Below are 57,671 nucleotides of genomic sequence, written 5' to 3'. Positions count from 1 at the left end.
ATCTTGAGATATCCATCCCATACTGTCAAAAGAAGGCATAGGTAATGGCAATGCTTCTAGTAAATTAAGACCCATTAAAATAGCAACTATACTAACAATAATTGGCAATCCTATACCTACTTGACCATATACTTTTCCCAGCAATGATGCTACAATCCCTAAACCAGCAAGAGTTGTGGCTAATCCTAAAGAAAACCAAGTAGATTGAGCAGCAGCTTGGAGACGACTCTTCGCTTCATATCCGCCAATGTAGCCAATAGTTATTGGTAACATCGAAAGCATACAGGGTGTCAAACTGGTAAGTAAACCAGCTACAAATATAATGATCAAACTGACCCAACTTAGATGTATGAGCTGAGTCTTCACTATGGTATTTGCATATTGAGTAGTTTGGTAAAGTAAAGTCAGAAAAGTTTCCATAGTTATGATTAAATTTAGTAGAAATAAAATATTTACTTCAGTGGCAGAAGTTATAGGATGGCAGAAACTGAAGGTTCTGTGATTAGACACATAGAATTTCTGGCCTTTTTGCCATGAAGGCTGGAATACTGGATATTTTTCACTTCATGCAAGTGAGGTTCTCTCCCGTTAAATCGGAGATTATAACGGGAAGCTCGCAAGCAAAGATAATTGAACCCAATTGATGTCTCCAGAGGTTAAAACACCCTGGATTATAAGCGGATGTGCTTATACGGGCGCTATTGCCACGCAACGCACTGTTTACGATATTTTTTAGTTAGATTCTCTAACTTGTATCGTTGTGGAAGCATCAAAACTTCCCTACTAACCTTGGCTAAGTCAATACTTAGCTGTGTTGCTACTTTTTTGATAATATTAGCTGCACCGTTAGCATCTGCATTAATCAATTTACCTGTTGCCGAACGGTACAAGCCACGGTGAACGCGCTTTCCTGATGCTTCCCACCTTTTCCTACGGAATGCTACGCAAACGGGTTTTTCACCAAATTTCGGCAGAAAATCATCATCTAAAAAACTAGCTTTACTCGTATAGCTTTCCTCAGTCTCAACGAACTTAATCCCATACTGCTCAGATAATTCAGTTATCCTGGCTTTTAACTTGGCTGTTGGTATTTGAACAAACTGTTGGTTATTTTTCTTACCTATGTTAATACTGTCTTTTTGGCATTGATTCCACCCAAAAACTATTGTACCTATTTGATGCTCAATGCACCAGTTGATAACAAATATGGCTGCTTTGTTCACATGATCCCGCATCTGACGATTGCGCTTTTCAGTGATAGTGGCTAATTTATGATCCCAATAGTCACCAGGCTTACCTGCTTTGATTTTTGCTACTTGTTTGTTGTACCATTGATTTTGAGATTTAACCTTTCTTCCATCAACTATAAAAGCCTTCCCCACATTACTCACACAAGTTAACCAGTTATTTAATCCTGGGTCAATACCCAAAACATTTTCTGCTATTGGCTGACCTTTTTCTGGCTGTGGTTGCTCATAAGCAAATTCTAGATAGAAACAGTTATTTCTAGGGACGAACCTAAATTCTTTGATCTGATTAAAGTCTAAGTTACCAGGCATTGGTAGCAAGAAATGGTCAATACCAAACCACGCTTTTACTTGCTTACCTAGAGGAAACTTAAGCATCCCATTAACTAACTTAACCCATCGTGCCGGGTAACTAACAACTGCTAAACCATCCTGTTTACGATATTTTGGTGGTTTTGGCTTCTGTACTAGCTCTCCCGATTTGAACATTTTAGCTAGTTTGGCATAGGAGTTAAAGGACTCAATTACAGAGTGCAGTGTTTGTTGGGCACAGGCTGAACGCATTGCCTTAAAATGCGGATTACTTTTTAATTCAAAATCTAGTTCGGTTTTAGATAGAAAGCGTCCTGCTTTAAACAGCATTTGACGACAATAGTAAAGCCCACAATTTGTCAACTTATTTGCTTCTGTGCATAGATACTCAAGCACAGCCATTACTTCTGAGTTACTCTTGACTAGGTGTTGTTGACATCCATACATTGATTACTACCTCCTGTAGATATAATAGCACTATTAAACATAATATGTCTACAGATTAATGAAGAAAAAACCAGATGAATATAGAAGAAATCCTCACTCAGTAACACTGATTAATTACCATTTTGTATTTTGTCCCAAGCGTAGAAAGTCTGTCTTAGTAGGAGATGTCAAGCAAAGGCTACAAGAGATTATTTTTGAGCTATGTACTGAGCATGATTGGAGACTAATAGCATTAGAAATAATGCCAGACCATGTACATTTATTTTTAGAAGTTGACCCCACTTTTGCTCCATCAGTCATAATTAAGCGCCTCAAAGGTAGAGCTTCACATCATTTGAGGAAAGAATTTCCTAGATTACTAAAATTACCTACGCTTTGGACTCCTAGCTTTTTTTGTGCAACAACAGGAAACGCTTCAACAGAGACTGTCAGGAAGTACATTGAAAGCCAAACCGGAAAGTAACTCCGCTTTATTACCCGCGTGTCGTTATTCATCCAGCCGTTAAAACAGGCGCTGCGTACTTCCTCCCGTCATTTTTTAGGTTTTAGAAGTTTTTTGCTTTGCTGGCGTAACGCTAGGCGAACACAGGTTGACAAACGTCTTACGCCTCCACAAGCAGGCAAGATGATACCCACCTCGCTTAAAGCTTTATCCAATATGTTAATTGCTGCATTCTCGTCTCTGTCTAGCACCGTTCCACATTTATGACAAGAATGAGTTCTAACTGATAAAGTTAATGGTACTTTTTGACCACAATTACTGCAATTAATCGATGTGTTATGAGGGCTAACTTTAACAATATGAACACCGCGTTTTACCGCTACTGCATTCAGTTTTTCAATAAAAGTTCTCCAGGCAACATCATAAATCGATTTTGATAGTTTAGTATTTTTAGCTAAACCTTTAATCTTAAGGTCTTCAACAGCAATTAAGTCATATTGTTTAACTAACTTATGAGCTGTTTTGTAGTGAAAATCTTCTCTTTGTCTAGCAATTTTTTGATATAATCTAGCTATTCTATTCTGTGCCTTTTTCCAGTTATTAGACCCGTTTTGTTTTCTGGGTACTTTACGCTGTTTTCTACCTAAATTAGATTGTACTTTTCTATATAAATTAGGCACAGAAATAGTCTCACCAGTATTAGTAGTTAAGATTTTTTTTAAGCCTACATCAATACCTATAGCAGTCTGAATATTATCTGTAGGAATTAAACCCACCCCTTCAGTTCCCCTCCCTGGAAGGGTTAGGGGAGGGTTATCTTCCAAGCTAAAACTCACATAATAGCCGTCAGCTTCTTGAGTGCGTCTTACATTCTGGGGTTTCCCCAGAATTACGCACTCGCTTTTTTGGTTATAGTTGCAGTTTTGATAACAAACCCATCTGGTATAGGTCTATGAACTATTACAGGAATAGTACCAAACTTACTAATAATGATTTGCTTGCTATCAAACTTAACTGCTGCTCTAGGATGATTGACTCTACTGAAACAAAATGACCTTAACTTACCTGATTTTTTGAATCTAGGTCGTCCTCCACTTTTCAGGTATTAACCAACGTTTCCAAGCTTTATCTAGTCTTTGCAAGTTAATTTGCTGGACTTCAGAATAGATTTCCTGATAATCTGGAAACAACTTTTTTGTCTGTTTAAGTGCTGATTGCTGAAAATAATAATCTGGTAGCTGAGGAATCTCACCAATAGGACATGACACTATCGAACAACGGTCAATTTGACATCTGGTTCTATTCAACCAGTCTAGCCTTTGACCTAGGGCGTAATTCCAATGCCTTGGCAGGTGTTCCAACCAATAATCAATTTTGGCTGACTGTTCAGCAGTGGGGTTGATTTTATAGCAATGAGTCATTTCAGTTATCAGTCATCAGTTATCAGTTATCAGTACCTCTGCAATAAGGAGGCTTGACCTTGGCGAATATGCTCTTTTTTATCCCCTTAAAAGGGGAGGCGCATACCCACAATTTTTCGGTAATTATCATAATTTTTATATTACACTTACCGCAACCCAAAAATTCAATTGAGTAAATTTATAGCTAATCTCAAAACTGTTTCTAGGAGTTTGGTCGGGAGAGACTTTGCTGATTACCTGGCAAGATTTTATCGGAAACCTGTACTGTAGAATGGTTCCTATTTTATTGCTAGTTGCGGTCGTGTAACTATTGAGCAATTAAAGTAATATGTCGAACATCAATCGACACCAGTTTAATTTACTGTCGGCAATTCCCCTCACCGTTAAGCTGTCACTATAATGGGAGACCCCTTGCCGAATCAAGCTGGATTAAAATTCAAACCCCAAGCAATTTTTCCTTCTGGCCTCTGCATTTTTCATTGTTAGATTTTAGATTTTTCCCGAATTTAAGATTTTCTCTGGAATTATTTGAAACAAATTGACTCCAAATTAAATCTAGAATACTAGGATGATTTTGAGTTTCAGTATCAGGAGGAGTTAAATGTCTCAATAAATTCAAGAGGTGAGACCTTTTTGAATAAGTATTGACAGCAATATAACCTATGATTATACTAACATAAAAGTTAAATTATAATTATATGGCCACTGTCAAAACTGCAATTTCATTACAAGAGTATCTGTTTGAACAAGCTGAAGCACTAGCAGCAGAAATGAAAATATCTAGAAGTCGTTTAATAGCGATCGCTCTAGAAGAGTTTATTCGTCGGCATCAAAATCGACTATTGCTAGAAAAAATAAATGCTGCTTATGAGGATGTTTCTGATACAGAAGTATCAACATCAATAAGTAGTATTAGTGGACATCATAGGAGTATAATAGAGGACGAGTGCTAATTAATCAAGGTGATATATTCTGGATTGAATTAGATGAACCATCCGGTTCTCAAGCTACTTACAGACATCCTCATGTTGTAATTCAGAACAATGTTTTTAATTTTAGTTTGATTAAGACTGTGGTTGTTTGTAGTTTAAGTTCTAATCTCAAGCTTGCTGCTGTTCCTGGTAATATTGTTTTGGCAGTGGGTGAGGCAAATTTACCAGATAAAATAGTTGTGAATATATCCCAGATTTTCACAGTAGAAAAAGCAAAATTGACAGATAAAATAGGTACTCTTTCACCGGAGAGAGTAGAAAAAATATTAGAGGGAGTGGAACTATTACTTAAACCAACAGAAATGGAATAACGATAAGATTTTTGCCTCTTTTGCTCCTCACCTTAACTTTCTAGTTCTAGAATCAATTATTTGCATCAAAAAATTTGAATTTTTACTATATCTTTCTAAAAAGAAAGCTTAGTCTCCACTACACAATATTATAGTAGGTGAAATCCTCTAGACAGCGAATCAAAGATGACGCTGCTCTTCCATGATCGCAATTTAGAATCTTGCTCCCCAGGAAAGTTAAATCTCGACTATTTTTCGGCGTTGCTGAAATGTAATGGTAAGTAGCTGAAGGTAAAATTGAAAAACTTATGTTTTGCGTTAATACTTAATCTAAAAATCATTACCACTCAGCAACGCCTATTTTTCTATATATTAGACTGGTCGCTTTATAACTTAAAAAAATCCCAAAAACCTTGTTCTGTAAGGATTGTAGCTATCTAATAGCAAAAATGCTTGTAATTATTGCTCTGTCTAGGTTAGAGTGATTTTTTCCCTTTATTTAGCGACAACTCTATTATATCCTCAAAAAAAAAGGTTTTAGTGGAATGCTCAAACCTACATTCCGCAGATTAACGGTGCTGTTGGGGGATTTTTTTTCCGGCTATATTAGAGTTGTTGGGAATTAAGCACAAAAAATGGCTAAAACCCTTATCAGTCAAAGTTTATAGCTATTTTCAAGCTTCAAATCCGGAAAGCCTTATACAGTAAGCTTTTGAGCATTTTAAATTTTTATTTCCCAACAACTCTATTATATATAATACCATCTGTGTGGCTAAATAGTGATCGCTAGTCTCAAAACCTTGCTGACTCTGTCATTGAATAGTCTAGAGATATTAGTGGTGGGTTGGGAAGCAATTAAATGCGTTGGCGGAGCCTAGCGGTAGCTATATCGCGCCCTTGAGTGCGAGCGCAATACATCTAGGAAACTGAATGGATGCGATCGGCTCAAAGGGAGAAATTTTCACCTAAATCCCTCATAGCCAAAATCTTTAATTCCTTACCCTGCCTTACTTGAAAAATATTCAAAATTTCTACTATAACCTGGCGAATGTGGGCTCAAAAATCACAAATTAGCAAGTGCTATTGCTGATTGTGGATTTTATGAATTTAAGCGTCAGCTTATATATAAATGTCAGTGGTACGGCGGCAGTGAATTAATTATAGCTGATAGATTTTATCCAAGTTCTCAAATATTTTCAAACTGTGGGCATCAACAGAAAATGCCGTTACACTTGAGAACTTATGAATGTAGTGAATGTGGTTTTTCCTACGGAATGCTTCGCAAACAAGTTGACAGAGATTTTAACGCTGCTGTCAACTTGAAAAACTAGATGTATCAGTAGCTTGAGTTTCAAGCGATTTTAAGCCTGTGGAGAAAATAAGTTAAAGACTGCGGTCAGTGGTTCTCACAGAAGCAGGAAGCTAACTCCAAAGCTCAAATCTCATTTGGGTAAGTTTGGGTAAGTTTAGTAGTGGGTTAACTCCACCACCGTTATTATTGTCAAAATCAACGACAGTATTAGTCTGGGCATTAATAACTTCCAAGTAAGGATCGAAACCAGAATCATTGGTACTGGCAGCAACATTTACGAGTTGCCCTGGCACTTGAACTTCTAATCTATATTCATCAACTAGAGTATTGCCACTATTACTAGGTGATGGGAAAGTAAAATCGTCTTCGTTTAATTCACCATTAATATTAATAACGCTTCCTGTTTGAACTTCTCCATTAAAATCACTACCTCTGGGAGTTACATCAATGTCACCTTGAGGGACAGAAACTTGTAGAAAATAGGGATAGCTTCCTGGTTGATTTAACGTGCCAAAACTGGTAACGCGAATTTTATAGTCACGACCACCCTGAAGAAATAATTCATTAGGAATTGCTGAATCGTCATAACCACCTCCATTTGTTGGTTGACCCTGCTGAATCAATGAGTTACGACCGCTACCATGATCATCTGAATCTGCTAAAACATTACCTGTATTAGCATCAATAATTTGCCAAAAAGTATCGTATTGATTTGAATTTTATGCTGTCAGAGAAATGGTTATTGGTTGACCTATTATTGCTCCGCTCAGGTCTAGATCGTATTCATCAGCTCTTGTCACCCCCCCCAGCAGGGGATCTAAAAATCAGATCGTTTGTGTCTAATTCAGCATTTATATTGACTGAATTTGGCATTTGTTCTTATCTCCTATTTTTGATTAGGAAAAAATATAGCAATTCTCAATTCAATTGGTTGTGAAAATTTCTATAAAAGTTAATTTTAAACTAGATTGAGTTTTTGAATTTGTATACATAATTATCATTTAATAATTTTGGCAGTTTGTGGATTCTTAAAAAAAATTATATTTTCTTTGCTTATGGGTTTATTCTGTTAAGAAATACCTTCTATTCTAGATTGATTTTCCTTTCTACAACATTCGCGATCGCTGTGAAACGATATTGTTTTTAGTTGAATAAAAACTCATGTGCATGAGCAAGAAAACTACCTCAGTTTTTACCATATCAAAATTTTTGTGGGAATGCAACCGAAATTCCTTTGAGATGCCGATTTTTAATAGAGCTTTATAAAATGAAATTGTTTGTATTTTTCTGTTGAGGAACAATGGATGGAAAGATTTGATAAGGGAAAGAACAAGCATATTATGTTTTGGAGCTTTACAGGATGAAAATTTTCTACTCTTCCTTTTCGCTCAAATTCCTAAATATTCGATGATCTTTGAGTCAGGAAATCTAGTTGAATAAGTTAAATGACACTAAACTACCCAATCTCTTCATAAAAAGATTTCAATAATTCTGTATTTTTCTGCCAATTTAGATGAGTTTTAGCAAAATTAATTGCACCTTCACTTAGTTGTTTATATAAAAAGTTATCCTCAAACAACTTACCCACCGACTCAACAATATTCACTGCATCAACCATAGGTAAAACCAAAGCATCTTTCTCATTTTCCATCACCAAACCAATATTAGTCCCAGGCAAAATTACAGGTTTACCCATTGCCAAAAATTCTGGTAATTTACAGGGGAAACGATAATCATTAAATTTATCTGGTCTACCTGGTTGAATTAACAGATCTGCCAAAGCCAAAATTTCTGGCATTAAACTCCGGTCTACATATCCTAATTCAATGGCATATTTCCGCGCCCAATTATCATCATCCCCCAAAAAATTACAGAAATCTCTACCTGTTCTAACTAACACTGCAGGTTTACTTTCTCGGTTCAACATTGCCACAGCTAAATACAAACTTCTCACTTCATGAGTATTAGCAGCATGAACATTTCCGGTGTAGGAAAAAACTAAAGTATTTTCAGGAATATTAAACCTTTTTACTATTTCTGGATTGGGATTTCTGGGATAAAAATAATCTGTTTCTACACCAGGCCATAAAACTAAACTCGGTACATTATTCGGCACAAATTCTTTTAACCTTTCAATAATTACTGTCACTCCATCGGCACTTGCTAAAAACTCCCGATATTTCTGGGGATGAGAAACATTATCTGGAATTGCGAGAGACCCATTAGCATTAGCTATTTCTTTAAAAGGTTTGTTTAAATATTTTTCCAGGACATATTCTTCATTATCTTCCAAGTGAATTACTAATTTAAAATCATAGGCTTTCCGGAGTTTATGACAATAATTTCGCGTAACTTCTCTCGGAGTCCACACATGAACTACATCCGGACCTTGCTGATTTTTAAATAATTTATTCAGCCGATAAAATTCACCATATTCTGTCACATTATATAAATGTGTTAAATGTTCTCCCACTTGAGAAACAGTCTGTTTATTTCGAGGAACAGCCACCACACAATCAAAGCCCAATTTAACTAAATTATTAGCAAAATGATGTACATGAAGGGCACTATTAGAATGAAAATCTTCGTACAGAACAAATAAAATATTTTTCATCAAAACTATATCTTTGAATATCTGATTTTTTAGTAAATGTAAGTCAATAAGCTAATTAGCTATGAGCCGTCAGCTTTTGTTGTTTGCCCTACTGAAGTAAACATAATATACTACTTATCCTTAAAAAAAGGGGGGTCATTTCAGTTATCAGTTATCAGTTATCAGTTATCAGTACCGACCACTAAAGCCGGAGGCTTGAAAATACTGGATTGAATATTTTTTCATCCCCATAAAAGGGGAGGCTTTGGACCTCATTTTTTGGTAAGGAGAGAGATCCTGATAAAAAGATTTTAGATGAATGAGAGGCGATCGCTAAACTTGCTTGACTCATCATACTGACAAATTCATCTAAACGCATCAAAAGGCTAGCACTATAATCTATGATGAGCGTGCCTAGATGAATGAAATGATGCGTGTATAATTATGATTCAATTTCATAATTATACACAAATATTAATAGTTTATCCAGTAGACATTTTGGGTAAATTTAGATATAACAATAAATGTAGTCGAGGAATTAATCATATCTTTGCTAGTAATTGAGGCCAAATTAAAGGGCCGTCAAAATCAGTACAAAGTTTTAGATGAAATGATTCTCACAGGTCAATTCATCAGAAATAGTTGTTTGCGCTATTGGATGGATAATAAAGATGTCAAACGCAACGACTTACAAAAGCTTTGTTCACAACTAGCAAAAGATACCAATTTTCCTTGGGCTAAAAAGTTAAATTCTCAAGCTAGACAAGCATCAGCCGATAGAGCATGGCAATCAATACAACGATTCTACAAAAATTGTAGACTGAAGTTACCAGGTAAAAAGGGTTATCCAAAGTTTCCTTCGGAATGCTGCGCAAACAAAAAATTCACTCGTTCAATAGAGTATAAAACAACTGGTTATAAGCTATCTCCAGACAGAAAGAAAATTAAGTTTAAAGATGGTTTTAAAGCTGGTGTATTTGAGTTATGGACAAGCCGTGATTTAGCCTGGTATTCAGAACAGCAAATAAGTCGTGTAAGAGTTGTTAGACGTGCTGATGGCTATTATTGTCAATTTTTAATAAATGTTGAGAGAAAAGAAACTCATAATTTTGAAGGCAATGTAGTAGGAATAGATTTAGGTTTAAATGCTTTTTATACTGATAGTAATGGTGATGCTGTAGAAAATCCTAAGTATTTGAGGAAGTTGGAAAAACGACTAAAAAAGCTACAACGGAGAGTATCACGTCGCCACGAGAAAGGTAAAAAACCTCAGTCAAATATACGTCGCCAATCCGACGGCTCCCCTAACCACAAAGCAAGAATTCAATTAGCGCGGGTAAATCTCAAAATTAGTAGACAACGTAAAGACCATGCAGTAAAGACTGCACGGGCGTTAATCCAATCTAACGACTTGGTAGTCTATGAAGATTTAAAGATTGCTAACCTAGTTAAGAATCATCATTTAGCTAAGTCCATATCTGATGCAAGCTGGTATCAGTTCACCGAATGGCTGGAATATTATGCTAAGTTGCATGGAATTGCTTGCATAGCAGTAACTCCACATTTCACTAGCCAAAATTGTTCAAATTGTGGTCAAGCTGTTAAGAAGTCATTATCAGTTAGAACCCACAAATGTCCGCATTGTGGCTATATTGCTGATAGAGACCACAATGCAGCAAGGAACATTTTGGCTAAAGGGTTAGAGATGTTAGGAGCAATAGTAAACAGTACCGAGGGGCACTCGGAATCTGGGGGAGACCCAAAAGCTACGGGAGAGTCCGACCTCTGGATTAGCGATAGCAATATGGCTAATTTAAGTTGTCTCTGTGAGCGTAGAATCATCAATGATGAGAATCCCGCATCATAATCTCTGATTTGATGCCGGGAGTATGTCAACAATTTGTACTGGGTTGCCAATAAATTGTATGAGATGGGTAATTATAGGATAAAAAGAGTCAATAAATAAGGTAATAAAATGTCAAAAGTAATTACAGAATTTATCAATTCAACAAAAAAGAGCTTGGTTCGTTCTCTAACTTTAACTGTTGCTGCTACATCTGCTGTAACTTTCTTATCAGCAATTTCTGCTTATGCTGGAGGTCCTTTGAAAGCAAGAGTAATTTCTATCGATATTTGTACAGAAAACTATGGTGTTTTGAAAGGTCATGACTTAGCAGTTGCTAGAGTATTTGATGATAAAACTGGTAAAGCACCAAGCACTTTTGTTGTTTATTCTACTTATCCTGGTCATGGTCTTAACCGACCAGAATTTACAAATGGCTAGAGATAGCAAAGATACTGGAAGATATCTAGACTTTTACTGGAGTGATAATAAAGGTAGTAATATTTGTGGAGTTACATCACCTTCTCGTTATCATTTCTTGCAAGATATGCGCTATATCCGCTGAAGCATTTGTAGTCCAGTAGTGGATTGTTTCATCTAAAAATGTGCATTAGAAAATGGGAGGGTAGGGGATTGAGATGACCGAGTGCTCAGGTGATTATCGAAAAGCCTAATGCACTATTTTAGGTGAAACAGTCCAGTAGGGTGCGTTAATGAAATGTAACGCACCATATTAAAACTCATCTGTCTTGGGCCACAGATTTTAAGCTGCGAGTATCTATATCTATATCTATCTCGAAAATATTTTTTTCATTTTTAAAACTTTCCTATACATCCAATAAGTTTTTTCATCCCACTAACTACAATTTCAGCTATCTAATGTACTATTGCGATAGTCGCAATAGAAGAAATCATGTTTGTAAGCACCACAGAAGCAGCAAGTCTTTTAAGTATATCCACTCAAAGAGTACGAGTATTGCTAAAGGAAGGTCGCATACAAGGGGCCAGAAAAATCAATAATCGAGCCTGGGTAATTCCGTTACACCAAGGAATGCCCAGAATACACCGCCGAGGAAAAGGTCCTAAACCGCGTTGGAGTTCCCATAAGCGTTCTGGCAAGAACACTGTTCATTTTAATCGCAACCACATAGACAGAAATAAAAGCAAGCAAAATAACGATTTAACCATTCTTTCTGTTAAAGAAGGCAGCAGCAATTTAGCAACAGGCCATGAAGCTGAAATTCACGGCCCCTGTAGGATTGTCTACCGACCAGAAAAACCTCATAGTTGTGGTGCCACTGTGTGGATTGAAACTCTGGCAGCAGTTACTATGGTTGATTATCAAGAGGGAGTTTTAAAAATAGAAAACAAATGGGTTTTAACTGAGTAAAAAAGTAGCTTTATTAGCTATCAAGCAACAGTATAATCGCTAAGTTGAATATCAAAATTTAGATTGTAATATGGGTCGCCCAAATCCATATCAATTTGCCATTGGTCTAATAGCAACATATAGTCAACCACATCATAATTTCCTTCTCGGTGTTTCTCTGATTGATGATTAATTAAAACACTACGGGGGGTAAATACTATTCGCTTGCCATTTTTCCTCAACTTCAAACACAAATCAACATCTTGATAATCGGAGAAAAAATGTTTATTAAAACCTCCAACCATTTCAAAATTTTGCCTACTCACCATCAAACAATCTCGACTTACAGCAGATACTTCTCTTGCACAAACTAAAGAACCTGCATAACCATCATGGTTAGAGGGAAAACCTCGCATTACATAATCAACTTTTCCAGACTTTCCTAATACAATACCTGCGTGTTCAACAATTCCATCTGGGAAAATTAATAATCCTCCCACGGCACCAATATCAGATTGTTCGGCGTAATATAAAAGATGTCGTTGCCAATCTTCAGTAACAACTTCTAAATTAGTATTGAGGAAAATAAAATATTCTCCTTTGGCTGTTTTGGCAGCCAGATTATAAGCACGAGAATAATTAAATTGCCCTGATAGATTTAAAACTTTCACCGCAGAATTTTCGATAATATTTTCTGTTTTTTCCCCACCAACTAAAATCACTTCATTTTTGGGATAAGTTGAAACAGACAAAAGATTTTCCGACCATTTATCAAGATTTTCTGAAATATTAGGAGCAGCAATAATTAGACTAATCAAAGGATGATTATTTTTAGGCAAAGGATTAATATTTATCCGATGTTTACCTAAACCAGGTTCTGCTTTTGCTGCTAAACCAATTCTTTGTAAATGAGAATTAACAGCAGCTTGTTGTACTACTTCAATACCTGCTTTAGCATCGGCATCTCCCGAAATACTTCCTTTAACTTGTCGCCAATGATAAAGGTGTTGAGAAATATGGGCAATTTTATTAGTTTGCTCGGAAACTCGTAACATAAACTCATAGTCTTGTACTCCATCAAATTCGCTATTAAAACCACCAGCAGCTAAAGCTAATTCTCGATGTACACATAATAAATGACCGACATACATGACACCACGAAAATATTCAGGAGACCAGTCAGGTTTAAAGAATGGAACGATATAATTTAATCCAGAAAAATCAATTTTATCTTCATCGGAATAAACCACATCAAATCCTTCTGCCAGTTTATTGAGACTATCTTCTAATGCTGTGGGAGCCAGAGTATCATCGTGGTCTAATAAACAAATATATTCTCCTGTAGCCATATTTAAAGCTTTATTTGTAGCAGAACTAATTCCCCCATTTTCTTCTGAAAATAGAACTTTAATTCTCTCTTCTTTTTCTGTTAAACCTGCAAGTATATTTTTAATTTCTGTTTGTTTCGAGCCATCATCAACAATGCACCATTCCCAGTTAGAGATAGATTGGTTAAGAACACTTAAAACAGTTTCCACAAACCAATCTAAAGATGAATTCCAGGTTGGAGTAAGAATACTAATAGAAGGTTTAGAGTAATCTACTCTTCCTTCTATAGAAGATTCAGAAAAATCTCCTCTTCCTTCTTTCTGCTGACTTATTCCTTCTATCAAAGATTCAGAAAAATCTCCTCTTCCTTCTTTCTGCTGACTTATTCCTTCTATCAAAGATTCAGAAAAATCCCTTCTTCCTTCTTCCTTCTTCCTTCTTCCTTCTACTAAAAGAATTTCCCAGAAATTTTCAACTGTTACTCCGGATAAACCCAATAATTCCTGTTGTTTTTCGGGTGGGGGAGTAGGAATTTTTGACTTTTGAGCAACTTCTTCTAAGGGTTTAGTTAGAAGTTTTTTTTTAGCCGTAGTTGAGGTATCTGGTTCTACAGGAAATAGACTCTTGACAGGAATATCTTCCCTTTGAGATTTGAACTTTTCTAGATCAGCTTGAATTTCTTGGATTTCTATTTGCGATTTCTCCAAATCTGCCATTATTTCTGCCAGTAAAGGAGATACAGAAGACTTAGATTCAGGAGTAATTTTTAAAGTAGGTTCTGATGGTAAATTTTTCTGCAAAACCTCAGAGCGATCGCTATCTATTTTTTCCAAGTTTTGTAAATTTTCTGACTGCTTACTTCCTACTTCTTGTCTAACCAAACTCTCAATTTTTTCCTGATTTACTCTGACTTCTTCGGAGGAGCGATCGCTATCTATTTTTTCCAAGTCTTGTAAATTTTCTGACTGCTTATTTCCTGCTTCTTCTTTAACCAAAACATCAATTTTTTTCTTCCTTACTCTGACTTCTTCGGAGGAGCGCTCCCTATCTATTTTTGCCAAGTCCTGTAAATTTTCTGACTGCTTATTTCCTACTTCTTCTGTTACCAAACTCTCAATTTTTGCCTTCTTTACTCTGACTTCTTCCTTCTCAATAATTACCATATCTGGATAACTTCTCTTACCCACTCGTCCACACCAAGAACCATAATATTTTCCTAATACATTGAAACCAGCATTAATCACCCACTCCAACAATAAAGACTCCAGAAAACCCATCCCTTTTTCTGGTGAATTTAGGTCTTTAGTAAAACCTTCCTCAACTCTATGAATAAGAGGTTGAGAACTCTTGCCTTGAGATATTAATTGTTCTGACTCGTGGTTAACTAAGAAACATTGGAATAAGAGACGACCACCTGGTTTTAAAACTCGATAAACTTCATCTAAATAATCACGAATCTTGCTCCCACCTACCTGAATAAATCTGGAACCAATAAAGACAAAATCAAAACTTTTGTCGTCGTAGGGAAGTTTCAAATCTGAGTCTATCTGACGGAAATTGAAATGTGGTTTATGACTGCTAATATTTTGCTGTGCCCAAGATATTAATTCCTCAGAAAAGCCATTCCCTTCATAACGACCTGGAGATTTTAAATAATAGGCTAGACCATAAGCAATATTCCCGACTACGCAGCCAATTTCCAAAACTTCAGCAGTGGGTTGAAGACCTACTCTTTGGATAAAGTCACCTAAAAATTTGCAGCTTCTTTGGATAAAGTTAATTGCTTTACCTTCTATATATTTACCATCAGGAATTGGCAGGTATGGATTAAATAGTTGAAATAGAATTTCTCCCTCTTGCCCTTGAAATATTGGAGTCAGAGTAATTAGAGTATTTTGACAGTTTTGAAGTTCTGCCTTTGTCAGAGGTATTTCCAGACTAAATCTAGCATTTTCAGCATTATTAAGCTGAGTCCGAACTTTTGCTACATCTGGGCTAGGTAGACCTAATTTTTGTTCAAAAGAAGTAAATTCTTGACTGCCGATGAAAACTTTAAAGCTTTCTACAGAACCAAAATTGTAAGAACCTACCCATCCAGATATGATTAATTTTTGATTGGCTTTCTCTACTCGATCTAGATGACCCGTTGTTGTAATTGGTTCAATTGGTGGGATGAATTTTGGTTGTTCTTGAACTATGGGTGCTTCAGAAAAAGTTATTTGTTTGGGATTATCTAATACTTTAGACAAAACCTGACCTTTGCCATCTTTAAATATGGGAGTTAAAGCAATCTCAGCATTTTGGAATTGTGAAATTTGTTCTGGGTTAAGAAATGCCTTGAGACGAAACCTTGCTTTGTCAGAATTATGAAGATTTGGGTGTAATCTTCTCACATCAGGGCTGGGTAAATTTAAGGCAGTTTCAAAATTTTCTATTTCAGTATCTGCAATAGTTAATTTAAAGCTTTTTACTGCTCCTAAATTACGAGAAACTACCCAACCTGTTAATAATAATTCTTGACGCTCAAATTCTACCTTATCAAGAGAACCCAATTTTGCTAATGGTTTTGTTTTTTCTGGCACTGTATATGGTTCAAAATCAACTACATTTTTTTCTGGTAAATCAATTCCACTTTTGCCTTCTTCCTTCTTTCCTCTTCCTTGATTATTAACTATATTTTGTGCTGACAAATTAATGTCACTTCTAACTTCTTGTTCACTTCTAACTAAAGTTATTTGTGTGAGATTATCTAATACTTTAGACAAAACCTGACCTTTGCCGTCTTTAAATATAGGAGTTAAAACAATCTCAGCATTTTGGAATTGTGAAATTTGTTCTGGGTTAAGAAATGCCTTGAGACGAAACCTTGCTTTGTCAGAATTATGAAGATTTGGGTGTAATCTTCTCACATCAGGGCTGGGTAAATTTAAGGCAGTTTCAAAATTTTCTATTTCAGTATCTGCAATAGTTAATTTAAAGCTTTTTACTGCCCCTAAATTACGAGAAACTACCCAACCTGTTAATAATAATTCTTGACGCTCAAATTCTACCTTATCCAGAGAACCCAACGTTGCTAATATTTTTGTTTTTTCTGACACTGTATATGGCTCCAAATCAACTACATTTTTTTCTGGTAAATCAATTCCACTTCTAACTTCTTGTTCACTTCTAACTTCATTCCTTCTTCCTTCTTTCTTCTTCCCTCTTCCTTCTTTTCGTAATTTTAAAGCTGCTGCATAAAGTTCCATATCTTGACTATTAGCATTTGCCAATTCATCCATTAATTTTTTGTCTGATAAAACCTCTTTCTGAAAGTCAAGATATTCTGGATAAGGATTTCTATTTTGATAAATAACTTGATAATCTGACCAATCAAGAATATTTTTGAGTGCCAGTAAATCCTCTTCAAAATATTCTGTAATTCCGACAAAATCAAAATAATCCAGAGATTTACCATTTACACAATAAGCCATAAGATTACTGTTACTTTGAGCAAACTTCAGTAAACCTTGTTTATTTAGATAATCTTTTGTAGGATTCGATATGTGGCGAAAACAATAATCAGAAATTAATCTATGGATAGGTTCTCTTAACCATGTAATTCTCTTAGTGTCAGGAAATAACTTATCGTATTTACCCGCGCGAAAATGACCCTCAATAACTTTAGTCTGCCAATGAATAGTAGCTGGCATATTATCTTCAAACATATTAGTTTTATCTGTCAGAACTCCTTGAGTTCCATAAACCTGTAATAAAACTTGTCTGAAAGCTGTTCCGGCTGCTTTTGGCACATGAACAGAAATAAGTTCTAATTGAGGAGTTTTGGTTGGTAAATTACTTGGTTGTGATGTTTTAACTAAAGCAGATAATGCCGGATTAACTGCATTTAATAAAGGTTCTCCTTCACGATCGGCAACTAGAGGAATTAAAATAATCAGAGCATCTTTAAATTGTTGTTGCTGCTGTTTATTCATTGGCAGCCTAATAATAAAACGAGCATTATTTGCAGCAGAAATATTTGGATGTGCTCTTTTCACTCCAGGGCTAGGAATACCTTGAGTTAATTCAAATCCTAATAATTGTTGACTGCCAAATAAAACCTTAAAATTAGTTACAGATTCAGGCTCAAATGAGAGAACCCATCCGCTTAAACAAACAGTTTCATTTTCGATTGCTACTTGGTCTAAAAATCCTGTAGTTGCTGCTAGTTGTGTAGGCTGTTTCTGTACTATTTCAACTTTTTCCATATTGATAAGATTCTGCTAAATTATTTTTTAGTAAACAGTTGGATAAGAGGATGTATTTCGGTTTATTTCCTACTCACAGTTTTTTCCACTCCCCTACTCCCCACTCTTCACAGGGGTAGGTTTTTAACAAAGGGGTGAGCGATCGCTTCTATTCAGTAGAAAATCTCAAGAAAAATGTGTTTTTTTATACAAAAAATGGGCGAAAATTCTCCCCACACTTCCCCCTCTTCCCCCTCTTCCCACACCCCAAAACACAATTATAAAAAACCTACCCCTGTGAAACTCCCCACTCCCCCAGTCCCCTACTTCCCTATTCCCTGACTTCTGCAAGAAGTGTATCTTTTTCCAAAATTAACAAATCTTCTTTAACAGATGAAGTCCGACCACACCAAGAACCATAAGATCTTTCTAGAACATTAAACCCTCGTTCATTTATCCACTTTAATAGTAAATTTTCCCTAAAACCAATCCCTCTCTCTGGTAAATCAATATCTTTAGTAAAACCATCTTCTATCTCATAAATAAGCTGTTGAGAACTTTTGCCTTTAGCTATTAACTGTTCTGATTCTGAGTTAATTAAAAAGCAAATTAATAAGCATCTCCCTCCAAGCTTCAAAACTCGATATATTTCATCAAGATAGTGCATAACTTCCAGACTTTGTAAATGAATTAATAAATGAGAAATACAAACACAGTTAAAACTTTCATCAGGATAAGGAAAAGTAAAATTAATTGCTGATATTTTGCCAGTGGGGTTATACAGAGGATGATGAATGTTATGCCAATAAAAATTAAAGTTAGGTTTGCGTGTTGTAATTTCCTTTTGTAGCGAGGAAATCAAATTTTTTACTATATCAAAACCTTCGTAACGACCAGAAGGTTGTAAATAATGAACTAAGGCATAAGCAACAGTACCAATATTACAACCAACATCCAGAATATGGTCTGTGTGTTGTAAACCTAATCTCTGAATTAAATCTCCTAGTAATTTGAAGGAAGTACCAATAAATTCACCGCTTCCATCAACATCAATTATTTTTATATCTTTCTCTTCAGGCAGTGGCAAAAGTGGTGTTAATACCTTTAATAAAATTAAACCCTCACCAAGCTTAAATTGAGGAGTTAAAGTAATTAATGAATACTTTAATTGGTTAATTTGCTGTTGATTTAAAAGTATTTTCAGACGGAATCTAGCATTACTTACACTATCTAAATTAGGATGAATTTTTTTTACATCTGGACTTGGTATATTGAGAGTTTTTTCAAAAAAACTAAATACTTTATTACCAATCAAAATTTTAAACCCCTCCACCATGCCAGCATCAAGGGAAGCAACCCAACCAGACAAATGCAAAACTTGATTTTTAATGACTGTCCGGTCAATAGAACCCCAAGTAAGTAGAGGATTAGTTTTTATTATTTGCGGGGTATTTTCTTGTTTTCCTGATGATAAATTGTTGAGATTTTCTTGAGTGTAGTATTGTATTTTTGATGTTTTTCTCCGGGTCTTCCGCAAACTTAACGCTTCTCGATAAAGTTCTATATCTTCCTGATTTATCGCCGATATTTTATTGACTATTTCTTGATCAGATAATACTTCTTCTAATAATGACTTGTATTCTGGATAGGGATTAGTATTTTGGGTTTCAAGTTTATAGTCTGGCCAGTTTAGTATTACTTTGAGTTCATGCAAATCTTCGGGAAAAAAATCTTGAATCCCGACAAAATCAAATTCTGTTAATTTTTGCTCTTGAACAAATTTTGATTTAATTACATTCTGCATCTCTGGTTTTTCGGCGAATTCTATAAATGTCAAATTAGACTCTTTGACTGGTGATAAATTTTGTTCATCACTTTCTAATAAAATTTGCCAAGTCTTCCAAAAAAAGTAAAAAGAGATTAATCTCTTGATTGGGTCTCGGAGCCAAATTATTTTTCTAAACTCTGGAAATTTATCATCATATTTATTACTAGGGAAATGACCATGAATTACTTTAACTTCTGGCTTGGGATTGATTAACATTTTATTACGTAAATGTCCCCTATGTGGATAGTCAAAGAAAATTTCTTCTTGATGATATATTTGCCTCAAAACCTGTTTAAATGTTGTACCAGCAGTTTTTGGTACATGAATCGAAACAATTTTTGTTTTTGCTCCTTCTAATTTATTGATTTTACTCATTTTTGTGTTGAATATTTAAGACTAATTTTTGCTTGATAGCAGAAGGAAGAAGGAAAAATCTGGCGTTGTCTGAGTTTTAAGTTTTTGATATGTCTGCGCCCTTTACTTCGACTGCTATACCGGGTTGATTAGATGTAAGCATTCAGCAGTTCAGCTATCATCTATCAGCTATTGCTTTTAGTTTTAGATCAAAGTTTTACTAATTGAGTCAGAATTTATACTTACGCCTAAAAGCTGACTTTAAAGCCTATATTCATTAAAACCCCATCATAACAGCTGAGAGCTGACAGCTAATAGCTGTTTGCGCAGCATTCCGCAGGAAATCCTTACGATTAGATGAGAATATTCTTAGGGGAGTTGGATTCTAATTTCCTAATTCTCCCTGAATTTTTTGTAATCTAAGCTTGTATTGTTTTAAGACTGTTTGATAGTTATTAAATTTTGACTGAAATTCAGTTTTTTTTTCTACAATTAGCAAATCTTGATAAGTAAAAGATTTGCGTCCACACCATGAACCATAATATTTGCCTACAATAGTTAAGCCACTTTCTTTGATCCAATCAATCAGTAAAGATTCTTGAAAACCTATAGTCTTTTCTGGCAGTTCTAAATCTAAACAGAAACCACCTTCTATTTCATTGACTAAATTCTGAGAACTCTTACCGTCAGCAATTAATTTTTGAGATTCAGAGTTAATTAAAAAACAAGCAAATAAACACTTTCCTCCTACTTTTAAAACTCGCTGAATTTGATATAAATAATTACGCAGATCAATATTAGATAAATGAGTAAAAAGGTTGCTAATACAAATCACATCAAAACTTGCTTGTGGATAAGGCAATATAAATTCTTTTGTTGGTATAGTTCCCTTAGTATTATAAATAGGATGATAAATATTGTGCCATTGAAAGTTAAAGTTAGGCTTCCTAGAAGTAATTTCTTCCTTGGCCCAATTAATTACTTTTTCTGAAAATTCAATACCTTCATAACGCGCTCTAGATGTTAAGTAATAAGCCAAACCATAGGCAACTTCACCAATTCCACAACCTATATCAAGAATACTATCTGTAGGTTTGAGACCTGTTCTTTGAATTAAATATCCTAACCATTTGAAAGCATTAGACTGAAAATTCAAAGAACTATTTCTATTAACTCGATCTATATATTCTTTAGTAGGAAGCATCAAAGAAGGATTAAAGACATTAACAAAAATACAACCCTCATGATTTGCCAAAATAGGGATTAAAATAATTAATAGGTCTTGATAGTTTTCTCTGTGAATTTTATTGAGAGGTATTTCTATACAAAATTTCGCCTTTTCTGCACCTTTTAATCTAGGACGGGCTTTTTTTATCCTTGGACTTTCTATTCCTAGAGTTTGTTTAAAATCTCTATATTCTTCACCTCCAATCCAAACTTTAAAGCCACTAATAGGAATCAGATTTAAAGAAACTATCCAACCTGTTAGTTTTAGGAGTTCATTCTCAATCACTACTTTACCTAAATTTCCAATAGTTAGTAATGAGTTTGATTTTTCTAAGGAAAGTTTTACCTTGCTTTTCTTTTTAGCAACTGCTGCTAATGATTTCTTGAGTTGAGGAATATATCTGTGAATAGTTAAATCTTCTACTTCATTAAATATCAAATCTTTCGATTCAAAATGCGACCATGGTCTCTGTTCATTTTTAGTGGCCCTACCTCGCATCATTTTTTTCATACTTTCTTCTTTTGAACGAGTAGTATAATGATTTATTCTTATTTTTTTGATGGAATGTGTTGAGGAAAAAGGTTTGTTAATTGGTTGTTTATTTTCTGTTACTACCTGACCTTCAGAAAATACAAACTGATGAGGATTTAGGGGACGAATTGTTTTTTCTGGACGTAGAATACATTTGATATGTTTATTCGGACCAAAACTTGTTTTGGCACGTTTAATAAAGTTTTCTATTTGTAATCCTTCGGGCTTTTTCTCATGTCCTGATGTACCAAAATTTAGCCAGTTAACTCCTAGGGCTGAAACGTCAGAAAATTCATCTATTATATCTGTTATCTTATCTGCTACTGTGGGAAATAAAAATTCATCTAAATCTATAAAAGCTATCCATTCTGAATCATATCTGTGATTATTTAAGCAATGGTTATAAGCAGGAATTTGCCCTGGTTTTTCCGGCCAGTAATAATAAATAACTTGTCTATTTTGAATATAAAATTGCAAAATTTTCTGAGTATTATCTGTGCTGTTGTTGTCATACAAATAAAATTTTTCTACTCCAACTAATTTATGAAATTCTAACCACTCTTCTAAATAAGGACCCTCATTTTTCATAATTGCACAGATACTTAATTTGCACTTTTCTCTTTGTTTGTTAAGATAATCGTTTTCCACCTCTTCTATTAACTGATTTCCCTCTAAGGATTTGTCAATAATTTCATCAGAATTGTCAGTAGTATTTGAGTCAATAGTTGTGAATTCTGCTGTTTGTAATGTTGCTTTTAACTTGGGAATAAAACGTTGAATAGTTAAATCTTCTACTTCATTACGATTATGATATTTTATATCTCCTATTTTTCTTTTATAATTTACAGTCGCTCTACCCCTTTTGACCTTATTTAAAGCTTCTTCCATAGAGCGAGTGAAGTAATGATTAATTCTCAATTTTCTCACTGAATGTTTAGCTGAAACTTTCTCTGATAATTTTTCATAATTTTCGCTCACTGCTACTCCATCATTCAAATAGACAAAATGATGAGGAGTGTTACATTTAATAGTAAACTCACTGCGTACAATACATTTAAAATTTAGATTAGGCTTAAAATCTTCTTTAGCTCGCTTAGTAAAATTTTCTATTTGTAATCCTTCCGGTTTTTTCTCATATCCTGATGTACCAAAAATCAACCAATTAACCCCTACAGCAGGAACATCTGAGAACTCTTCTAATATTTCTCTCAAATCATTTTTTTCTGTGGGGAATAAAAATTCATCTAAATCTATAAATGCTATCCATTTTGATTCATTTTTATACTTTTGTAGAAAATGATTATATGCTTTCATTTGTTGACCATGTTTAACAGGCCATTTTTTTAAAACTACCTCACAATTTTCTATATACGGAGCCAAAATATCAAGAGTATTATCGCTACTGTAATTGTTGTATAAATAAAACCTTTCAACACCAACTAACTTATGAAATTCTAACCATTCTTTTAAATAATGCCCCTCATTTTTCATGATTGCACAAATACTTAACTTGCACTTTTCTCTATTTTGGTTCATCAAAATTATCCAAATATTTATTTAAGTTTACTAGGGATTAATTGCCAATTTAATGCTTTCAAAAATTTTCTCGTATGGCTCTCTTTTAAATAAAGTTTCCTGTTGTTCTACAAAATCTAAATAATCTAGCCGACTGATACTTTCCAAAGAATTCCATAAAGGTTGAAAATTTTCTCTCCATTGATTCCATATAACAGTTTGTCCATGGTCTGGAAAAGTTGCAAAACTGAACTGAGGAAAAAAGTCATGGATAGCAGGAACAACTTTAAAGACATCACCCATCCAATTTTTTGATTTCTCTTGAGAATTTTCCCTGAGCTTGACACAATTCTGATGTAATGGTTGAGCTTGAGCATAACTTCCCGGACAAGTATCATCTATTAACCAAATAGTATTTGCATGAGCTAAAGAAAGAGATGCACAAAAGTCACGAAAAGTTTGCTCAAAGGTATGAAGACCATCTAAGTAAATCAAGTCGAATGGCGACAAATCTTTGGTATAATTTCTGAAGAATTCATCGCTAGTAATTTCTAGGAAAACAATATTCTCAGTGGCATATTTATTAGTGTTGAATTTGAATTTAGGATCGACGGCAACCTTATTTTTTACCTGAATTGCGTTGAACGTTACACCCTGAGATACCCCTATTTCTAGATAGTTAGATGATTGATTAATTGTGGCAAGTACATTGAGGCGATCGCTTCTCTTTTTCAGGGTTCTATTTTTCATAATTATGCTCTGAAGATCGCTGTGGAAATTTGAACTTTCATTTGTTTTTGTACGCACTTGTAAATATCCTTCTATTATTTCTGAATAACGAGCTGTATTGATTTTTTTGAATTTATTGTGTACCTGATATATGTATGTCATAATATCGCACCTTTCCTGAGCCAAAAATTTTTCTTCGTCCCAGTCTTTGAGGTAGGCAAAATCATCGTTTCTTAGAGATTCAATTACTTGGTATGGATGTTTGTTTATAAGTATTTGCCTGGTACCATCTTTTTTATAAGTTCCAAGTGCTAATACATTGTCAGTATTTCCAGCAACAATATAATTGCGACATTTACTAGATATATGTGGATAGTAAAGCTGGTTGTTTGTTCTTCTGGGAATACAGGCAATCTCAGCATCTAAATAGTTAATAAATTCTAAGGAATAGATAGCACTTCCTTCACTAAATATGATTTTTTTAGCATTCATTAAATAAGTAATCTGTTCTAACATAGGGTAATTTTCTGGTTGTAAGGAAATATAACCCTCATCAACTAACAGACTTTCTAAATACTTCTCACCATAAGTATACGTTCCAAAAGGTATATGATTTCTGCCTAAAAAAAGCTTTAGTTTTTCTTGGTCTTTTCTCAAGTGATGAGTAGCATCTAAAATCCTTTGCTGTAGCTTTTTCAAATAGGAGCGATACCAGTCTTTAGGTCCTAATGTTAACTCACTACCTGGTTCGGGAATTATCAGGTTTTCAAAAGTACAATTACTTGTCACCCAAATACATTTGCTCAGAGGTATTTCTAGAATTTCCAAAGCTTGAACAAACCATTTAGTAGGAGTATAGTTGGTATTTTTTGCTGAGACAGCAAAAATAATACCATCATGGATATTGGTATTGAATGCCCATAAACGATGAATACCTTCAGTTAAAGCATGACCAAAGTGTGGACTTAAACAACCTCCATAAATATATGTACCACTATAGAATTTGGAATTGTTAATACCAGCATCAACTTGCATTTCTACGTCTTGGTATTTCATCGTTTTTTCGATTTTGGGACGTCGATGACGAAATTTTTCTGGCATATCTTTAGGAAAGACAACACCTCCAACCCACTTGCTTGGTTGAAAACTTGATACTGGTGTAACAATTGCATTTTGTATTTGAAAAAGACGATTATTTTCCGTAATATTTATTGATATTGGGTATGTACTATCTGACTTTGTTACTGGAAATGGTTTTTGCCACCAATAAGTATGTTTAGGTTTACCCATAGTTCTTGTCACCAACCAATCTTTGAGTAACTCGTAACCTGGTTGATACTTTTCTCTTTGTGCATCATCTACCATCAATATTCCTCCTTTTTTTAGAGTTTTAATTGATGCTTCAATGCATTTAACTCGATCGCGACCATCAACAATAATTAGATCAAAAGATTCTGTAGGAAACTTTTCGCATATCGTATGATATGGTCTTGCTAATAGTTTCATATCTACTGGATGACAATTTTTCTGCTTCTGAATCCGATCTTTAACTTGGTTAAACCACATACCGTCATGCTCAATAGAAGTCAGATTTTTAGTTAACTTAGATAGCCATATAGTAGAACCTCCACTGCCAAATTCCAGCACTTTAGCATCAGGTTTTTGCTTCAAGAAATTTTCTAAAAATTTGATAGCTTCTTTTGTCAATAAAGGAGTAGCTTTAATCTTTAATGATTTAGTATTGTTAGTCCGCATACAACCTATTGGCATTCGAGTTTCATCAGTAAATACTGCTTGTATTAGCCAATTAAATTTGGGTCGTAATTTCTTGACTGGGAAGTCTATACTAAAACCAATTTCTTTGACTTGGGGTACTTCTGGATAACGTTTAGCTATATCAGGACGTAGCTGATTAACAGAGATACTTTTCAATATACTACTCAATTCCACTATTTCTATAGCAACTACAGGACACTTTTTTCCTAATACCCATCCAGAGATATTAATGATATCTTGATTGTTAGTTTTTTCCTGAATTTCTTTGATTTCATATCCCCAAAATAATTCATTATAAATTGCTCCGTAAGCTGCATCATAATTTTCAATAACTATTAGTTTTGATTGAACACTAGAGGGAACTAAATTTTTATCACTTTTCTGAATTGTTAAGCTTGACTTGGGAATTGATGTGGAATCTAGTGTTAACTCTATTTGCTCTAACAGAGATTTATTGTTATTTAATTGATCTTGAAATTGAAGCAGCGGTCTATGTTGGTTTTGTGCTTTGTCAAAATTCATTTCCCAATTAAATTTTATGCCTAAATATTCTTCTAGTCTTTGATTATAAGGTAGAAAGTATTCAGCAAGACTTGAGCGGACTTTTGAATCTATTGACTGATAAGACAGTTCATTATATTTCTTTTTATTAGTTACTTGATAATTAGGTAACCCTAAAAATTCAAAAACTTCTTTTAGTGTGAAATCTGGATTATCATAGAAATCTTCACTTTTCAAAATTAAGAACTGTTTTCTGGGAAAAATATTCATCCATTTTTCTAATTGTTCAATGTAAATCCCTCTTTCTAAATAGCTATAGTTTCTATGGAATAAACTTCTATAATTTTCATCAGAGATGAGTTTCTCTTTTTCTATATTCAATCTTTCTGGTTCTTTTTCAATTGCTTTTCTAAAAGGTAAAGGTTCTCGCTTCTTACTAATTCGTCGATTATGATGATAATGAGATACTGCTCTATCTACAGGATTTCTGAGAAGTACAATTAATTTAATATCTGGTAATAAATTAAACATTTTCTGGGGAGTATGTGGATCAACTAGATAATCTGGTGTAGCTTCTCCAGTTATGAGATTTTTTCCATTAGGTATTGTGGGAAACTTGGATAAATACCAATCTACTCCTTCTGCCTTTTTTTTGTTTCCTGGTTTAGAAACCCAGTTAAAAAAATGCAATTCTTTCTTGGCTGCTGGTAAAATTTGTGGATGCTCAACCATATAGTTATATAAGGAAGTTGTACCACACTTCTGAGCGCCTATGATGATAAAATTAGGTAAAGTCATCTTGATTTTATTAAACCTCTCTATTCTAGATTTTTAGATATTATTTTTAATTCAATAATTTATATTTGATATACAGTGGAGTGGCAGAAAAAATTGATAATATTTTTGAAATTATTGTTGCTTATTTCTAGCCAATTGAAATAGAAATTCCTATAATCATTTATAATTTATAAGGGAAAGCCTCAGAATCAAATTTGATCCAGGCTGAAATAATAAAATATAGCAACTTATAATATCTTAAGTTCTTGACATCCTCCCCGGCCTAAAGGCGCGGGGATTCCTACCGAGCCGAAGCCCCTCGGCGGGTTGACCTTTCATTGGCTGCTGCTGCCTTGGCGGTAGTCTTACGCTTGCCTCCACGTCCGTTTAATGTCTCGGACTGCCCGCCCGCGACTAATATATTTATTGCTGCATTCTCGTCTCTATCATGTTTTGCACCGCAGTTGAGACACTCCCATTCTCGCACCTTCAGGTCTAGCTTCCCACCTTTAAAGCCACAATTTGAGCAAATTTGGGATGTTGGCTCCCAACGATTAATTACTCTAAAATCGCGACCATATTTTTCTGTTTTTCCTTCTAGGAATGTTCTGAATTGTCTCCATCCTAAATCGGATATAGCCCTGGATAATTTACGGTTCTTAACCATACCAGAAACGTTTAAATCTTCTAAAACAACTGTTTGGTTTTCACGAATTATTTCAGTAGATAATTTATGTAGAAAGTCTGTTCTTGTATCTTTCAGTTTAGCATGGAATTTAGCTACTCTAACCCTAGCTTTTTCATACCTTTTAGAGCCTTTAGTTTTCTTAGATAATGACTTACTTAACTTTCTTAATTTCTTAATTCGTTTTTTCAGTGGCTTAGGAGCATCAACCTTTGTACCGTCACTAAATGTAGCAAAGGTTTTAATACCTAAATCTATACCTACTGAATTATCAGTTTTAGGTAATACTTCTGGTTGTATTTCTACTACAAAACTCAAGAAATATCTATGGGCTGAATCTTTGATTACTGTTACTGATGATGGAGCAGCAGGTAGCTTTCTTGACCAAACAACTTTCAGCTTTCCTATCTTGGCTAAATAAACTTTATGTTGACCAATTTTAAACCCTCCCTTTGTAAATCTAGCAGTTTGCTTTGACTTTCTGCTTTTAAATTTAGGAGGTTTAACAGGCTTACCTTTTCTCTTGCCTTGAGTTGATTTAAAAAAGTTTTGATAAGCTTGGTTTAAATCATTTAAAGATTGCTGCAATGGTATGTTAGAAACCTCTGACAACCATTCTCTTTCTTCAGTCTTTTTAGACTGAGTAATAAAAAGCTTTTGTAGTTCTGATAAGTCAGGTTTCTTTTCTGCTGATTTATACTTGTTTTGGGAGTAAGCTAGACTATCATTCCAAACCACACGGACACAGCCAAATAGCTTGGCTAATCGGTATTTTTGTCCCGGCGTTGGATAGATACGATACTTAAATCTAGCTTTCATAAATTGACTTTTAAACTAACAACATGATAACATATTTATTGAAAAAAATCAACTAAAAAGTCGCCCTAGAAGGGCGAGGCTTGAGACCCATTTTTTTGGTCACCTAATGCCATAAGCATCATAAATATTCAACACAAATATAGTCATATGGTCTCCAGAAATTTGGGCAACTATTGACATAATCTAACAATGTCTGTGATAATAGAAAACCAAATAGCCACGCATAGTCAACGATCTGAGTTCAATAGGGTGAAATTCCACCGACTAACACGCTACCTCTAGACACATCAGAACCTACGTCCAAGCCTCTGTATTATGACCAAGTAGAAATTGAATCAGGGAGATCATCATGCAAAGAGGAAAAGAAAAAGTAGTCCCAAATGCTTTGAGCTATGGGAAGCGAGGGTGTTGTAGTTCACCCAGTCAGAATAACACCTGCAAAATAAGAATGTGTCATACTTGGCTATATTTTTATGAACTATTAGTCTCCAATGAAGACAAGTATGAGTAATTCGTTCCCAGTAACTCCAGATACTGCAGCCCAATATTTTCAACAAGGCAACCAAGCTGTAGAAGCAGGCCAATTAGAAAAATCTGTTACTCTCTATCACAAAGCCATTGAACTTAACCCCAAATTTGCTTTCTATCACCAAACTTTGGCAGATGCTTTAGCCAAGATAGGTAAATGGAAAGAAGCAACTATTGCCTACCAAAAGGCGATCGAACTTAAACCTAACTCAGCCTCGTCTTACCATAGCTTGGGAAATGTCCAACAACAACAAGGCCAGTTGGAACAGGCGATCGCCTCTTACTCCCAGGCCATAGAAATTAATCCTAATTTCTCGGAATTCTATATTAGTTTAGGAGCAGCTTTAGTTGAAAAGGGGTTACTTTATGAGGCTATTTCCCATTTCCAAAAGGCTATATCTCTAGAACCTGACTCTAGCATTGCTCATCAAAATTTAGGGGTAGCTTTAGAAAAACAAGGTCAGATTGAGGAAGGGATAATCTGTTATCGAAAAGCGATTGAAATTGACCCTGGTTTCTGGGAAGGATATCAAAAATTAGGAACAGCTCTGACAAAATTAGGATATCTCCATCAAGCTACCAATATTTATTTAAAGGCTTGCCAAATAATTCCTAATTTTGCTACAGTTTATCATTATTATGGGGAAGCCTTGGCAAAATTGCATCGGTGGGATGAAGCTATTGCTGCATATCAGAAAGCAATTGATTTGTTGGGTGAGCAGAGAGGCACCGCTCCTACGGCAGTAGTCTATCACCAGTTTGGCTATGCTCTAACTCAACAACAAAAATGGGAAGAAGCTATCTCCGCTTATTGTCAAGCAGTGGAACTTCAACCCAACTCTCCAGATGTTTATCACCATTTAGGATATGCTCTAGCTCAACAGCAAAAGTGGGAAGAAGCAGCAGCAGCTTACCGCAAAGTTACAGAACTTCAGCCAGACTCCCCAGAAGTTTATCATTATTTAGGATACGCTCTATCTCAACAGCAAAAATGGGAGGAAGCTGTAGTAGCTTACCGCAAAGCCTCCGAACTTCAACCCAATTCTCCCGATGTTTATCATCAGTTAGGCCATGCTTTGATTCAACTAAAGCAAAATGATTGGGCAGTGGTAGTTCTCCGCCAAGCTGTGGAACTTAGTCCTAATTTGGCTGAAGCTTACGGAGACTTGGGCAAAGCTCTGAGTAATATTAAGCAGTGGGATGAGGCGATCGCTTCTTTTGAAAAGGCCATTGAACTGAATCCTAACTTGGCTGAGGTGTATGGTTATTTAGGGGAAGTTTATGCTGCACAAAAACAGTGGGATGAAGCTATTGTTAATTATCGTCGCGCCCTGGAATTTAACCCCAAGTTGCCAGAAGTTCATCATAGTCTGGCTTTAGCTTTGGTGCAGCAACAAAAATTTGATGATGCTATTGTCAGTTATCGCCAAGCTATTGAGTTAGGTATTAATACGGCGGAAATTTATCATCAGTTGGGTCATACTTTGAGTAGGCTCAAACGGTGGGATGAAGCGATCGCAAGTTATCGTCAGGCAGCAGAAATTAATCCTAATTCGGCGGCAGTTTATCATGTGTTGGGAGAAAGTCTGGCGAAACTGGAAAGGTGGGATGAGGCAATAGTAGCTTATAACAAAGCTGGTAAACTGAATCCTAAGTCTGCTGATGTGCATTACCATATTGGGGAAGTTATGTCAAGATTAGGCAGATGGGATGAGGGGGTAAATGCTTATACTAAAGCTGTAGAATTAAGACCATCATCGGCAAAATTTCATTTTCAATTAGGGGAAGCGAAGACTAAAAAAAATCCACTGAGTGAAGCAATAAGTTGTTATCGTCGTGCTTTGGAAATAGACCCTTATTTTTCTAAAGCTAAGAAAAAATTAGAGGAAGCTTTATCATTTCAAAATGTTCTAGAAACAGGGGAACTTGCCAGTCTAAATTTATTAGGAGAAACAGAATTTGAAGGTTGTCTGGATTATGCAACTATCGACTATGTTTCTGGTTGGGCGAGACATAAAAAAGACCCTGATAAGGTTGTATTTCTGGATATTTTTGTCGGCAATAATTTAATCGGAACTTTAGTCGCGAATAAATATCGTCAAGATTTAGCGACAGCTTTTGGTACTCATGGATATCATGCTTTTGCTCATAAAATTCCGCCATCTTTACATAGCAATGGGTTAGTTGAAGTTAGTGTCAAAATAACAGAAACAGGTCAACAACTGAAAAATTCTCCTAAACCATTAGTAGTCGGACCTAAAGGTCAAAAACATGAAGTTAATCTCAGTTATAATCAGGGAGAAATTAACAAACTTATCTATCGTGTTCAAGTAGTCAGGAGTCAGGAGTCAGGAGTCAGGAGTGAATCAGGAGTTAGAAGTCAGGAGTTAGGAGTTAGGAGTGAAGAGGAAGTTAAAAGTCAGATACCTCTGGCAAAAATTCAGACAGAAAAACCAGCAGTGGCAGTAATTATTTTGAGTTTGAATGGAGCAAAACTCTTAAGTGAATTATTCGCCTCCTTTGAGATTTATAACAGCTATGAAAAATATGAATTAATAGTAGTAGACCACGGTTCCACAGATAATAGTATTGATGTCTGTACCCAGTGGTCAGAAAAATTACCAATTACAATTATTGCCAGAGGAGATAATTATTCTTTTTCCAACTCAAATAATGTGAGAGTAGAGCAAACAACAGCTCCTTTACTGTTATTTATGAATAACGATATTACCCTCTGCCAAGATATTATTCCCCAGATGGTCGATTTAATTCAACAAGATGAAAATCTAGGAATGGTAGGAGTCAAATTGTTGGATATAGTTAGCGATCGCTCTTTAGCTTTTCCTCCTACTCAACATCTAGGAGTACAGTTATATTTCTACAGTCAAAATGAACCTTTTTATCCTTTTGAAGTTCGGTATGCTCCCCAATTATTAAAAGTACAATCTGCTCCTTGGAAAGTACCTGTTGTGACTGGAGCATTAATGATGTGTCGGCGAGAAGATTTTCTGGCAGTGGGAGGTTTTAATGAAGACTATTTTTATGGTTATGAGGATGTAGATTTATGTTTGACTATCCGAGAAAAATTAGGCAAAGAAATTATCAGTGCTAATAATTTAACTGCTTTTCATAATCGTGGTTTTTCTCGATTTAATAAGGGCAAAGAATTTATCCAGAAAATCTTGAAAAATCGCCCGATAATTGAGCAAAGATATGCCTATTATTTACGAAGGAAACATCTACAAGATTACTTTGAAAAAGGAATGTATTGGACTGGTCATCCTTTAACTATTGGTTTTGCTGTAACTGAAGCAGATATGGCAGCATCCGCAGGAGATTATTTTACAGCGGTGGAATTAGGAGAACAATTAGTTAAGGAATTCGGATGGGATGTTTATTACATTTCAGAAGGAGAAGATTGGTATGATATGACGCGATTAGATGTCATTGTTGTTATGCGTCATGACTATGATTTAGAAAGAATAGAAAATGCTAAACCAAGTTTAGTAAAAGTTGCTTGGGCGAGAAATTGGTTTGAGATTTGGGCGTCTCAAAAATCAGCAGGAGATTATGATTGTTTCTGGTGTTCTTCTCAAAAATCTGCTGATTATATTCAGCAGAAATTATTTAAACCAGCAACAGTAATTAGGATAGCAACTAATGAGGAAAGGTTTCAAGAAGGAAGAGGGAAGAAGGAAGAAGGAAGAAGTAATAAATCCCCCCAACCCCCCTTTGAAAGGGGGGCAGAAAAAAGAGGGAATAAGGAAGAAGGAATAAGTGAAGTAGGGAAAAATTCGGAAGTAGAAATTTTAAATCAGTCAGGAAAAATTCATTCTGAACTAGAGAAAAATTCCGAAGCAGGAATTTCACAAGAGTCAGAAAAATCCTCTTCCGAACTAGGTAATAAAATTCCCGCAGTAGGCAAAAGTGAAGTAGGGAAAAATTCGGAAGTAGGAGTCTCAGAAAGGTCAGGAAAAATTCTTTCTGAACTAGAGAAAAATTCTGAAGCAGGAATTTCACAAGAGTCAGAAAAATCCTCTTCCGAACTAGGCAATAAATTGCCCGCAGTAGGCAAAAGTGAAGTAGGGAAAAATTCCGAAGTAGAAGTCTCAGAAAGGTCAGGAAAAATTCTTTCTGAACTAGAGAAAAATTCCGAAGCAGGAATTTCACAAGAGTCAGAAAAATCCTCTTCCGAACTAGGCAATAAATTGCGCGCAGTAGGCAAAAGTGAAGTCGAGAAAAATTCCGAAGTAGGAGTCTCAGAAAGGTCAGGAAAAATTCTTTCTGAACTAGAGAAAAATTCCGAAGCAGGAATTTCACAAGAGTCAGAAAAATCCTCTTCTGAACTAGGTAATAAATTTCCCGAAGTAGGCAAAAGTGAAGTCGAGAAAAATTCGGAAGTAGGAGTTGCCGTCAACTCAGAACAAGTCAATTCCGAACTAGAGAATAAATGTAAATCTGACTACTGCTTCACAGGAAGTTTCTGGAAATATCCACGAGATATTATGAGTTTGTTGGAACCAGATAATTTACCCTTTGAATTTGCTTTATTTGGATATAACTGGGAAAAATTTGAGAAATTTAAAAAGTATAATCGCGGACCTCTCCCTTATACAGATATGCCGAAAGTTTATGGTTCTACAAAAATAGTAATTGATGATGCAAACTCAGTCACAAAACAATGGGGTTCCACAAATTCCCGGGTATTTGACGCTCTTATTTCTGGTGCATTAGTTGTCACAAATGGAGAACTAGGAAATCAAGAATCTTTCGACGGACTATTGCCTACTTATAATTCCCGCGAATCTCTAGAAAATTTATTACGAGAGTACCTAACAAACGAGGAACTAAGATTAGCAAAAGTGGCAGAGTTACAGAAAATAGTCACAGAAAAACACACTTATAAACATCGCGCTCATACAGTATTTTCTGCCTTGCGCGAAAAAATGAGTAAGACTTTCCGCATCGGTATAAAAATCGGAGTTCCTGACTGGAAACAAGCGCAAGAATGGGGAGACTATCATTTTGCCTTAGCGATGAAACGGCAATTTGAAATATTAGGTCATTCCGTCAGAATTGATATTTTGCCAGAGTGGGAAAATCCTCAAATATTTGGAGATGATGTGGCAATTACGATTCGAGGTTTGAGTCGTTATCAACCCAAGTCTTATCATATTAATTTGATGTGGAATATTAGTCATCCAGACAAAGTTTCCCTAGAAGAATATGAACAATATGACCAAGTATTTGTGGCATCCCATTCTTATGCTGAGGAATTACAAAAACAAGTCAAAGTTCCAGTCAAAACTTTGCTCCAATGCACCGACCCAAATTTGTTTTATCCTGACCAAGAAGGTTATGAAGAAGTAGGAGAAATATTGTTTGTCGGCAACTCTCGGAAAGTTTATCGTCGGATAGTAAAAGATGCAGTCGAAAGTGGTTTAAAAGTAGATATTTATGGTACAAACTGGGATGATTTGTTGCCAGACGGTTATTTAAAAGGAGAATATATTCCCAACGAAATTTTACGACGTTATTACAGTAAATGTGGCGTCTTATTAAACGACCACTGGGATACAATGCTAGAAAAAGGATTTATTTCCAATCGTTTGTTCGATGCTGCTGCTTGTGGAGCAACAATTGTATCTGACAAAATTGCAGGTCTAGAAAAAGTCTTTGGAAATAAAATTTCCACTTATAATTCTCAGGAAGATTTGCCAAAAGTAGTAGAAAATTATTTGCAGCAAAAAAGTCAGAATGGAGGAGGAAAATCAGAATTAGCAAAATATATCCGAGAGAATCATAGTTTTGAGAAAAGAGTCAGGGAAATGTTAGGAACCATTGAGAAGTTGAATGAGGAAAAAATGTTGGGGAAGTTCATCCAATCAGAAACAGAAATCTAGAATATCTACTGATTAGTGAAACAGAAATAACAGCATTAAAAAAACTAACTGACATCTATCCATACAAAAATATTCTTGCCCAAATAAATGCCAACTGTAATTATGCCAAAAAATTAGGCTCCGAAGCTATTTTACGAACACCAGAATCTGCCAACTTATTTGTCATTTATAATGTTTTGATGGAATTATCTTTAGCTTATAAGTTGGCAGAGGATAAGGATGCTGGTAAATTAGCTAAAAATATAGTCAACAAAATTAGCCAAAATTCTTCTAGATATTCTCACCTGTTTACTGAAGAAATTCATAGAGCATTTGTGCTAACAGCAATTATCTTATTTAGAGATATAGCTCCCAAATTATTTACCGTAGAAGAACATCTTGTCCTAGTAGAATTTATAGAGAAAAAAACCAGAGAAACTTGGCAACAATCTCACAGTAAACTTTGGGGAAGAAAAGAAAAAGAACTCAACAATTGGAATCATCGAATTATCGCTTTTTCCGGGTTAGCGATCGCTGCCATTAGTCTACTTAATTATCTCCCAAACGCACAAAAGTGGTTAAATGTAGCAATGACTCGCGTGGAAGACTTTTTTATTGATGGGATTACCGACCAAGGAATGACAAGAGAAGGTCTCTGGTATTGTGGATTTGTTTCCAAAATATTAGGGATTTTACTTCGCATTTGTCGCCAGAAAAATATTAAAGTTAATGGAGAATTTTTAGACAATAAATATAGTGATAAATTAGACCGTTTAGTTGAATGGTATTTGTATGAATCATTCCCCCGTGGAAAGTACCTCAATAATTGGAATGATTCATATTGGAATCCCCATAATGGTTTATGGGGATATTTAACCATAGTAGGTAATAGAAATCCTAGTCTGGTTACTTATATTTGGGAGTTATTAATAGGTAGCAAAGGATTAAAAACTTATGGCAGAGACCCCAATTTAAACTTCTCTTCCCTATTTGATGCCTACTTATTTTTGCCTCAACCACCAGTAGCAGAATTTAAACTAGAAAATACTAACTTATCAATACGTCGCTTTTGCTCCGATATTGGTTATTTAAATGTTAGAAATTCTTGGTCATCTGAAGCAACAATTGTTAGTTTCAATTGTGGTAAATATATTGAGGGTATTCACGACCAATCAGATAACAATTCTTTTACATTAATATTTGAAGGTCAACCTCTAGTTATTGACTCTGGTGCTGCTAATGATACAAGGGAAAATTCTCCATCATCCTCCCTCGGTCATAACTTAGTTTTAATTAATGGTAAAGGTCAAAGATTTTCAGGAAGAGGAAATGGTGTATCAGGGAAAATAATAAAATATGATTATTCTGAGGTGTTTGATTATATTCTAGGAGATGCAACTCCATCATATAATTTACAGAATTATAATCCTGTTAATTTTGCCATTAGACATTTATGTTTTGTGAGAGAACCTTTTCCTTATGTAGTCACATTTGATGATATTGAGTCATCTTCTTTTGCAGATGAAAAATTTAATTTATATGAGTATTTATTGCACATCCCTAAGAGCTTCAATGTAGAAAAAATTAATCACAATCAATTTAGACTAAAGCTGATAGAAACAGGAAATACTTGTTCATTTATATTGCAATTTTTTAACCAAGAAAAACTAGAGCTTAAAATCGAACAATTTCAATCAAAACATCATCATAGCTTTGCAAATCATAATTTATTGCGATTTAGCATCAGAGCCATAAATCCTCATTTTTTAGCTGTATTTATATCCGAAAAAAAATTAGAAAATCTGAGTATGACAAGTAATGTAAATATTGATAATAATAGAATTGTACTGGATATTTTATCCCCAGAATGGTCAGATAATCTAGAATTAAAATTCTATAGAGGAAAAGACACTTATTTAAAAGATAAATTGTTTCAATTTCAACGAAAATTCATAAGCTATGGAACCATTAGATGAGCTTTTGAGATTACAGAACTGCAAAAAAAAAATCCTGAACTGAATTGTATTGATTTATAATGCCAAAACCATGACAGCTATAACCATCAATTTTAACAATATCCTCAAACTTAACGACGACCAATTCTATCAATTATGTCGAGATAATCCCGAAATTAAATTTGAACGTAACATCAAAGGAGAAATAACAATAATGCCACCTACCGGAGGAGAAACTGGAGAATATAACGCTTCTCTTATTGCCGATTTTGTAATCTGGAATCGCCAAACAAAACTAGGAAAAGTGTTCGACTCCTCCACCTGTTTCAAACTTCCCAATGGTTCCAATCGTTCTCCCGATGTATCATGGATTCAATTAGAAAGATGGAATAAACTAACTCCCCAACAGAGAGAAAAATTTCCTCCTATAGCGCCAGACTTTGTATTAGAATTAATGTCACCATCTGACATTTTAAAGGATGTGCAAAAAAAGATGCAGGAATATATAGATGGAGGAGTAAAATTAGGTTGGCTAATTGATATAAAAAATCGTCGCGTGGAGATTTATAGGCAAGAAAAAGAAGTAGAAATATTAGACTCTCCCACAAATTTATCAGGGGAAGATGTACTTCCTGGTTTTATCTTGAATATTTAGTCTTTATCTAGAGTGGGTGAGACCGAAATAATTATACAAAATCATATAATGAGATTCCCATCCACCTTCATTAATTGATAATGGATAATGGATAATTGATAATTACAAGAAGGTTAAAACCGTTACGGAATTGAATATAAGGAAGTATTATTTCTTTATTTTCCCCTTAAAAGGGTCGGCTTTAAGCCAGAATAATTTAATTATTAATTATTAATTATTAATTATTCGGTAACCCACCTCAAGAAACCGGGTTTATGGTTTAATGGTTGTGAGAAAAATATTAATGCTGAAGAAATCCAGTTTCTCACTAAATTTAAAAGGAAATTAAACATGGGAATATTTTTAGTCAGGTCATCTTTGACACCCTTTGACAAAAATCAGCAGGAAAAATTAATTAAATCGGGCAAACAGACAATTCATACTCCTAAAAATTTACCACAACATGGAAGTTGGCAACACACTATTAATAAAAATCCCAAATTTAGAGCAGCCATCTTTGAAATTTTAGCTGACTATACAGAATCTCCTTTCTGGGAATTGATAGACCGACAAAAAACACTAAATACAATAAAAACAGTGGGATTGAATATGCCACAAATGATTAGCACTTTTGGTCTGATGACAATTTTCTTTAAACTGCACAATATCGAGATTCCTCAAAAAGCTTTGTTTGCTAATAGTTCAGGATTTAAAACAGAAGATAATGTGATTATTAAAGACGTTAAATCAGGAAAATTATTTAATTTTAACCAAGACAAAAAAAATCGGCTGACTGAAAAATTTGATAGTAATATAAAGCCAATAATAATTGCTAGAGAAGCAATTGCATTGATACCAGGAGGAGAAAATACAGGAGAATTATCCTTTGAAGGATTTGTTGATTCTGAAAATAGTAATTTTATCCCTGGTTGGGTATGGTGTCTAGATTTTCCTTTTATGCAATTAACTGTTGAAGTGCTTGAGAATGGTAGGGTTATTGATAGAATAGTTGCCGGCCAATTTCGAGGAGATTTAAAAAAAGCAGGTAAAGGGAATGGACATCACGCTTTTCGCTATGATAGTAAAAGTAAGCCAGTTGAAAGTCTCAGATTTAGGGTAATGGATACTGCTTTTGAATTAAAGAAGTCAGGAGGAAGAAAGTAAGAGTTAGGCGATCGCTTTTAAGCCAAATTCAATCTATATTTAGTTGTATTAATTAATATTTTGCTAATTTTTTTCTGTATTTAAGATACTTAACCTAACTTATGATTAATAATAACGGACAAGTAACGATGAGTGATACTAAAAATATTCTACAATCCGCTATAGAGGTTAACAAAATTGTTTACGATCGCCTGCAAACAAAAGAAAGTAAAATCCATAATTTTTGTCAGAAGTGGCAAATTACAGAGTTATCAGTTTTTGGCTCAATTTTAACCGATAAATTTAATCAAAATAGCGATGTAGATATTTTAGTTCAATTTGCACCAGAAGCTAGAATTTCTTTATTTGACTTAGAGAATATAGAGTCAGAATTAAAAATAATTTTTGGTAGGGATGTAGATGTAGTTTCCAAGAAAGCAATTCAATGTAGTCGTAATTGGATTCGTCGTCAAAATATTCTAGGTAGTGCCCAGGTTTTGTATGTCACGAGATGATGAGATAGTTATAGACTTGGTTACTGCTTGTAATCTAATTTTAGATTTTACAAAAGGGATGGATAAAGAGAATTTTATAACAGATGCTAAAACCCAATCTTCTGTTTTGTATCAAATCATTATTTTAGGGGAGGCAGTGAATAGATTATCTAGCACTTTTATAGATTCCCATCCACAAATTCCTGTCAGGCAAATCAAAGGTATGCGTAATCGAGTTACTCATGAATATAAGGAAGTTGATTGTGATATTATTTGGGATGCCATACACAAAGACGTGCCTCGTTTATTAGCAATATTAGAAAATCTTTAATTAAAATTAGGTATTAATACAAAAATACCTTGATCGAGAAAAAATCTATGAATCTATCAACCAAAAATAATATCTCTCGTAATAATCCAAATCATCCCAACGGCATTAAAAAAGTCCAGGTGGGTTGTGGCCCCCATAATATCATGGCCGACTGGTGGAATGTGGATATTCGTCCCTTTCCCGGTATTGACCAAGTTATGGACGTAACTAAACCTTGGCCTTTTAATGGCTTAGAATATGTGTATGGGGAACATTTTCTCGAACATTTAAGTCTCGAAGGAGCGATCGCTTTTCTCAATAATGTTTGGAAAAGTCTCAAACCTGGTGGGGTAATTCGACTTTCTACTCCTTCCCTAGAGTGGGTACTTTCTACTCATTTTAATCTGTCAGAAACTAATCCACAAAAACGTATTGATTCTACATTTTCTATGAATCGTGCTTTTCACGGATGGGGTCATCAGTTTCTTTATTCAAAGGATTTTTTACAATCTTTACTTAATAATTTAGGATGGCAAAAAGTCATATTTTGTGAATATGGAAAAAGCGAACATTCAAGTTTAAAAAGTATTGAACGCCATGGTAAATATCGAGTTGATAATGGATATCCTAATATTTGGATTGTTGAAGGTACACGAGGTGAAGGTCGTTCAGAGTCTAGTATTTTGTCTTATCAAAAACTACTCGATAAGTCTTATGTGAGTTATGTTAGGTCTGGTCATTAAATTTAAAAAGTAATTATGTTTTGCTATATTGAATATGTCAAATACATCAGATAAGTTTTCAAGTATTAAATTAGAATTGGAGTCATCAAAAGTTAGACTAACTCAGATTAGAACTGAATTAAATAGATTTAAGTCTAAGTCAGATTTAGAAAATTCAAATCAACTGGTGCTAGAATAGTCGGCTAGCAAGGTGATATCGCTATAACCCCGCCCCCTCAGAACCGGACGTGCGACGCAAACCGCATCCGGCTCAAGCAAGTCATAAACTACTCACTGTTCCAGAGTGAATTTGCTGATGACAGAATAAATGAACAAGTTGTAGGTTGCCATAATTATTTCCACCACTTTGTCTTTTTGGCTTTTGATGATGAAGATGTAATTCCTGATCATTTAGTAAAGATTCCCCACATACGGGACAGACATATTTCTGCTTTTGAGCTATTTTTTGTCTGCTTTTGATTAACTCAGATTTGACTTTCATTTCTGAGCGTTTTCTCCAATAATCTTTTAAATTGGGGTCATCCGGAGAAGATTTACCTTTAACAAGAATATGTCTTTCAATCTTGAACCAAGCAAATTTCAACATATAGGCTCCAGTTTGAAATTCATTACTAATAATTTACATATGTCTAAAGTCTAATTTTTTTGATCCTTTTGCATCAAGGGCCTAAAACCCCAGGCTCCAGGGGTGTTTACAATTGATTGGGGTTTAAATCCCCATCCGTAAGGATTCAGATGCAAAAACACTATCATATATTAATGAAGTGGTAATTTTATATTCAATCTATTAATTAGGGCTTGCTGATTAAATATAAAAGCATTGACATATAAAGACAAGTGCCTTTTTGGGAACGAAAAAAGTGCGCCTGTTTCAGCTCTTCACGCTCATGCATGGAGCGTATTTTAGGCGCATAGTTGGGCCGAAAAATCATTCTTACAAAACGCCCGCTCCTACTTCCTCGTTCCCGATCCATTTCTCCTGTCTCCTGTCTCCTGTCTCCTGTCTCCTGTCTCCTGTCTCCTGCCCCTACTAAAATACTTTTTCAGCAAACCCTAATTAGAGGGATTTGTTGATTCAGGGAAGTCTGAGATGTAAAATAGAGAAACCAGTAGAGGAGATTAAGATAATGGTTAAAGTTTTTACAAGTTCTGTTATCAATGCTCATATTGATAAAGTATGGATGAAAATTAGAGATTTTAATGCTCTGCCTAACTGGCCTCCAGCTATTGCTAACAGTTTCATAGAAAATGGTGAGCGAAGCGATCAGGCTGTATTCGTAATTTTAATCTCAAAGAAGGGGGCACTATTCGCCAGAAGCTATTGGTTATCAGCGACCTAGATTATTTATTCTCCTACTTAATTCTAGAATCACCGCGGACATGATATTACTCTAGATCTTTTTTACCTTATTTTTTACAATGAAAACTCAATACAAATATCCAGAGAACTTGAAATATTCTGACATTGATCGTCACTCGCCACACCATCAAAAATTTGTCGCTCCACCACTGGATGATGAGTTTTACGCTGAGAGTTATGAATTACGCAAGGCAGCTTCGACGATGACAGTTTCTGCCATTGAGTGGTTTCGCAATAATGTCACAGTATTACTAGAGGCAAGTTATTCTCGGTCACACCAAGATGATACCTTCTCGGTACTTAGTATTGGTAGTGGCGAGGGTGATATAGATTTAGAAATTATACAGAGTTTGATTCCCAGACTTAATCCACGGTGGAAACAGTTACGATATGTAGCACTTGAACCTAACCAGATTCATCGCGATCGCTTTCTACAACGGCTCAACCAAGAATCTTTTGGCCAAAATGTAGAAGTGTCCGTGCGTGATGAAAATTTTGAACCAGGTAGATTTGAAAGCGAACAGAAATACGATTTAGTTCTGTTGACCCATGTTTTATATTATTTTGATGAGCCTTACCAAGCAATCCAAAGTGCTTTAAAGCAAACGAAGGCAGGGGGACAGGTGGTCATTGTCCACCAAACAGCTACAGGTATCCCTCAAATTCAGCGCGAGTTTATGCTGGAAGCAAAAGGGAACCAAAACGAGATGTTCACAGCAGAGGATATTAGAAATTTACTGGATACTCAATCTCATCCGCATCAGTATTACCATGTCGATGCTCGTCTGGATGTAACTGAATGTCTCCAAGGGTTGGAAACAGGCGTTAAAATTATGTCCTTTTGTATGGAATGCGATTTGCGCCAGCTTCAGGAAGTAAAATTTGCTAAGATTCTCCAAGCATTTTGGAGATTGGCTGAGATTGAGGAAAGTGGGAAAGCATTTATAAATGAACCCATTGGGGTTTTTGTTTTGCCAGTTCCGAGTGTTACTGTTGAACAAAGAAGTCCAGAAGACAAAGATCCAGTAATTGATTATTGGCAGTTGGCGCAGCGTTTCGACTGGGCGGGTACTTTTTTATCACAATATCATCACGGCGAAAATTCATCTCTGAGATTACTAGATGTTGCTTGTGGGACAGGGCGCTGGTTGCAAGCTTTTAGTCACTACATCCAACTTGATAAAGAAATTAGCAATATTGTGTATGATTGCTTAGATCCTTCTGAGAGTTCAATTGCTCAAGCTAGTCATAAAATCCATCTTCCCTTAGAGCAAGGAAAACAATATGTTAATACAATTCAATCGGCTAATTTGGAAAGAAATGCTTATGACTTATTGTGGTCCATGCACGGCTTTTATATGATTCCACGCCAGGATTTAGGGGTTGTATTGAAAAAGTGTGCTAGTTTGCTGAAGGATACGGGAGTTGGATTTATTGCTTTAGCTACTCGCAAATCTTTTTATGTCGATTTCTACGAGCAATACCTGCAAATTTTCAAGGAAGGAAAAGGCGAAGGATTTACCTCTGCTGAAGATGTCATAGAGAGTTTGAGTGAATGTGGGATTCAGCATCAAGTCCATCGGATATTCTATGAAGAGGCAATAAAAGCTGATGATCATGCAGGTTTAGAGCATTACATCAAACATGAGGCAACAGTTAACTGCTTTAACAAGGATAAGGAAACAGAGCAGTTATCTGAATCGCACGAGATTACCTTGGAAGAATTACTGTCTCATCCCAAGATGGAACGATACCTCAATTCATTGCTCAGAAACTCGGTTTATTATTTTCCTGAAGAGGTTTTGCTGATATCCTTTAGTGCTAATTAGGATTTGCTTATGGAAGTCTTTTGGTAAGGGTGGGATTCAGGAGGTAGGGACGTTTTGCTGCGCAACATGTTTGCGGAGCATTCCGTCAGGAAAACGCATTTTTGTTATGCAACGTCCCTACAGAGTCAGGAGGAATGGGAGTTATAGAGGAGGTAGTCGGAAAAATGGTCTGTTAATTTTTCTGTCCTAGTGAGCCTTTTCTGCTAACTTTTTGAACCTTTTTGACCTCAAAGCAGGCACTTTTTCCAGCCCTAAAAATGCTAAAAGCTTGATCTGTCAATGATTTTAAATTTAATCAGCAAACCCTAATTAACATAGGTGTAACTATGAATACAAGTATGAGCATTACCAAAATCAGGGAAACTGCAGCCAAGTCCTGCCTTCAGAATGAACAAGACTTGCGCGTAGAAGTTGCTGCTGCATACCGTTTGGTTCACTATTACGGGATGTCAGACATGATATACGGTCATATTTCCCTGCGCATTAATGAGGAACCACCAATATTTCTCCTAAAACCGCATTATCTATTGTTCGATGAAGTCTGTGCATCAAATTTGGTCGCAGTTGATGGCAATGGTAATAAAATCAACCCTACAGACGCAGACATAAGTCCAGCAGGATTCACTATACACAGCGCCATTCATTTAGAACGTCCTGATGCCAATGTAATCCTACACACCCATAGTGTTAATGGGATGTCAGTGGCTGCGATGAAAGAGGGGCTGTTACCCCTTGACCAGACATCGATGGCGTTCTACAATCGCATTGCCTACCATGACTACGAGGGGATATCATTTGACCTTGATGAACGCGATCGAATATTTGCATCTATTGGACAAAAGAAATTCTTGATAATGAGAAACCACGGACTTTTAACTGTGGGTCGAACTGTTGCCGAAGCTTTCTACTATATGTATTTTCTCAACAAAGCCTGCGAGGTTCAAGTCAATGTGCTTCGTTCTGGTACTAAGCCTAACATTCCACCACCAGAAGTTTGCGAACATACAGCACGCCAGTACGAAGAACCCAGCTATTACGATGAGATATTAGGCAACTGGAAAGCCAATCGTCGTTTACTTGATCGCCTCGATCCCTCATATCGTGATTAGTAGTTTTTGATTGAGAAATCAGAGAAAAAAAAGTCCGGAAAATAAAGATTGGGACTTACGCAAATTGATCTTTAAAGCAGCATCTGTAGGGGCAAATGGCATTTGCATTAGCTATATGTAGATTCCTTGCGTAAGTCCTATCGCCACTACAGATGCTTCGCGACTTGCAACTACAGATAGTGTATAAATTGATGTTTTGCGTAAGTCCTGATTGATATAACTATGAATACAAATATGAGCATTACGAAAACCATAGAAACTGTAGGAAAATCCTACTCTGAGAATGAACAAGAGTTGCGCGTAGAACTAGCTGCGGCATACCGCTTGATTCACTACTACGGGATGACAGACACAATCCATAGCCATATTTCACTCCGGATTCAGGAGGAACCAGCTATATTCCTAATCAATCCTTATGGTATGCTGTTTGATGAGATTTGTGCATCAAATCTAGTGCGAGTTGATGTCAATGGTAACAAAATTGATGCTACAGACGCTGAAGTGAATCAAGCAGGATTCACTATCCATAGTGCAATTCACTTAGGTTGTCCTGATGCTCATGCGATCGTCCACACTCATACCATTAGTGGTATGGCAGTTGCTGCTATGGAAGAAGGTTTGTTGCCACTCAACCAAGCTTCCATGGAATTCTATAATCGTGTTGCGTACCATGACTATGAGGGTATATCACTAGATCTTGATGAGCGGGAACGAATTGTTGCATCTTTAGGAGCAAAGAAATCTTTAATTATGCGCAACCACGGGCTTTTAACTGTGGGTAGAACTGTCGCCGAAGCATTTTACTATATGTACAACCTCAATAGAGCGTGTGAGATACAAGTCAAGGCACTAGGTGCTGGAAACAAGCCTATTATACCACCACCCGATCTTTGCGAACATACAGCCCGCCAGTTTGAAGAACCAACCTTCCAAAACCAGGAAGTTGCCAAGGTATGGGCAGCTAATCGGTGTTTGCTCGATCGCCTTGATCCCTCATATCGTGAATAGATGACTTAGAAAATTAACAATAAAATCTCAATGGATTATCAAAGTGTTGTCCAAGAAGCAAAGCATAAGCAGGAACTTGTATCAGTAGATCGTTTTGTTAAAATATCTGAGCGAGAAGAAAAATGCGATCTTCCGTTGGGAGCTTGGGAAAAATTATTTACAAAGAGTACCACTTTGCAAACCTGGAAAGGAATTATTCTCTCTAAAGGTGTCATGGAAATTGCCGTATATCCCATGCTTTTGTATGAATTGCAACCAAAAACAATTGTTGAAATTGGTGCATTCAATGGAGGAAGCGCAGTTTGGTTCGCTGATTGCTTAGAGGTCATGGGAATTCAAGGAGATGTCTATGGCGTTGATATCGATCTTTCCTTACTTGACGAGAAAGCCAAAGCGGACTCTAGGGTAAAATTTTTACAAGGTGATTGTAATGAACTGAGTGAAGTTTTACCCCCAGAAACGTTAGCAGCGTTTCCTCATCCTTGGTTAATTATAGAAGATGCTCATGTCAATCCAGTTGCCGTTGTCAATCATTTTCACAATCATGGTTTGCAAACAGGAGATTACATGATTGTAGAAGATACGAACAAATATTTATGGGAATTTTGGAGTCAAAACTGGGAAGATGACAATGAAGTGAAAAAGGGAAACCAGAAATTGGATGATTTGACCAATTGGTTAAGGTTCCATGAAGACCAATATTTGGTGGATACTCACTATCAAGATATGTTTGGTTATAATGTCTCCAAGAACTGGAATTCCATTTTCAAGAGATGTTAAATAAGTAGTTCTAGAACTTTTAGTAACCTTGTTCACAATTTACTACATTCTTCAAAGGAAGACCATCACGAAGGCAACAAATAGCATCTATAATCGGTTTTGTCCAATATTCAGAATCTGTTTGAGTTGCTACATGGGGTGTTATTGTAATTTGAGGGTGTGACCAAAATGGATGATTTTCAGGCAAAGGTTCCCTAGAAAAAACATCCAGACAAGCACCTGAAAGTTGACCTGAATCTAATGCTTCTAATAAATCTTTTTCTACTAAATGTTGCCCTCTTGCAACATTAATCAAATAACCTCCTTTAAGTATAGCTGAAAAGGTTTCACGATTAAGAATCCCTTCTGTTTCTCTAGTTAAGGGAAGTAAACAAACCAGGGCACGACATTTACTCAAGCAAAGTTTTAATTGGTCTCGTCCATGAAAACACTCTATACCATCAATGTTCTTTGGTGTCCTACTCCAACCCCGAATTGGAAAACCCAGAGTATTGAGTTTCTGAGCAGCATCTTTTCCCAGAACACCAAGACCTAAAATTCCTATAGTACAGGAGCTGGTTTCTGGTAAAGGTAAAGGTTCCCAATGTCGCGCTTTTTGAAATGTTTGATATGTAGATGCTTGTCTGTGAAAACGAAGAACAGCTAATAAGATGTATTCAGTCATTCTTGCTGTCACACAAGGTTCAACAATACGAACAATGGGTACATTTTGGGGAAGATGAGGGTCTCTTAAAATCTCTTCTACTCCCGCTCCCAGGGAAATAATTCCTTTAAGGTTCGGAAACTTTTCCATTATTCCTAGAGGGGGTTTCCATGTTAATATGGCTTCTATTTTGTCTAGGTTCTCCACTTCTGGCCAGAATTGGATATCGATATCTGGTATATTTGCTTTGAGTTCCGTAACCAATAGTTCCAGATTTTCAGCTTCATAAATTATCAAAATGTTGGTTGAAGACCCGCGCTCTCTCGCAGAGGAGCGTCGTATGGGAAAACCAATCAATGTTGGGGGTTTACACATAGTATGTTAGAATGTAAATGTTCAAGATTAGTCAGTAAATGGTTGAAAAGGCGTACAAATTTAGATTTTACCCTACTCCAGAGCAGGAAAGTCTGTTGCGGAGAACTTTGGGATGTGTACGACTTATCTACAACAAAGCTTTAGCAGCTAGAACTACTGCCTGGTATGAGAACAAAGAGCGAGTCAGTTACAAGCAAACTTCTGCTATGTTAACTTCCTGGAAAAAGCAGGAAGACCTGGATTTTCTGACTGAAGTCAGCAGTGTACCCTTGCAGCAAAGTTTAAGACATCTACAGACTGCTTTCACCAACTTTTTTAGTGGACGGGCTAAATACCCTAATTTTAAGAAAAAGCGGAATGGTGGCAGTGCTGAGTTTACGAAGGCAGCTTTCAAGTGGAAAGATGGTCAAGTTAGTCTCGCTAAATGTGCAGAACCACTACCTATCAGATGGAGTAGGCAACTACCACCAGGTTGTGTACCTAGCACAATTACTGTCAAACTTGAACCCTCTGGCAGATGGTCTGTGTCTTTGAGAGTTAATGATACTAGAGATTTAAAACTTAAGCCGATTAAGAAGCAAGTTGGTGTTGATTTAGGAATCGCCAGTTTACTAACTACCAGCGATGGAGAAAAAGTTGCCAATCCAAAGAATCTTCAAAAGTTACACAAAAAACTGAGATTAGCCCAGAAATCTCTGGATAGAAAACCCGACAAAAAGTCTAATAACTATTACAAAGCCAGGCTAAGAGTAGCCAAGATACACGCTCATATCAAAGATTCAAGACTTGACTATACCCATAAGCTAACTACTCAACTGATTAGAGAAAACCAAACGATAGTAGTTGAGGATTTAGCAGTAAAAAATATGGTCAAGAACCACAAATTAGCTAGAGCTATTAATGATGCCAACTGGGGAGAATTAGTTAGACAATTAGAATACAAAGCCGAATGGTATGGACGGGAATTAATTAAGATTGACCGATATTTCCCTAGTTCCAAGCGCTGCTCTAATTGTGGTCATATAGTAGAAAAATTACCTCTAAATATTAGAGAGTGGGAATGTCCCGAATGTGGTAGTCACCATGATAGGGACGTAAACGCAAGTATAAATATTTTGCGGATGGGAACCCGCGTCGGCGAAAGACGCAAGGGAACGCCCACCAAGAAGGCTGCGGGACTCGCAGTGTCAGTCTGTGGAGCGACTGTAAGACCTGAAGAGAGCAAATCTCGTCAGGCGGGTGCTATGAAGCAGAAAGCCCCTACCAGCGATACTACTGTAGCAGGAGAGTTGACTGAAATGTTTAGAATTAGTCAATCTATCCGGTTTTGGGGTGCTTCTAATTTAGCACAACAAGGGGGAATTGCTGTTTTGTCTGAAAAGTGTCAACAAGAATGTCAAGAAATTGTTAACTATTACCTAGAAAATGCGAGAATTCTTAGGGAAGGTTTAGAAGCTTTTGGACTGACCTGTTTTGGTGGTACTAATAATCCTTATATATGGGTTAAAGGAGCGGAGGGAATGAGTTCTTGGGATGTTTTTAACCAACTGTTGTTCAAAGCAGGAATTGTTGGTGTACCTGGTTCATTGTTTGGTTCGAGTGGAGAAGGTTTTTTACGCCTAAGCACTTTGGGTCGTCGGGAAGATATGGAAAAAGCTCGCTGTATACTTATGGGATTTGCAGCTCGTTTAGATTAATGAATTCCAAAATCTGTGTTTTTAAACATATTAGTTTTGAATTAATTTGGCAATAATTAAAGGAAACAGAGGAATTATCAGCATTAAAAAATATTCCCGAAAAATTAAGGTATAAAGTCTCTCCATTCATGGGGAAAAAAGAAAAAAATTTCCTTGAGGAAAATCCTATTCTTTATCAGAATAGATAATTTTTAATTGTTAATTATTAATTGTTTGATATCATGTCCGGTAGCATCGGTATTGTATAGAGAAGTTAAGGAAGAAGGAAGAAGGAAGAAGAAAGAAGAAAGAAGAAAGAAGAAAGAAGAAAGAAGAAAAGGAAAAACCTTAAATATGGTAAATATTTACCCAACTTTTACACAAACGATACCAGCGGACATGATATGACTTAGAAAAATTGCTATCTAAATCCAGAAATAAAACAACACTTAAAATCTCTGATTAGCAACTCTGTTTATTACTTTCATCAGGAGCTTTTGTTGATTTTATTTCATGGTTAAATTCAAGCTATAACAGAATTATGGATGAAAGAATATTATTAGAGCAAGAAAATAAAGCAGCAGGATCGAAGTTTTTTTTAGCTTCTATGGCAAACAGTCATATTAAGCACTTAATCAAGCTTGCTCAAGACGAAAGTTTAATAGATTTACTGGGTTGGAATACATTTTTTCAACCTAATGAAACAGAAGAATTTATAGAGGCAATTTCAAGTTACGCTTTCCCTTATTCTCGCAAAAGTCAGCCTCTACCATTGGGAATTTACCTAAACCTAGAAAATTTTCCGATTGGGTATGTAGTATTAAAAGGCTTGAATATGGATTTGTTGACTACTGAAATTGGGATAGCAATTCTGGATAAAAAATATAGAAATAAAGGATACGGAACCCTAGCATTAGAACGACTAATTATTTATGCTTTTCAGGAATTACATATTCAAAGAATCGGAGCTGTAGCTTTATTATCAAACAATAGGTCAATTAATATGTTTAATAATCTCGGTTTTGTAGTTAGAGAAATTATGTATGAATCATGGCAGATGCCTAATGGAGAACTAGCAGATATGGTATTGATGGAATTAACAAATAATGATAGTATGACTAGCTGGAAGTAGCGGTAATAAAATGTTGTTAGAGGGAATTGGAATAATTAGTAAAAAGTTGGAGAGAAACTAATTATTTTTTAGTCCAACGATTGACATTATTCATAAAAATTTCCTCTAATATATCTTTAAATGGTGTAGGTTAATTTCCACTCAGGATAATGATTTTGAAATTTTTGGATATCGCTTATCCACCAAATATGATCTCCACTTCGATTAGATTCTACATAACTATAATTAAGTTTTTGTTCAGTAATTACTTGACAATAATCAATGGCTTCTAACATTGAGCAATTGCTAAAGCGACTGCCTCCTATATTATAGATTTCAGCTACTCTAGGAGCTTGATAATAATGCCAAAAAGCATTAACTAAATCATAGCTATGAATATTGTCGCGCACTTGTTTGCCTTTATATCCATAAATTTCATACGGTTCTCCAGTCATAGTACATTTCATCAAATAAGATAAAAAACCATGTAATTTAGCCCCGGAATGACTTGTTCCTGTCAAACATCCACCTCGAAAAGAAGCTGTTTTTAAGTTAAAATAACGACCATATTCTTGCACTAAAATATCAGCTAATGCAATTTTTGTAGGTTGGAGTTTAGGCGGACATATTCTTTTAGAAGCTAGCGATCGACTTACTGATGCACAAGGTATTGTTATCTTTGGTACGCCACCAATTGCTGACAACCCTCCCGATCTAGAAAATGCTTTTTTGCCACATCCATCTTTGAGGTTGGGTTTCACTGCGGAACTAAGTCAAGAGGATATGTTGGCGTATGTGACGACTTTCTTCAGACCGGATATGAAAGAAATTCCTGAGTTTTTATTAGAAGATATTTCCTTAACTGATGGCAGAGCGCGTGGTAATTTAGGTGCAAGTATTACCCCTGGTGGTTATCAAAACGAGATTGAAATTGTGGGTAATATGACTATTCCCTTAATGATTATTCATGGGGAACAAGAGCAGTTAGTAAATGCTGATTATATTGCTGGATTGAAAATTCCTACCCTTTGGAATGGAGAAATTCAATTTATTGCCAATGCGGGACACGCTCCACATTGGGAAACACCAGAGAAATTTAATAGCTTATTGATGGATTTTATTACCGATGTGACAATAGGCGATCGCCGTCAGTAAAATTATTGATATAATAGCACTTTGCCTAGATAATGAGGTACAGCTTGTTAATTCTTTTTCCTGTTTCCTAGAGTTATAAAACTTTGTACCTTATTAATTGGAAAACTCCTGTAATTGGCAATAAGCAAAAAACTTTATTCCTGCTCCTATATTGATAGCAAAGCTCCTCTGTTTGCGAAGCATTCCGAAGGAAAAGAGGCACTTGCGCGACGACAATATAGTGGTATCGGTACATCAAGTAATTCTGAGTATAGGAATAGTTAATTGTATATATTTTCATCCCAAAACCGAACGATTTTGGATAAAAGATTATCGTATTTACGACCCAGATAGTGACAATAAAACTAAAATAGATCATGTTGAATAAATAATATTTAATGTGGTCAAAAAGAAGAAATTACTATTTAAAACTGTATTAATGGATAATTTGTATGCAACAACAAGATTAATGGCATTGATAGATAACCTAGGAAAAATTTATTATTGCCCCTTAAAAGTAAATCGCGTACGTAGATGACACTGGTGGTGTAGAAAAATATAAAAATATTGCTGAATTAAGCTGGAATGAATCAGAAAAAATATCAGGTAAAATAATTAAAATTAAAGGTTTTCCAAGGAATAAAAAGCGAGTGCTAATTGGCGAGGTCTCCTCAGAATGTAAGACGCACTCAAGACAGTCAAGCTATTCTGGGTAAATGTTTCTACCAACACCAACAGAATATATTACTACTAATGACGAGAGCTAATGCAGTAAAGATGATGTAGAATTTGAATCTCAAACCAGATAGAAAATCGAATAATTTCACGCCATAATTAAGCAATTAACAGGTCTAGGTTCCTGTCAATGTCGTCTGAGAAAAATCCAAATATAGCAATGAGCGCTGGTATATTTACAAATTGCAGGAGGGGCAAAATAGCTAAAATCTTATATTATTCCTTCGGAATGCTGCGCAAACGGCAATTTATTCCCCCTTCCGGAGCTGTTGCCAGATGAGCTGTTGCCTGCACACAGCGCTATAAATCATATTGCTTGTGCTATGTTGGTTTGGAATCATTTGAAAAAAATGGCAAACATTCTGGGAAAAACTATTTATCAACTAAAACATCAATTATTATCTAAATATCGGTGTTGGTGAATTAATGTATGATATTAATCTTAATTATTTAGGAGTCAGGAGTCAGGAGTCAGGAGTCAGGAGGAAAGAAAGAAAGAAAGAAGAAGAAAGAGTAGTAGAAGGAGAAAGTTTTTTGTTTGCGCTCTTATCCGGACAAGATATCATACCTCTTTTCACCAACGCCTAAATATCTAGTATCTGAACTCAAATATGCTGCAATTAAAATGACGGTTATTTAAGTTTTTATGGATAGAGATAGAATCAGAAATACTGGGCGATCGCTGAAAAAATTATAGCGTTAGCGGAGCTTTGCGTCAGCAATCGCTCTATTTACTATGCGCTATATATAGTGTCTTTGCGTAAGTCCTGACTATATGACGTTTTATGTCGGTTTTATGAAGCAGCGTAGTTTAGATAGAGGTTATCGACCTGGAATCGTACTAATTGATGCTGGTGCGTGATAACAACACAGCATTTATGAAAAAATTAGAAGAAAGAAAATTAGAATAAAGCTTTGACTGAGAAACAGGTAGATTAATCTGACTTCTTTTAGCCAATTAATGACTCGCTGCTCTCTGATGACGTTCTCTCAGATAAGAAAGAAATTCTTTACCTTCACGCAAACGACGCACTAACATTTGCGGGTCTACTAGCATTTCACCAACTATAGGAATAATTGACTTCGGTCTAAAATAAAACCGACGATACATCTGCTCTACTCCATCTTCAATTTCACTACCTGACAAATTAGGATACTGTAACGATGACATCTGAATTCCAGAATTAGCAACCAAAGCATCGCCAGTAAACCAATCATTTTCCTGAGCTTGACTATATAATTCTGTTCCAGGGTAGGGGGAAGCGATCGAGACTTGAATCGTATGGGGGTTTACTTCACAAGCAAAACGGATAGTCTCCTCAATAGTTTGCCTACTCTCATTGGGTAAACCGAGAATAAAAGCTCCATGAACTTTAATCCCCAACTTATGGCAATTTTCCATAAATTTGCGGGCGACTTCTAACTTAATTCCTTTCTTGACTCCATCCAAAATTTGTTGATTTCCAGATTCAAAACCTACCAAAAGCAAACGTAGACCGTTATTTTTCAATTCTTTAAGAGTGTCGTAATCTAAATTTCCACGAGCGTTGCAACTCCAGGTTAGCTTCAGTCGCTTCAAATGTTCGCTAATAGCGATCGCTCGTTTTTTATCAATGGTAAAGGTATCGTCATCAAAAAAGTATTCTCTGACAGAACTACCCCAAATTGCTTTTGCTTCTGCCATTTCTCGCCCTACTGCTTCGGGACTTTTAGCGCGGTATTGATGTCCGCCAATAGTTTGTGGCCACAAACAGAAAGTACATTTAGCAGGGCAACCCCTACCTGTATATAAGGAGATGTAGGGATCGAGTAAATAACCAATTAAATATTTACGAATATCTAGATGTTCTGCATAAACAGGAAAAACACTAGGCATAGCATCCCAGTCGTGAATCAATTCTCGTTCTGGTGTATGGTGAATATTGCCTTGGGAATCATGGAAACTCAACCCTTTAATTTCTGCAAAAGATTTTCCTTCGGATAATTCTTTACAGGTATAATCAAATTCGTTGCGACAGACAAAATCAATAATTGGATTATCTTTAAGGGTTTCTTCAGGCAAAACTGCCACATGAGCGCCTACAAAACCTACTTGTGTTTCAGGGTTTTGAGTTTTAATTGCCTCTGCACATTTAACATCATTGGGAAGGGAAGGGGTACTGGTGTGCATAATTACCAGTTCATAATCTTTAGCAATTTTCAGCACATCTTCCACTGTTTGGTTATGGGGAGGAGCGTCTACCAATTTACTTCCAGGAACTAGAGCAGCAGGTTGAGCTAACCAAGTGGGATACCAGAAAGAAGTAATTTCTCGTTTTGCTTGGTATCTAGCTCCGGCACCTCCATCAAAACCATCAAAGGAAGGGGGATTTAAAAATAGAGTTTTTTTCATGTTGAATAGTAGACTTTATAATATACAGGGATATTTTGGAGAACATTTCTACGTTTTCTTTTTATACCATAAGTACACGAGCTACGGAGGAGTCAGTCATCAGGAGTCAGGAGGAAAAAAGAAGAAAGTTTTTTATTATACTATTCAGCGGATATGATATAAGTCCTATATTTAGTGAGACGACTATAGCGCAACACTCAGAAAAAAAAGATTCAATTCGTTTGCGTAGCATTCCAAAGAAAAGGAAAAATGGTATTACCTCCTGTCTCCTGTCTCCTGTCTCCTGTCTCCTAGCTAAAAAAACTTAGTATTTATGAAGATACCACTTAGGGGTTCTATACAGTAGATTTTAAAGTCTTAAGCACCCTTAGTAAAAAAATAAAATAATTATTAAAAAACTCACCAACTATGGTAGGCTTTCTTTAATTCTTTGCCCATAAACATTTTATCCCTGATCATAGGTATGAAATAAATCATGGACACAGATACATAAAACGATAGATAAATATTATCACTCTTATTAACCATGACAATTACTACAGCACCATTTCCAATTGACATAGGAAGCTATAAACCACTTTCTCTCGACCCCACAAACCCAACTCTCACCAACGAACAACGCGACACACTCAAAGCAAATATTCAACTCTGCCGTGATACAATAATCTTCTTCACCGCCACTGGTGCTGCTAGAGGAGTAGGAGGTCATACAGGTGGCCCTTATGACACAGTACCCGAAGTTATGATTTTAGATGCCTTTTTCCGAGGTGCAGCAGAAAAATTTGTACCTATTTTCTTTGATGAAGCTGGACACCGCGTAGCTACTCAATACTTAATGGCAGCTATAGCAGGAGAACTTCCTGTGGAACGTCTGGTAAATTATCGGGCAGCTAATTCTCATTTACCAGGACACCCAGAATTAGGATTTACTCCAGGGGTAAAATTCAGTTCCGGTAGATTAGGTCATATGTGGCCTTATATCAACGGTGTGGCAATGGCAAATCCTGATAAATTAGTCTTTTGCTTAGGTTCTGACGGTTCCCAGCAAGAAGGTAACGATGCTGAAGCAGCTAGAATGGCAGTAGCACAAAATCTCAATGTTAAATTGATAATTGATGATAATGATGTTACTATTGCAGGTCATCCTTCTGATTATTTAAAAGGTTATGACCTCAACAAAACTTTAGCAGGTCATGGCTTAACTGTGCTTGAAGGAGATGGGGAAGATTTAGATGGTCTGTATCAACGGATATGTCAAGCGGCTACAACGGAAGGTCCGATCGCTGTGATTAATAAGCGGAAAATGAGTGTGGGTATCGAAGGTCTAGAAGGTTCTACCCACGGACATGATGTGATTCCTCTAAAATTAGCGATCGAATATCTAGAAGCAAAAGGTAGAACTGAAGCAGTTAACTATCTTAAAGATATTGAAAAACCAAAGCAAAGTTACACATTCATGGGTGTAAGTGACAAAATGGGTTCCAACCGCAACGTCTTTGGTGAAAGTGTGGTATCCGTCCTCAAAGGTATGAGTGAAGAGGAACGCAAAAATCATTTATTTGTTGACAGTGACTTAGAAGGTTCTTGCGGTTTCAAACAAATTCATGATGCTTTTCCAGAGCGGTTTATTAGTGGTGGTATCATGGAGCGCGGCAATTTTTCTGCTGCTGCGGGGTTTGGTATGGAAGCAGGGAAGCAAGGTATTTTTGCCACATTCAGTGCTTTCTTAGAAATGTGTATTTCTGAAATTACAATGGCGCGGTTGAACAACTCGAACGTTTTGTGTCACTTCTCCCACGCTGGTATAGATGACATGGCAGACAATACTTGTCATTTTGGCATCAATAATATGTTTGCTGATAACGGTCTTGATGATGGTTATGAAACTCGCTTATATTTCCCTGCTGATGCGAACCAAATGAAAGCTTGTGTGGAAGCAGTATTTACTCAAACTGGAATGCGGTTTATCTTCTCCACTCGCTCCAAAGTACCAATTCTGTTAGACAGCAATGGTAATGAATTTTTTGGTGAAGGTTATAAGTTTACTCCTGGGAAAGATGAAGTTATCCGGGAAGGTACAGCAGGTTATATTGTCAGTTTTGGTGATGCGTTGTACCGCTCTCTTGATGCAGTGGAACGTCTGAAGCAGCAAGGAATAGATGTTGGTTTGATTAATAAACCTACTCTCAATGTCATTGACGAAGATATGTTGCAGAAAGTTGGTAGTGCTCCTTTTGTATTGGTTGTTGAAGCGTTCAACCGTCGTACAGGTTTAGGTAGTCGTTTTGGTTCTTGGTTATTGGAGCGCGGTCTGACTCCTAAATTTGGTTATCTAGCTACTCACCAAGAAGGTTGTGGTGGTCTATGGGAACAGTTCCCCCATCAAGGGATCGATCCTGAAGGTATTATGAGTAAGGTTAAAGAGTTAGCTAGTTAATTTTCTTTAATTCAGTAGTAGGAGATTTGGCGATCGAGTCTCCTATTCAATAGATATAGAGCTACGCGCAAGTCAGAAGTCAGAAGTTAGAAATTAGGGCGTTGGTGAAAAGAGGTATGATATTATGTCCGGATAAGAGATCAATAGAACTCCGTTGCATTTATGCGACCAAAAAACTTTCTCTTTCTTCTTCTTTCTTCCCTCCTGACTCAGTCCTCCCCCTCCTGGGAGGGGTTAGGGGTGGGTTGACTCCTAAGTAATTAAAATTAATATCATACACGCGCTTCACCAACACCTAAAATTTAAACACATAATTCAAAAAAACCGAAAAAAATATGGCCTTAGCAGAAGAATGGAGAGATAGAGGATACTATGTAATATTTCAGGAAGACTATGTAGTCCTGTTTCCTCGTGGTAGTGGTAATTGTTATAAGATACTTGGTGATGAAGGTAAGTGGATGAGATATGATGATGAATTTGAAGAACCTTGGGTAAAATTTGAACCTTCTCAAAAGGAGAAAACTAACTTTGAAGATATAGCTGCTAAGTGCTATTGTTTTTCTTTAGGTGGCGGAATTTGCGATTATTGCTCTGGCGAAAAGTTGCCTAGTGATTAAGACATTTCTGGGAAAAAGTCAAAATTTAATCTTTGACAATTAGGATTAATGCTATTTGGGTAAATATTGGCTAAAGGTTCCTTTTGTCCTCCCCCCTCAAAAGACTACAGATAAAATCCATCAATCTCATCCATATAGAGTCAGAGATATTCCCTTGAGTAGCTTTGATGTTTTTCTACTTGTTAATGGCCGTCAATTTAGATGTAAAAA

46 protein-coding genes and 2 pseudogenes (1 of these 48 running past the window's edge) are annotated in these 57,671 nt (G+C 35.8%); 32 read left to right on the top strand and 16 right to left on the bottom strand.

Features of this window, described 5'->3' with window-relative positions; all coding sequences use genetic code 11:
* Positions 1-420 carry the 5' portion of a cytochrome c biogenesis protein CcdA gene (locus F6K18_RS16810; RefSeq protein ID WP_287522430.1) on the bottom strand. It extends 315 nt beyond the left edge of the window, so only the first 420 of its 735 coding nucleotides appear in the window; it begins with the start codon at positions 418-420; the stop codon falls past the left edge of the window.
* Between the two features lie 278 nt (positions 421-698).
* Complete coding sequence (locus F6K18_RS16805; RefSeq protein ID WP_287522366.1) at positions 699-2,006, bottom strand: transposase; 1,308 nt, start codon at positions 2,004-2,006, stop codon at positions 699-701.
* 58 nt (positions 2,007-2,064) lie between these two features.
* On the opposite strand from F6K18_RS16805, the gene tnpA reads away from it, so the two are divergent.
* On the top strand, positions 2,065-2,469 hold the full coding sequence (tnpA, locus tag F6K18_RS16800) for an IS200/IS605 family transposase (RefSeq protein WP_287522365.1): 405 nt from the start codon (positions 2,065-2,067) through the stop codon (positions 2,467-2,469).
* A 68-nt stretch (positions 2,470-2,537) separates the two neighbouring features.
* On the opposite strand, the gene F6K18_RS16795 is transcribed toward tnpA, so the two are convergent.
* Both F6K18_RS16795 and F6K18_RS16790 read right to left on the bottom strand, forming a co-directional pair.
* On the bottom strand, positions 2,538-3,335 hold the full coding sequence (locus F6K18_RS16795; RefSeq protein WP_287522429.1) for a transposase: 798 nt from the start codon (positions 3,333-3,335) through the stop codon (positions 2,538-2,540).
* Between the two features lie 192 nt (positions 3,336-3,527).
* Positions 3,528-3,869, bottom strand: a complete 342-nt coding sequence (locus F6K18_RS16790; protein ID WP_287522363.1) for a helix-turn-helix domain-containing protein — start codon at positions 3,867-3,869, stop codon at positions 3,528-3,530.
* A gap of 698 nt (positions 3,870-4,567) precedes the next feature.
* On the opposite strand from F6K18_RS16790, the gene F6K18_RS16785 reads away from it, so the two are divergent.
* From F6K18_RS16785 to F6K18_RS16775, 3 genes and pseudogenes are all read left to right on the top strand, one after another.
* A complete protein-coding gene (locus F6K18_RS16785; RefSeq protein ID WP_124144963.1) occupies positions 4,568-4,822 on the top strand; it encodes a hypothetical protein in 255 nt (84 codons plus the stop codon).
* On the top strand, positions 4,816-5,172 hold the full coding sequence (locus F6K18_RS16780; RefSeq protein WP_124144962.1) for a type II toxin-antitoxin system PemK/MazF family toxin: 357 nt from the start codon (positions 4,816-4,818) through the stop codon (positions 5,170-5,172). Before F6K18_RS16785 ends, F6K18_RS16780 begins: the two co-directional genes overlap by 7 nt.
* 1,034 nt (positions 5,173-6,206) lie before the next feature.
* Positions 6,207-6,482, top strand: a pseudogene (locus F6K18_RS16775) (zinc ribbon domain-containing protein); the annotation flags it as partial.
* 91 nt (positions 6,483-6,573) lie between these two features.
* On the opposite strand, the gene F6K18_RS16770 reads toward F6K18_RS16775, so the two are convergent.
* Positions 6,574-7,086, bottom strand: a complete 513-nt coding sequence (locus F6K18_RS16770; protein ID WP_287522361.1) for a hypothetical protein — start codon at positions 7,084-7,086, stop codon at positions 6,574-6,576.
* Between the two features lie 833 nt (positions 7,087-7,919).
* Positions 7,920-9,077, bottom strand: a complete 1,158-nt coding sequence (locus F6K18_RS16765) for a glycosyltransferase family 4 protein (RefSeq protein ID WP_287522428.1) — start codon at positions 9,075-9,077, stop codon at positions 7,920-7,922.
* 529 nt (positions 9,078-9,606) lie between these two features.
* On the opposite strand from F6K18_RS16765, the gene F6K18_RS16760 reads away from it, so the two are divergent.
* From F6K18_RS16760 to F6K18_RS16745, 4 genes are all read left to right on the top strand, one after another.
* Entirely contained in the window at positions 9,607-10,923 is a 1,317-nt protein-coding gene (locus tag F6K18_RS16760) for a transposase (protein ID WP_287522360.1), read from the top strand.
* Positions 10,924-11,031: 108 nt separating this feature from the next.
* Positions 11,032-11,340, top strand: a complete 309-nt coding sequence (locus F6K18_RS16755) for a hypothetical protein (protein ID WP_287522358.1) — start codon at positions 11,032-11,034, stop codon at positions 11,338-11,340.
* Positions 11,333-11,464: a hypothetical protein gene (locus F6K18_RS16750; RefSeq protein WP_287522357.1), complete on the top strand. Its 132-nt coding sequence runs from the start codon at positions 11,333-11,335 to the stop codon at positions 11,462-11,464. Before F6K18_RS16755 ends, F6K18_RS16750 begins: the two co-directional genes overlap by 8 nt.
* A gap of 348 nt (positions 11,465-11,812) precedes the next feature.
* Positions 11,813-12,289, top strand: a complete 477-nt coding sequence (locus F6K18_RS16745; RefSeq protein WP_287522356.1) for a DNA-binding protein — start codon at positions 11,813-11,815, stop codon at positions 12,287-12,289.
* 20 nt (positions 12,290-12,309) lie between these two features.
* On the opposite strand, the gene F6K18_RS16740 is transcribed toward F6K18_RS16745, so the two are convergent.
* The 5 genes from F6K18_RS16740 to F6K18_RS16720 form a co-directional block, all read right to left on the bottom strand.
* Positions 12,310-17,844 carry a glycosyltransferase gene (locus F6K18_RS16740; RefSeq protein WP_287522354.1) on the bottom strand — a complete coding sequence of 1,845 codons (5,535 nt, stop codon included), beginning with the start codon at positions 17,842-17,844 and terminating at the stop codon, positions 12,310-12,312.
* A gap of 310 nt (positions 17,845-18,154) precedes the next feature.
* Positions 18,155-20,026 (bottom strand): sulfotransferase family 2 domain-containing protein, encoded by a 1,872-nt coding sequence (locus F6K18_RS16735; RefSeq protein WP_287522352.1) that lies wholly within the window; start codon positions 20,024-20,026, stop codon positions 18,155-18,157.
* Positions 20,027-20,390: 364 nt separating this feature from the next.
* Positions 20,391-23,300: a glycosyltransferase family 92 protein gene (locus tag F6K18_RS16730; protein ID WP_287522350.1), complete on the bottom strand. Its 2,910-nt coding sequence runs from the start codon at positions 23,298-23,300 to the stop codon at positions 20,391-20,393.
* Positions 23,301-23,330: 30 nt separating this feature from the next.
* Positions 23,331-27,083 (bottom strand): sulfotransferase domain-containing protein, encoded by a 3,753-nt coding sequence (locus F6K18_RS16725; RefSeq protein ID WP_287522348.1) that lies wholly within the window; start codon positions 27,081-27,083, stop codon positions 23,331-23,333.
* Between the two features lie 280 nt (positions 27,084-27,363).
* Complete coding sequence (locus F6K18_RS16720; protein ID WP_287522346.1) at positions 27,364-28,566, bottom strand: RNA-guided endonuclease TnpB family protein; 1,203 nt, start codon at positions 28,564-28,566, stop codon at positions 27,364-27,366.
* Between the two features lie 503 nt (positions 28,567-29,069).
* Between F6K18_RS16720 and F6K18_RS16715 the strand changes: the two genes are divergently transcribed.
* The 8 genes from F6K18_RS16715 (at position 29,070) to F6K18_RS16680 (ending at position 40,433) form a co-directional block, all read left to right on the top strand.
* Entirely contained in the window at positions 29,070-34,997 is a 5,928-nt protein-coding gene (locus F6K18_RS16715) for a tetratricopeptide repeat protein (RefSeq protein ID WP_287522344.1), read from the top strand.
* A 179-nt stretch (positions 34,998-35,176) separates the two neighbouring features.
* A complete protein-coding gene (locus F6K18_RS16710; RefSeq protein WP_287522342.1) occupies positions 35,177-36,952 on the top strand; it encodes a heparinase II/III family protein in 1,776 nt (591 codons plus the stop codon).
* Positions 36,953-37,022: 70 nt separating this feature from the next.
* Positions 37,023-37,586, top strand: coding sequence for a Uma2 family endonuclease (locus tag F6K18_RS16705; RefSeq protein ID WP_287522340.1), 564 nt, complete (start codon positions 37,023-37,025; stop codon positions 37,584-37,586).
* A gap of 330 nt (positions 37,587-37,916) precedes the next feature.
* A complete protein-coding gene (locus F6K18_RS16700; RefSeq protein WP_287522338.1) occupies positions 37,917-38,729 on the top strand; it encodes a hypothetical protein in 813 nt (270 codons plus the stop codon).
* A gap of 101 nt (positions 38,730-38,830) precedes the next feature.
* Positions 38,831-39,223 (top strand): nucleotidyltransferase family protein, encoded by a 393-nt coding sequence (locus F6K18_RS16695; protein WP_287522336.1) that lies wholly within the window; start codon positions 38,831-38,833, stop codon positions 39,221-39,223.
* Positions 39,210-39,533 (top strand): DUF86 domain-containing protein, encoded by a 324-nt coding sequence (locus tag F6K18_RS16690; protein WP_287522334.1) that lies wholly within the window; start codon positions 39,210-39,212, stop codon positions 39,531-39,533. The genes F6K18_RS16695 and F6K18_RS16690 overlap by 14 nt, the downstream gene beginning before the upstream one ends.
* 47 nt (positions 39,534-39,580) lie before the next feature.
* Complete coding sequence (locus F6K18_RS16685) at positions 39,581-40,255, top strand: hypothetical protein (protein WP_287522332.1); 675 nt, start codon at positions 39,581-39,583, stop codon at positions 40,253-40,255.
* A 34-nt stretch (positions 40,256-40,289) separates the two neighbouring features.
* Positions 40,290-40,433, top strand: a complete 144-nt coding sequence (locus F6K18_RS16680; RefSeq protein ID WP_287522331.1) for a hypothetical protein — start codon at positions 40,290-40,292, stop codon at positions 40,431-40,433.
* Positions 40,434-40,514: 81 nt separating this feature from the next.
* Here F6K18_RS16680 and F6K18_RS16675 read toward each other — a convergent pair whose 3' ends face one another.
* Positions 40,515-40,841 (bottom strand): HNH endonuclease signature motif containing protein, encoded by a 327-nt coding sequence (locus tag F6K18_RS16675; protein ID WP_287522329.1) that lies wholly within the window; start codon positions 40,839-40,841, stop codon positions 40,515-40,517.
* 541 nt (positions 40,842-41,382) lie between these two features.
* Here F6K18_RS16675 and F6K18_RS16670 point away from each other — a divergent pair.
* The 5 genes from F6K18_RS16670 (at position 41,383) to F6K18_RS16650 (ending at position 46,341) form a co-directional block, all read left to right on the top strand.
* Positions 41,383-41,595: an SRPBCC family protein gene (locus F6K18_RS16670; protein WP_287522327.1), complete on the top strand. Its 213-nt coding sequence runs from the start codon at positions 41,383-41,385 to the stop codon at positions 41,593-41,595.
* A gap of 79 nt (positions 41,596-41,674) precedes the next feature.
* Positions 41,675-43,444 carry a methyltransferase gene (locus F6K18_RS16665; RefSeq protein ID WP_287522326.1) on the top strand — a complete coding sequence of 590 codons (1,770 nt, stop codon included), beginning with the start codon at positions 41,675-41,677 and terminating at the stop codon, positions 43,442-43,444.
* Positions 43,445-43,770: 326 nt separating this feature from the next.
* Positions 43,771-44,553, top strand: coding sequence for a class II aldolase/adducin family protein (locus F6K18_RS16660; RefSeq protein WP_287522325.1), 783 nt, complete (start codon positions 43,771-43,773; stop codon positions 44,551-44,553).
* 222 nt (positions 44,554-44,775) lie between these two features.
* The gene (locus tag F6K18_RS16655) at positions 44,776-45,561 is read left to right on the top strand and encodes a class II aldolase/adducin family protein (RefSeq protein WP_287522324.1); all 786 of its coding nucleotides are present in this window, start codon (positions 44,776-44,778) and stop codon (positions 45,559-45,561) included.
* Positions 45,562-45,591: 30 nt separating this feature from the next.
* Positions 45,592-46,341 (top strand): CmcI family methyltransferase, encoded by a 750-nt coding sequence (locus tag F6K18_RS16650; protein ID WP_287522323.1) that lies wholly within the window; start codon positions 45,592-45,594, stop codon positions 46,339-46,341.
* A 19-nt stretch (positions 46,342-46,360) separates the two neighbouring features.
* Here F6K18_RS16650 and F6K18_RS16645 read toward each other — a convergent pair whose 3' ends face one another.
* On the bottom strand, positions 46,361-47,359 hold the full coding sequence (locus F6K18_RS16645; RefSeq protein ID WP_287522322.1) for a glyoxylate/hydroxypyruvate reductase A: 999 nt from the start codon (positions 47,357-47,359) through the stop codon (positions 46,361-46,363).
* 38 nt (positions 47,360-47,397) lie between these two features.
* Here F6K18_RS16645 and F6K18_RS16640 point away from each other — a divergent pair.
* The 4 genes and pseudogenes from F6K18_RS16640 to F6K18_RS16625 form a co-directional block, all read left to right on the top strand.
* Positions 47,398-48,615: pseudogene (locus F6K18_RS16640) on the top strand (RNA-guided endonuclease InsQ/TnpB family protein); the annotation flags it as partial.
* On the top strand, positions 48,604-49,056 hold the full coding sequence (locus F6K18_RS16635) for an aminotransferase class I/II-fold pyridoxal phosphate-dependent enzyme (RefSeq protein ID WP_353735094.1): 453 nt from the start codon (positions 48,604-48,606) through the stop codon (positions 49,054-49,056). The pseudogene F6K18_RS16640 and the gene F6K18_RS16635, both read left to right, overlap by 12 nt.
* A 213-nt stretch (positions 49,057-49,269) precedes the next feature.
* Positions 49,270-49,443, top strand: coding sequence for a hypothetical protein (locus tag F6K18_RS16630; RefSeq protein WP_287522321.1), 174 nt, complete (start codon positions 49,270-49,272; stop codon positions 49,441-49,443).
* A gap of 133 nt (positions 49,444-49,576) precedes the next feature.
* Positions 49,577-50,167: a GNAT family protein gene (locus F6K18_RS16625; protein WP_287522319.1), complete on the top strand. Its 591-nt coding sequence runs from the start codon at positions 49,577-49,579 to the stop codon at positions 50,165-50,167.
* Positions 50,168-50,283: 116 nt separating this feature from the next.
* On the opposite strand, the gene F6K18_RS16620 is transcribed toward F6K18_RS16625, so the two are convergent.
* Positions 50,284-50,850, bottom strand: a complete 567-nt coding sequence (locus F6K18_RS16620) for an NAD-dependent epimerase/dehydratase family protein (protein WP_353735089.1) — start codon at positions 50,848-50,850, stop codon at positions 50,284-50,286.
* Between F6K18_RS16620 and F6K18_RS16615 the strand changes: the two genes are divergently transcribed.
* From F6K18_RS16615 to F6K18_RS16600, 4 genes are all read left to right on the top strand, one after another.
* Positions 50,744-51,301, top strand: a complete 558-nt coding sequence (locus F6K18_RS16615) for an alpha/beta hydrolase (protein ID WP_353735093.1) — start codon at positions 50,744-50,746, stop codon at positions 51,299-51,301. The two genes, F6K18_RS16620 and F6K18_RS16615, sit on opposite strands and share 107 nt — an antisense overlap.
* A 202-nt stretch (positions 51,302-51,503) precedes the next feature.
* Positions 51,504-51,668: a hypothetical protein gene (locus F6K18_RS16610; RefSeq protein WP_287522317.1), complete on the top strand. Its 165-nt coding sequence runs from the start codon at positions 51,504-51,506 to the stop codon at positions 51,666-51,668.
* Positions 51,669-52,299: 631 nt separating this feature from the next.
* The gene (locus F6K18_RS16605; RefSeq protein ID WP_375341328.1) at positions 52,300-52,437 is read left to right on the top strand and encodes a hypothetical protein; all 138 of its coding nucleotides are present in this window, start codon (positions 52,300-52,302) and stop codon (positions 52,435-52,437) included.
* Between the two features lie 4 nt (positions 52,438-52,441).
* Positions 52,442-52,603, top strand: coding sequence for a hypothetical protein (locus tag F6K18_RS16600; RefSeq protein ID WP_287522316.1), 162 nt, complete (start codon positions 52,442-52,444; stop codon positions 52,601-52,603).
* 370 nt (positions 52,604-52,973) lie between these two features.
* Here F6K18_RS16600 and hpnJ read toward each other — a convergent pair whose 3' ends face one another.
* Positions 52,974-54,407: a hopanoid biosynthesis associated radical SAM protein HpnJ gene (gene hpnJ / locus F6K18_RS16595; RefSeq protein WP_287522315.1), complete on the bottom strand. Its 1,434-nt coding sequence runs from the start codon at positions 54,405-54,407 to the stop codon at positions 52,974-52,976.
* 526 nt (positions 54,408-54,933) lie between these two features.
* On the opposite strand from hpnJ, the gene F6K18_RS16590 reads away from it, so the two are divergent.
* On the top strand, positions 54,934-56,844 hold the full coding sequence (locus F6K18_RS16590; protein ID WP_287522314.1) for a transketolase C-terminal domain-containing protein: 1,911 nt from the start codon (positions 54,934-54,936) through the stop codon (positions 56,842-56,844).
* A gap of 160 nt (positions 56,845-57,004) precedes the next feature.
* Here F6K18_RS16590 and F6K18_RS16585 read toward each other — a convergent pair whose 3' ends face one another.
* Positions 57,005-57,136 carry a hypothetical protein gene (locus F6K18_RS16585; protein WP_287522313.1) on the bottom strand — a complete coding sequence of 44 codons (132 nt, stop codon included), beginning with the start codon at positions 57,134-57,136 and terminating at the stop codon, positions 57,005-57,007.
* A gap of 43 nt (positions 57,137-57,179) precedes the next feature.
* Between F6K18_RS16585 and F6K18_RS16580 the strand changes: the two genes are divergently transcribed.
* Together F6K18_RS16580 and F6K18_RS36650 are read left to right on the top strand one after the other, a co-directional pair.
* Positions 57,180-57,461: a hypothetical protein gene (locus tag F6K18_RS16580; protein WP_287522311.1), complete on the top strand. Its 282-nt coding sequence runs from the start codon at positions 57,180-57,182 to the stop codon at positions 57,459-57,461.
* A 55-nt stretch (positions 57,462-57,516) separates the two neighbouring features.
* A partial coding sequence (locus F6K18_RS36650) for a transposase family protein (protein ID WP_353735092.1) occupies positions 57,517-57,671 on the top strand: 155 nt, incomplete at its 3' end.

The sequence above is a fragment of the Okeania sp. SIO2C2 genome (assembly GCF_010692625.1).
In the GTDB taxonomy this organism is placed as follows: Bacteria; Cyanobacteriota; Cyanobacteriia; order Cyanobacteriales; family Microcoleaceae; genus Okeania; species Okeania hirsuta.
Note: the sequence above shows the minus strand (reverse complement) of the source record. Positions and strands in the feature narration are given on the sequence as shown.

Bases quoted from the DNA above. Each gene is read 5' to 3' on its own strand.
- F6K18_RS16805 (WP_287522366.1), bottom strand. From the start codon at position 2,006: ATGTATGGATGTCAACAACACCTAGTCAAGAGTAACTCAGAAGTAATG.
- tnpA (WP_287522365.1), top strand. From the start codon at position 2,065: ATGAAGAAAAAACCAGATGAATATAGAAGAAATCCTCACTCAGTAACA.
- F6K18_RS16790 (WP_287522363.1), bottom strand. From the start codon at position 3,869: ATGACTCATTGCTATAAAATCAACCCCACTGCTGAACAGTCAGCCAAA.
- F6K18_RS16785 (WP_124144963.1), top strand. From the start codon at position 4,568: ATGGCCACTGTCAAAACTGCAATTTCATTACAAGAGTATCTGTTTGAA.
- F6K18_RS16765 (WP_287522428.1), bottom strand. From the start codon at position 9,077: ATGAAAAATATTTTATTTGTTCTGTACGAAGATTTTCATTCTAATAGT.
- F6K18_RS16755 (WP_287522358.1), top strand. From the start codon at position 11,032: ATGTCAAAAGTAATTACAGAATTTATCAATTCAACAAAAAAGAGCTTG.
- F6K18_RS16750 (WP_287522357.1), top strand. From the start codon at position 11,333: ATGGCTAGAGATAGCAAAGATACTGGAAGATATCTAGACTTTTACTGG.
- F6K18_RS16745 (WP_287522356.1), top strand. From the start codon at position 11,813: ATGTTTGTAAGCACCACAGAAGCAGCAAGTCTTTTAAGTATATCCACT.
- F6K18_RS16740 (WP_287522354.1), bottom strand. From the start codon at position 17,844: ATGGAAAAAGTTGAAATAGTACAGAAACAGCCTACACAACTAGCAGCA.
- F6K18_RS16735 (WP_287522352.1), bottom strand. From the start codon at position 20,026: ATGAGTAAAATCAATAAATTAGAAGGAGCAAAAACAAAAATTGTTTCG.
- F6K18_RS16730 (WP_287522350.1), bottom strand. From the start codon at position 23,300: ATGAACCAAAATAGAGAAAAGTGCAAGTTAAGTATTTGTGCAATCATG.
- F6K18_RS16725 (WP_287522348.1), bottom strand. From the start codon at position 27,083: ATGACTTTACCTAATTTTATCATCATAGGCGCTCAGAAGTGTGGTACA.
- F6K18_RS16720 (WP_287522346.1), bottom strand. From the start codon at position 28,566: ATGAAAGCTAGATTTAAGTATCGTATCTATCCAACGCCGGGACAAAAA.
- F6K18_RS16715 (WP_287522344.1), top strand. From the start codon at position 29,070: ATGAGTAATTCGTTCCCAGTAACTCCAGATACTGCAGCCCAATATTTT.
- F6K18_RS16710 (WP_287522342.1), top strand. From the start codon at position 35,177: ATGGAATTATCTTTAGCTTATAAGTTGGCAGAGGATAAGGATGCTGGT.
- F6K18_RS16705 (WP_287522340.1), top strand. From the start codon at position 37,023: ATGACAGCTATAACCATCAATTTTAACAATATCCTCAAACTTAACGAC.
- F6K18_RS16700 (WP_287522338.1), top strand. From the start codon at position 37,917: ATGGGAATATTTTTAGTCAGGTCATCTTTGACACCCTTTGACAAAAAT.
- F6K18_RS16695 (WP_287522336.1), top strand. From the start codon at position 38,831: ATGATTAATAATAACGGACAAGTAACGATGAGTGATACTAAAAATATT.
- F6K18_RS16690 (WP_287522334.1), top strand. From the start codon at position 39,210: ATGTCACGAGATGATGAGATAGTTATAGACTTGGTTACTGCTTGTAAT.
- F6K18_RS16685 (WP_287522332.1), top strand. From the start codon at position 39,581: ATGAATCTATCAACCAAAAATAATATCTCTCGTAATAATCCAAATCAT.
- F6K18_RS16680 (WP_287522331.1), top strand. From the start codon at position 40,290: ATGTCAAATACATCAGATAAGTTTTCAAGTATTAAATTAGAATTGGAG.
- F6K18_RS16675 (WP_287522329.1), bottom strand. From the start codon at position 40,841: ATGTTGAAATTTGCTTGGTTCAAGATTGAAAGACATATTCTTGTTAAA.
- F6K18_RS16670 (WP_287522327.1), top strand. From the start codon at position 41,383: ATGGTTAAAGTTTTTACAAGTTCTGTTATCAATGCTCATATTGATAAA.
- F6K18_RS16665 (WP_287522326.1), top strand. From the start codon at position 41,675: ATGAAAACTCAATACAAATATCCAGAGAACTTGAAATATTCTGACATT.
- F6K18_RS16660 (WP_287522325.1), top strand. From the start codon at position 43,771: ATGAATACAAGTATGAGCATTACCAAAATCAGGGAAACTGCAGCCAAG.
- F6K18_RS16655 (WP_287522324.1), top strand. From the start codon at position 44,776: ATGAATACAAATATGAGCATTACGAAAACCATAGAAACTGTAGGAAAA.
- F6K18_RS16650 (WP_287522323.1), top strand. From the start codon at position 45,592: ATGGATTATCAAAGTGTTGTCCAAGAAGCAAAGCATAAGCAGGAACTT.
- F6K18_RS16645 (WP_287522322.1), bottom strand. From the start codon at position 47,359: ATGTGTAAACCCCCAACATTGATTGGTTTTCCCATACGACGCTCCTCT.
- F6K18_RS16635 (WP_353735094.1), top strand. From the start codon at position 48,604: ATGAAGCAGAAAGCCCCTACCAGCGATACTACTGTAGCAGGAGAGTTG.
- F6K18_RS16625 (WP_287522319.1), top strand. From the start codon at position 49,577: ATGGATGAAAGAATATTATTAGAGCAAGAAAATAAAGCAGCAGGATCG.
- F6K18_RS16600 (WP_287522316.1), top strand. From the start codon at position 52,442: ATGTATGATATTAATCTTAATTATTTAGGAGTCAGGAGTCAGGAGTCA.
- hpnJ (WP_287522315.1), bottom strand. From the start codon at position 54,407: ATGAAAAAAACTCTATTTTTAAATCCCCCTTCCTTTGATGGTTTTGAT.
- F6K18_RS16590 (WP_287522314.1), top strand. From the start codon at position 54,934: ATGACAATTACTACAGCACCATTTCCAATTGACATAGGAAGCTATAAA.
- F6K18_RS16580 (WP_287522311.1), top strand. From the start codon at position 57,180: ATGGCCTTAGCAGAAGAATGGAGAGATAGAGGATACTATGTAATATTT.